Source organism: Pseudomonas sp. HB05 (genome assembly GCF_016756915.1).
Lineage (GTDB): Bacteria > Pseudomonadota > Gammaproteobacteria > Pseudomonadales > Pseudomonadaceae > Aquipseudomonas > Aquipseudomonas alvandae.
On sequence record NZ_JAESPG010000024.1, the window covers coordinates 55,683 to 109,180 of the forward strand.

A 53,498-nucleotide genomic window follows, 5' to 3' on the forward strand; every position below is an offset into this window, starting at 1 on the left:
GCCTCCTACCCAAGCCTTGCCGCCAAACCGGAAACGCTGGCGGGCGTACGCCTGGGCGTTCCGCGCATGTACATCAACGCCGATCCCGAGGCGGGCACCGCTGAGAAACCTGGCATCGGTGGCCCGACGGGGCAGCGCATCATCACGCGCCCCTCGGTGATTGCCCTGTGGGAAGCCGCACGCAAAGCCCTGGAGGCCCGAGGCGCCGAAGTGATCGAGGTGGATTTCCCGCTGGTGTCCAACTGCGAGGGCGACCGTCCCGGCGCGCCGACCGTGTTCACCCGTGGCTTGGTGACCAAGGAGTTCCTGCACCACGAGTTGTGGGACCTGTCAGCCTGGGCGTTCGATGACTTCCTGCGGGCCAACGGCGATCCGAAACTCAATCGCCTGGCGGACGTCGACGGCCCGCTGATTTTCCCCCACGACCCCGGTACCCTGCCCAACCGCGAGGACGACCTGGCCGCCGGCATGGACGAGTACGTGAAGATGGCCCAGCGCGGCATCACGCCGTGGGACCAGATCCCCACCCTGCCCGAGGGCTTGCGCGGCCTCGAAGAAACCCGCCGGATCGATCTGGAGGATTGGATGGCACGGCTGGGCCTGGATGCGGTGATCTTCCCCACCGTAGCGGATGTCGGGCCAGCGGATGCGGACGTCAACCCAGCGTCCGCCGACATCGCCTGGAGCAACGGGGTCTGGGTCGCCAATGGCAACCTCGCCATCCGCCACCTGGGCGTGCCCACCGTCACCGTGCCGATGGGCGTCATGGCGGACATCGGCATGCCCGTCGGCTTGACGTTCGCCGGCCGGGCCTATGACGACTCGAAACTGTTGCAACTGGCTTCGGCCTTCGAGTCGCTGGGATCGAAACGGATGACTCCGCCGCGGACGCCGCCGTTGTCGCCAGCACCGTCAGCACAATCCCGACCTTGAAACATACCCTGTAGGAGCTGGCGAAGCCTCGGGCCGCGTTCGGACGATCTTTTGATCCAAAGATCGCAGCCTCGCTTCGCTCGGCAGCTCCTACGGGGACGAACGCACGCTTATTCGAACCGCCCCACCGCCAGTCGACCGATCTCTGGCCGCGCATACAGAAACCCCTGCATCAGCTCGATGCCCAGCGCCAGCAGCGCGGCGCTTTCTTCCGGCGTCTCGACGCCCTCGGCGATGACGGTAATCCCCAACCGATTGGCGACCAGGAGGATCCCATCGACGATGGCCTGTTTGACACGGTCCTGGTCGATGCCTCGGGTCAACGCCATGTCTATCTTCAGCACTTGGGGTTGGAACAGTGCCAGCAGGTTCAGCCCGGAGTAGCCGGAACCGAAATCGTCGATGGCGGTGGTAAAACCCTGGCGTTCGTACTCCTGGAAAATCGATTTGAGATGGTCGGGATCATCGACCCGTTCGCCTTCCGTGACTTCGAACATGAGCCGGTTCGACGGGAAATTGCTTTGACGCGCCGCCTCCAACGTCGCCCGTATGCAGGTCTCGGCCCGATACACGGCGTTGGGCAGGAAATTGATGCTGAGCAGGCAATCGGGAATGTCCAGGATCCCCAGCCGCGCGGCCTCTTCGATCGCTTTCACACGGCACGCCTGGTCGAATCGGTAACGGTTGCTGTCGTTCACAAGCCCGAGGATATGGGCTGCCGATTCGCCGTTCACGCCCCGGACCAGCGCCTCATAGGCAAACGCGGACCGCGTGCGGACATTGAAGATGGGCTGGAATGCCATGGTGAAATCGAACCCCAGCGCCTCATGGTCGCGGCATTCAGCGCAACCAAGGGACCGGAAGGTTGGAGAGGATGAAGGTGGGGTCATGATCATGTTCCGTCGCGGCAGCGGGCGTCCCTGTGAAGCAGAAACTATAGGCAATACCCTCTGAGTCGGCACGGGCCCCGCTTTCTGGAGTGCTGTCAGGCCCGTTGATCGTGTGACCGCTGTCGCAAATCAAATGCTTATTCGATCATCGGCACCTTTGCCGCCCGCTGGTAAGGCCCGTATTCGACGGGCACCCATTGGAAATGCTTGTCGACCGCGGTGATGTGGCCCACGCCCGGAAACGGCAGATGCGCCGCCGCGACCCAGGTCTTGCTGGTCGCCGCGTCCTTGAACACCTTGGCGCGGCTCTTGATCGCCTGCTGATTGTCGACGTCGAAACGAATCGATACCTCGGGGTGCTCGAACTGCACCGCCAGGTTATGCACCAGGTCCCCCATGAACAGGATGCTCTGGCCATTGGACGTGAAGCGATAAGTGGTACTGCCCGGGGTATGCCCGGCCTCGAGCTGGACATCGACGCCAGGCACCGGTGCCTGACCATTGGCGAACGTCTTGAAGCGACCGGCCGCGACGTAGGGCGCGGTGGAATCCTGGGCGATCTTGAAGAACTCGCGGGCACCGGCGGGCGCCTTGGCCAGCGCTTGTGGATCGAGCCAGTAGTCGGCTTCGGCCTTAGCCGTGTAGACCGTGGCGTTGGCGAATATCGGTTGTTGCTTGTCATCCACCAGGCCACAGACGTGGTCCAGGTGCAAATGGGTCAGCAGGATGGCGTCGACCTGCTCCGGGCGATAGCCAGCGGCACGCATGTTGGCCGAGAGCATCCCGGCGGTGGCGCCGATGCATTGGCCGGCGCCGGTGTCCACCAGGATCAATTGCTTGCCGGTATTGACCAGGAACGCGTTAAACGCGGTCTGTACGCCGGGCGTTTCAATCGAGCGGCGGGCCAGCAACGCGCGGACCTGATCCTGGGTCATCCCCTGGAGCAGCTTGGGCGACAGATCGTTATAGCCGTCGAACAGCGCCGTCACTTCGTAATCGCCCACCGCCAACCGGTAGTAGCCGGGCACCTGGGTGCCTTGGAGCGGCGCCTGGGCCATGGCGACGTCGGACGCCAGTGCCAATGCCAGGCCTGCCCCGCGTAATAGTCTCGGAGCATAGAGTCGTGGCTTACACCGGACCGCGCACCAGAGATCGTTTCATCATTTCACCTTGAGCAAGTCAGCAAACGGCCACCCTTCCGGCAGCCAGACGGTGCCGATCATGCACGCGCCTGCCCCAGGGAAATTGCAGCCATGTGCTGACTTGCGGCCCGGCGACGCTGAGGTGAAACGCAATTAACAACGTTTAACTCGCACGTCCACGTGACCTCACCAAGAATGGAGCGCTCTGTTCAGACTCTTCAAAGCGGGAGGCGCATGCCTCGACCGCGCGGTACGCCGGCGCGCTTCCCGTGGACACGGAATTCATCTCATGGCCCATGCATCGCTCGTCGCCGTCAGCGCCCCCATCAGTCCCGCACGCCGGACCACCAAGGGCGGTCTCTCGCCCTGGCGAGAAAAGCGGGTCAAGGCGATGATCCTGGACGGCCTGAGCGACACCTTGGAAATCGCCCGGCTGGCCGAGGCCTGCGCCCTGTCCCGCAGCCATTTTTCCAGGGCGTTCAAGTGCAGCACCGGGCAGTCCCCACAAGCCTGGATCCGTGCCCAGCGCATCATCCGGGCCAAGCACCTGATGCAGACCAGCGACCTGACCCTGACGCAAATCAGTCAGGAATGCGGCTTTTGCGACCAGGCGCATTTCTGCCACATCTTCACCGACAGCGAAGGCATCAGTCCGTTTGCCTGGCGGTCGCGGGTGCTACGCGCGCAGCCCGCCTAGTCCGACTCTTCAATTCTTTCACACGGAAAGCACGCATGCCGCCCGCCTCAAAAAACACCTGCGCAGCCAGGCAAACGACAACCGCTTCGAAGCCGCTCCTGCTCCTCGCCTTGCTCGCCGGGCATGCCCCGGCGATGGCCGCACAAACCGCGCCGGGATTCCTGGACGGGGCATCGCTAGAGATCCTCAGCCGTAACTTCTACCTCAATAACGACTACCGCTCCCCGAGCCCGTCGGGCAAGAACTACAAGCAGGAATGGGCCCAGGGATTCATCGCCACATTCGAGTCGGGCTTCACGCCGGGCACCGTCGGCGTAGGCGTCGACGTCCATGGTTTCCTGGGTTTGAAGCTGGACGGTGGCAAGGGCCATGCCGGCACCGGGTTGTTGCCGCTGGACGACGACGGTCGCAGCGAGGATGAATATTCCAGTGCGGGCGGCGCGCTGAAACTCAAGGTATCGCGCACCACCCTGGCACTCGGTGAAATGACCGTGGCGACACCGGTATTCGATACAGCGGACAAACGCCTGCAACCGGAATACGCCAGCGGCGCGCTGCTCACCAGTCGGGAATTCGATGAGGTCGATTTGCAGGCCGGCCATTTCAGTGCGTTCAAGAATCAGGACGCGTCCACCGCCAGGGGCGATTTTTCCGGCTACGGGGCGACCACCCGCCACGCCAGCATCGATTTCATCGGCGCCGATCTGTTCAGCGGCAGCACGGTGGGCGGCGCGCTCTATGCCTCGGAACTGAGCGACACCTGGCGCCAGTACTACGGCAACCTGCATTCGACGGTTGGCGACCTGTTCCTGGACGGCAACCTGTATTACACCCGCGACCATGGTCAGGCCAGTGCAGGCAGCATCGACAACACCGCTTTCAGCCTCTCCGGCAAATACCGGCTCGACGCCCAGGCGTTCACCCTGGCCTATCAGAAAGTCCACGGCGACACGCCTTTCGATTTCGTCGGCGGCGACTCCATCTACCTCGCCAACTCGATCAAGTATGCCGATTTCAACGGCCCGGGCGAGCGCTCCTGGCAAGCGCGCTACGACCTCGACCTGGGCGCCCTGGGCATCCCCGGCCTGAATTTCATGGCCCGCTACGTGAGGGGAAGCGGTATCGATGGCAGCCATGCCCCCCAAGGCGGCGCCTACAATCCGTTCGACAGCGACTCCGCAACCTTCAGTCCGCAACAGGGCGACGGCGGTCGCCATTGGGAACGCGACCTCGATCTGCGCTACATCGTGCCGTCAGGCCCGGCCAAGGACCTGTCGCTGCAGCTCTCCCACGTCACCCACCGCGCCAACAGCGCCCAGGCCGGCGATGACATCGACAGGGTGTACATCGTCATTCAATACCCGCTCAAACTGGGTCCGTTCTGAAAGCGCTAAAAAAAACGCATTTCACGCCATCGCCAAGGTCTGTAGAGCATCAAAGGCAAGAGGAAAAAAGCGTGGATTATCTGGGATGGGTTCAATGGCCAGCGATGGCCGTCACGGTGCTGGCCGCCTGGCTGATCGGCTCGCGCCAGCCCCGTCGACGAGTGGCGGGGTTCAGTTGTTTTATCGTCAGCAACATCCTCTGGGTGATCTGGGGCCTGCACACAAACGCCTACGCATTGATCGTCCTGCAGTTCTGCCTGTGCGCGATGAACTTGCGCGGGTTCAGGAAAAACACCCAGTAGCCGCTGATGGACACTTATTTCATCGTCTGCCCGATGACCTGCACCAGATCAATTTGCTTGAACGGCTTGATCAACCGTGGCAGTTGCGTGGCGAAGCCCTCCAGTCGTTCGTACCCGGTAGCCAGGATGATCGGCAGGGTCGGCTGACGGTCGCGCAGCAGCTTCGCCAGTTGCGCCCCGTCCATCTGTGGCATGGCCATGTCCGTAATCACCAGGTCGAAATCCTGGTTGCGCTCGTACAGCTCCAACGCCTGGGCGCCCGATGACGCGCAGAGAACTTGGTGGCCGAGGTCTTCAATGAGCAACCGAGTACTGGTCAGGACCAGGCTGTCATCATCCACGATCAACACCCTCAGCCCATTGACCGGCGGGGCCGCGGTTTCGATGGTCGGAGGCTTGTCCGCTACCGCGTCGCCAGCCACCGGCAGCCACAGCTCAGCGGTGGTACCGACGCCTTTTTCGCTCTTGAGCAGCAGCCGACCGCCCAACTGCTCGGCCAGGCCATGGACCATGGACAGCCCCAGGCCGGTGCCCTTGCCGACGCCCTTGGTGGTGAAAAACGGATCGACGGCCAAGGCCAGTGTCGCCTCATCCATCCCCTCGCCTTCGTCGGTGATCGCCAGGCAGACATAGCGTCCAGGCGCCAGCGGCCTGTCCGGTGCTCCGACCTCCTCTCCCAACCGTTCCTGCGCCTGGATCAGTATTCGACCGCCTTGCGGCATGGCGTCCCGGGCGTTTGTCGCCAGGTTGAGGATCGCCAGTTCCAACTGGTTGACGTCGGCCAGCACCGGCGACAAGGCCTCGGCAAATTGGGTCTGGATATGGATCGACGGCCCCAGTGAGCTTTGCAGCAAGCCACTGATGCCCTGCACCAGCGCGACCAATTCCACCGGCTCGGAGGTCAGTTTCTGCCGGCGGGCAAAGGCCAGCATGCGCTGGGTCAGCGAAACACCCCGCAGCGCGCCCTGGGTGGCGTTATCCAGCAACTGGGCGAGCTTCGGCTCGTTGGGCATGCGCTTGCGGACGATTTCCAGGTTGCCGAGGATCACCGTCAACAGGTTATTGAAGTCATGGGCAATGCCCCCGGTGAGTTGTCCGATGGCCTGTAGTTTCTGCGATTGGAACAGGGCCTCGCGGGCTTGCTCCAGTGCCTCTTGGGCCTTCGTGGCGTCGGTGATATCGCGGGTGATCTTGGCAAATCCGAGCAAGGTGCCGGTGTCGCTGCGGATCGCATCGATGACCACATGGGCCATGAACCGCGTGCCATCCTTACGCACCCGCCAGCCCCTCTTTTCGAAACGCCCCACGGTGGCGGCGACACTCAGGGCGCGCTGCGGCTCACCCGCTTCGCGGTCCTCGGGGGTATAGAACATCGAGAAATGCTGGCCGATGGCCTGGGCCGGCAGATATCCCTTGATGCGCTGCGCGCCTTGGTTCCAGTTGGTCACGCGGCCGTCAGGGTCAAGCATGTAGATGGCATAGTCGGTGACGCTCTGCACCAGCAGACGAAACTGTTGTTCGCTTTGCTTGAGGGTTTCCTCGGCCATCTTGCGATCGGTCAGGTCGCGGGTGATCTTGGCGAAGCCGAGCAATGTGCCGCTCTGGCTGTCGATGATCGGATCGATCACCACGTGGGACCAGAACAATGTGCCGTCCTTGCGCACGCGCCAGCCTTCGCCTTCGAAGCGCCCTTCGCGCACTGCCGTGTCCAGTGCCCGCTGCGGAAGGCCGTCGGCACGGTCCTGCTCGGTGTAGAAGCGCGAAAAATGCTGCCCCAGGATTTCCGACTCTTCGTAGCCCTTGAAGCGCCGGGCGCCGGAGTTCCAACTGGTGATGATCCCCGACGGATCGGTCATGTAGATGGCATAGTCGACCACCGCGTCGATCAACAGGCGAAAGCGCTGTTCTTCGTTGATGCGTGGGGTCTTGGGGTCGTTCTCAAGCATGTCGGCCGAGGCATCCGAGGGAATTTGCGTGGAGTATGGAACAAGTGTCGCGTCAGGAAAAACCTGATTTATGTGTGGCTATAGCATCCTTGTGGGAGCGAGCCTGCTCGCGAAGGCGTCAGCACATTCAACATCACTGCAAACTGACCCTCTGCTTTCGCGAGCAAGCTCGCTCCCACAATGGATCTTCAGCAGGCACAAAATTCATGTGTACCGCAAAACCTGTGGGAGCGAGCTTGCTCGCGAAGGCGTCCGCACATCCAACATCACTGCAGCTGACCCACCGCTTTCGCGAGCAAGCTCGCAGGTTGGGGGGCGTTGTTCTGGCCTGACTGACCACCACAGCGGCAGCAAACGCTGCACCTTGGTCTCTGCGAACCGGTCATCGATCAGCATCACCACCCCGCGATCCTGCTGGGTGCGAATGACGCGGCCAGCCGCCTGCACGACTTTCTGCAGGCCGGGATACAAGTAGGTGTAATCGTAGCCATCGCCAAAAATGGCCGCCATGCGCTGCTTGATCTGTTCGTTGACCGGGTTGAACTGCGCCAGCCCCAGGGTCGCGATGAATGCGCCGATGAGGCGCGAGCCCGGCAGGTCGATCCCTTCGCCGAACGCGCCGCCCAGCACGGCGAAGCCGATGCCCTGGCTATGCTCGCTGAACCGGTCGACAAACGCTTGCCGGGGCGCTTCCCCCATGCCACGCGATTGGCTCCAGGTGGCAATGTGCGGGAATCGCTCGGCAAACAATCCCGCCACCTGCTGCAGGTAATCGAAGCTGCTGAAGAACGCCAGGTAATTACCGGGACGCTCGTCAAACTGGCGGGCCATCAACGTGACGATCGGTTCGAGGGAGGCCTGGCGATGGGCAAACCGGGTGGAAATCCGGCTGATCACCTGGACATCCAGCTGTTCGGCCTGGAACGGCGATTCGACATCGATCCACACCGTGTCCGCTGGCGTACCCAACATGTCGGCGTAGTAGCGTCGGGGGCTCAGGGTCGCGGAAAACAGCACACTGCTGCGCGACGCGGTGAACCGGGGCCGCAGGAAACCAGCCGGCACCACGTTGCGCAGGCACAGCGCGGAGAAGCTGCGTTGGCGCGCGGATTCGCGCTTGTGGATGTCGAACAGGAAGTGCTCATCGAACGACTCGGCGACCCGGCCGAACTGCAAGGCGTCGAAATAGAAGGCTTGCAGGCCGCTATCCAAGCCCTGCGGATGGTCGTTGAGGTAATCACCGATAGCGATCGTGCAGGCTCCCAATGCCTGGAGCAATTTGTCCGGCGGTTTTTCATAGGCCTGGTAAGCGGCAACCTGTGGCGCATGAAGGGCGTTCCACTGGCGATTGACCTTTTGCAGGGCTTTCTTCAGCGGCTCGGGAGCCGTCTTCAACAGCGCCGTCAACGCGGCCTGGTCGAGGGTCGCGCTGTACATCTGCCGTCCGCGCTCCACCAGGTTGTGGGCTTCGTCCACCAAGGTGGCGACGGTCCAGCCATTGGCCTGGGCGAGCCCGAAGAGCAAGGCACTGAAGTCGAAGTAATAGTTGTAGTCAGCCACCACCACGTCGGCCCAACGGGCCATTTCCTGGCTCAGGTAGTACGGGCAGATGTCGTGATCCAGCGCAATGTCGCGCAAGGCGGCCTGATCCAGCAGCGTTACCTGGCTCGCCGCCGCACGGGCCTGTGGCAGGCGATCATAAAAACCACGGGCCAACGGGCACGATTCGCCATGGCAGGCTTTGTCCGGATGCTCGCAGGCCTTGTCCCGGGCGATCATTTCCAATACCCGCAACGGCATGGCCGGGGCGCTGTCCGTAATCAGCCGGGCCGCGTCCAGGGCCAATTTGCGTCCTGGGGTTTTCGCCGTGAGAAAGAACACCTTGTCCAGTCGCTGGGGCGCCAAAGCCTTGAGCATCGGGAACAGCGTGCCAACGGTCTTGCCGATCCCGGTCGGCGCCTGGGCCATCAGGCAACGACCGGTACTGACGGCCTTGAACACCGACTCGGCCAAGTGCCGTTGCCCGGGCCTGAAGCCGGCATGGGGAAAGGCCAGGGCCTGGGCGCCTCGGTTGCGCGCCTGGCGATGGTGCAATTCCTGTTCGGCCCAGGCCAGGAACAGGGCGCACTGCTGCTCGAAGAATACCTGGAGCTGCAATGCTTCGAAGCTGTGGGTCAGGCAGGTTTCCTTTTCACTGACGATGTCGAAATACACCAACGCGACGTCAATCTGTGACAACTGCAATTTCTGGCACATCAGCCAGCCGTAGATCTTCGCCTGGGCCCAATGCAACTGGCGATGGTTGTCGGGTTGCTTGCCCAGGTCGCCCCGGTAGGTCTTGACCTCTTCGAGGCAATTACGCCCAGGATCGTAGCCGTCTGCCCGGCCCTTGACCCGCAAGGTGTGGTAGATGCCTTCGAGGCTCACCTCGGCCTGATAGCCCTCGCTGCGCCGCGAGGCCACGGTGCGGTGGCCGACAATCCCCTCCAGCGCGGTGGGAGACGGCGTGAAGCGCAAATCCAGGTCGCCGACCTTGGCGGTGAACTCACACAACGCCCGCACGGCAATGCTGTAGCTCGGCACCTCGGTCATGCACCCTGCTCCGCCCATTGCACGTAACAGACGGCGACGGGCATCCGGTGCTCATGGCAAAACTCCAGCCAGCGCAGTTGGTTGTCCTGCAAGCGATCGCCGGGGCCTTTGACTTCGATCATGCGATAGGTCTTGTGCTGCGGCCAGAACTGGATCAGGTCGGGCATGCCGGCGCGGTTGGCCTTGATGTCCAGCAACAGGCGGTTGAACCAGTGCTTGAGGTGTTCCGCCGGGAGGCAGTCGAGGGCCTGATCCAGCAGCGCCTCGGACAGCGAGCCCCAGAATACGAACGGTGACTGTACGCCCCACTTTTGCACGTAACGACGGCGGATGGTGTCCCGGTAGCGACCGTCATCCAACTCGGCGAAGCACACCGCGAACAGCTCGGCGCGGCGCTCATGGAAATCTTCGTTGAGCAGGTCCACCGGCCCCCGCTGGAACGGATGGAAAAAAGCCCCCGGCAGCGGCGCGAAAATCGCCGGCCAGCACAGCAGGCCGAACAGCGAGTTGACCAGGCTGTTCTCGACGTAATGCACCGGAGCGGCTTCTTCATGCAGGTGGGCCTGGACGCAATATTCCACCGACAACATGGGATCGACGCGAGGCAAATGCAAATCCAACCGTTCCACTTCCCGGGCGACGGCTCGCGGTACCGGCGGTCCACCCAGCTTGCGCCGCAGCCGGGGCACGATCCGCAGCAAGGCCTGGCACTCCGCCGCGCTTTGCGGCGATTGCACCGCCGTCTCGGCCAATTCGAGGGCCAGCGTGTATTCGCCAATGCGCTCCAGCACACGAATCATCCGCAGCCGCGCGCCGGGATAAGTGCAGTCGCGATAAATACACAACGCCAAGGCAAAATCGCCGATGCGCTCGCCATGCTGGCCCATCTGGAACAGCAATTTGCCTCGGCGTCGCTCCAGCCAAGGATTGTCCAAGACCAACGCGCTGACGTGATCGGCGATCGTTTCGAGCGGTTCGCCGGCTTCGAAGCGTTGCTGGCATTCATGCAGGAACAGGCAGGCATCGATGTCCTCGCGGCTGCGCAACCCCCGGGATTCAGCGCTGAACTCGACGGTTTCATAGGTAAAGATGCCCAGGTCCGCCAGCACGAACTCCGACCAATCCTGGTAGAGGTTGCCAAAAAACATCAGTCGCAGACGATCGCACAGGTCCATGACCGTGATACTGAACAGCCGCTCTTCAAGCTGTGGGCACCAGTCGCGAAATGGCTGGGGTTCGCTGAAGCAATCGGCCAGGGCCAGCAACCACTCGGTCTTTCTTGCCTTGGGCTGCTCGATCAAGTGCCCCAGGCACAGGAGGATTTCCGGCTTGAGCAGCACATCGAACAGCTCGACCAGGCTCAGATTGGCGTGCTCCTCGACCCAACCCAGCGCCAACAACGGCGCTACGGCGGCGCTGATCTCGCCGATTTCCGCGTAGTGAAGCTTACTGTGGCGAAAATGCAGGCCCTTACGCATCACCAGCCGCACCAACAGGCCTTGGGACGAACGCGGCAGGGCCGCGAAAGCGTCGATGAATTGCTGTTCTTCAACGCTGAGCACATCACCGTAACGCTGGCTCAGCCAGGCGAGTACGCGTTGGAAGTTGTTCAGGTAATAGAAGGGATCGTCGAGGGGGTTGGCTGTCACGGGAGCGGGGCCACAAAAGCTGGATACTGGTTATGCGTACAGATATCAGCTACCGAGGGCACAGGCAACTGCAAAAGATGAGCGGTCTCCTACTATTAAAGGTGAAATCCCTCAAGCGGCGATGAACTTTCCTACGGCAAGCGGGACAAATGGCGGTTAACTCAGTGATGGCCCGGTCGAATCAGACGGGCCGCATCCTTCTGATCAAGAGGTTACGGATTATGAACATCAGGTTTCTGGGCCTGCCCCTGGCTGCCATGGCGTTCCTGGCTTTGGCCGGCTGTGCGACACCCACCGTGGTGACGCTGCAGAACGGTACCCAGTATTTGACCGAGGACACGCCCAATACCCGCACCGCCGATGGCTTCTACGAGTTCGAAGACATTTCGGGCAAGAAAGTCCGGGTCCGCGCCGACGAAGTGGCCACCATACGCAAGGGAGACTGATGGAATCCGCACCCTCTCGACGAGAGGGCTGGCCTGGGGTTCACCGGGTAAAACCGGTACTGATCTCCGGCTCGATACTCATGCTCGGGCATCCTGCCCATCCTCCCCAGCCGCCGTTTCGACGCAGTGCCTGGTTCTGCGTGCGACGGCAGCGCTCATGGTCCTGCTGGGCTGATTGGTCGATGCTTATATTTCCGGTCATGGGCGGCTTCATTGCATCGCTCGGGATCACTGCGCCCCATGATCCTACTGGGGGCACCTTGAAATATGACTTTCCGGAAGGCGTCTCAACGGATTTATCAACCTGTCCGGCCGGCAATTGATCCGAGGCAATGCCGTAGCGGCTGAGAATGGACTGATCCGGTAGTTCCGCCATCGCGCTGGCGCAAGCCAGCAAGCCTATCAGTGCTGCGATCGTGTTTTTTTTAGTCACCTGCACATCTCCTTTCACAACGGTTCGATCGTGCCCGCGCACACTTCTCGCAGGCAGCTCCTTATCCAGCGGTGTACAGGGTCGGCGTCCATGCGCGGATGCCAGAGCATGGCTACCGTAAACCCGGGGAGCACGAACGGCAATGCGAACGTGTGCATGCCAAGGCGCAAACGGGTGCTGTAGCGTTCCGGCACGCTGGCGATCATGTCACTGGACCGCGCCAGCCCCAGCGCGGTGGAAAAGCCCGGCACGGTGGTGATGAGGTTTCGGGACAAACCCAAGGCGCCAAGGGCCTGGTCGATGGAGCCGTGCTCCAAGCCACGCAGGGAAATGCCAATGTGCTCGCCCGCCGCATAATCAGCGTCACTTACATCGATCCTGCTCAGCGGATGTCCTGCTCGCACGACGCCAACGATACGGTCACCGAACAACCCTTGCGTCAGCAGCTCCGGACTGGTGTCTTCGTCTACAACGGCGGTCTCCAGATCCACGTTGCCCTCGCGCAGCGCCGTGCTGTCCCTGTCGGTCTTTTCGACAAACCGCAGCCTTATTCCCGGGGCCTGCCGGGCAATCCGCTCGATCAGCTCGATCGCGAAGTTTTCCACGAAGCCTTGCCGGGTGCGCAACGTGAAGGTTCGATTCACCCTCCGCAGGTCCGTGGCCTGCACCGGACGTAGCGCGGCCTGAGCGCCCTGCACCAATTGGCTGACTTGCTCGCGCAACTCGATCGCTCGCGGGGTCGGAACCAAACCGCGCCCCGCCCGCACCAGCAATGGATCACCAATGGCCTGGCGCAACCGCGCCAAGGCCCGGCTCATGGCCGAAGGGCTGAGCTGCAGCCGCCGGGCGGCACCGGCCACACTGCCTTCAGACAAGAGCGCGTCCAGCGTGACAAGCAGGTTGAGATCGGTAGCGGACATCATCGGGCCCTTGGATAGAATGGATAGCGTTTCATGCAGCTATAACATGCAACTCGTGCGTCTTCCGCCATGTTATGCCACCGCGTACCGTTCTCGCAGCGCTTTATAGGCGAACCGGATTGCGAGGAAACATGATGAAACCAGCCAATATGAAACCAAGCCTGTCACCCACGAGCGGCCCGCAACCGCTTGCTCCCGCGCGCCAGGCCTTGGCCAGCCTGGCGCTGTCAACGTTATTGGCGTCGCTGGGGGCCAGCGTCACCGCCGTGGGATTGCCTGTGTTGGCCCAAGCGTTTGATGCCTCATTCCAGCACGTTCAGTGGGTGGTGCTGGCCTATCTCCTGGCGATCACCACGCTGATCGTCAGCCTCGGACGCCTGGGCGACTTGATTGGCCGACGCAAGCTGTTACTGGCGGGCATCGCACTGTTTACGCTCGCGTCAGCCTTGTGCGGCCTCGCGCCGTCGCTGGGGCTGTTGATCGCCGCCCGGGCACTGCAAGGGCTGGGGGCCGCCATCATGATGACGCTGACGCTGGCCCTGGTCGGCGAAACGGTCGATAAAACCAGGGCGGGCAGCGCCATGGGGCTGCTCGCCACGCTGTCCGCGGTAGGTACCGCACTGGGCCCTTCCCTGGGCGGCGTATTGATGACCGGGTTTGGCTGGCAGGCGTTGTTCCTGGTCAACGTACCGCTCGGACTGCTGACCTTGCTGCTGGCCTGGCGGTCCCTGCCCGCCGGGCAAGCCGCCAACGCCGAGAAGGTACGTTTCGACATCACGGGCACGCTTTTGCTCGCGACGGCCCTTGGCGCCTACGCCTTGGCCATGACCTTGGGTGGCGGGCATTTTGGTGGGCTGAATATCAGCTTGCTGGCGGCGGCCATTCTGAGCGGTGGATTGTTCGTCCGGACGCAGCATCGGCGCCCATCGCCGCTGATCCCGCTGACGATGTTCAGCGATCGCTTGCTGGTATCGGGCCTGGCGACGAGCGCGCTGGTGGCAACGGTCATGATGGCGACCTTGCTGGTGGGGCCATTCTACTTGTCGATCGCGCTGGGGCTCCCGTCGGCCATTGTCGGCCTGGTATTGGCCGTCGGGCCATGCGTCGCCGCCCTCGCCGGCATGCCTGCCGGGCGCCTCGCCGATCGGTTCGGGGTGCGTCCCATGCGGCTCCTGGGGCTGGCGACCATGGCGAGCGGTTGCCTGCTGCTGTCGCTGGTTCCGCCGACGCTTGGCATCGCCGGTTACGTCACGGCGATCATGGTAACGACCTTGGGCTACGCGATGTTCCAGACAGCCAACAATGCGGCGGTCATGGCCGAGATCCCCGCTAACCAACGCGGCGTGATTGCCGGACTGCTCAATTTATCGCGCAACCTCGGCTTCTTCAGTGGCGCAGCGGTGCTCGGCGCGGTCTTCGCGGCCATGTTGCCGACCAACGGTACTCCCTCCGCCTCTCCCGAGGCCGTTGCCGACGGGCTGCACGTCACCTTCACCGTCGCCCTTTCCCTGGTGGTGCTGGCAGGCTTCATCGCCTTCAAATACCGCGAGCCAGAGCCATTGGCGGCTTTTCAGGACACTGTGGGACGACCATGATGGCACTCTGAGCATTTGTACTTAGGTCATGATGCAGATCAAATAAAATGAACCAATCGCCAAACGGACTGAAAAAATCCACGTGGCGTTCATTTTCAGGTGCTATTTTTAGTTCTCACTGGTAGAGCCATGAGGGCTCTTCCTTCCTGACATGAGCAAACGGAAGCGCTTGATGAAGAAGGCGGGCTACAGATGAATAAAGGATCTTTCAGCAAGGTTACGTTCCCCAACGCCTGCCAGTTGATGCGCTGGCATTTCCATCCCATGGGTTTCGAGGCCAGCATGGACGCGCCAGGCAGTATGGTCGCCCGGCTGTTTGACCGTGCCAGCGGCGAAACCATGATCGCAATCGCCGGCATCCCCTGCGCGACAGTGATGAATGCCCCCGACGTGGAGCGAATCATCGAAGCGGTGGAAGCCGAGCTTGAAGCCTTTGTGCCGCCGGTTGGCTTGCGACGATTTGCCTCCTGACAAAAAAAGCCCACATTTTCATGTGGGCTTTTTTGTGGATCACCGAACGGTCGCCAGCGCGTCAGCCGCGAGCACGGCGACGATCGTTGAAAAACGGCTTGCCTACCCCGATCCGGTCCGACGCCTTGGGTGCATTGGCGGCCTGGCTATCCTGGCCGTCGACGTACCAATAGCATGCTGAACCGCCCGGGTGATGCCTACATACGCCAGGCGCAGGATTTCATCCTTTTGCGCAGCATCATAGGGTTCGGCGTCACCGTCCTGTCCCAACCCGGCCATCCGGTAGACCTGATTCTTGTAGGGTGAACTGGTCAGGTGCTGGCAATCCCCCAGCAGGAATACCGCATCAGCCTGAAGCCCCTTGGCGCTGTGATAAGTCATTTGCCTGAGGCGGCGTTGCGGACAGGGCAAGCTAGAATCCACATTAACTATCGAATTAATATGCTTATCTATCAGTAACTTATCGCTACTTTTTCGATACAGCATCAAGATAGAATCGCCGTTGCGGTAGTGTTCATCGAGCCGCCGCCCCAAGCCTTCATCGTCCCTGTCCAACACCGTCACCGGGCTTGGCGAACGAGGCGTGCCGCTGGCCTTGCCTTTCTTGCCGGGGACGGCTGCCGCTCCGCGTACGATGTGCTCAGCCGCGTCAATGATGTGCTGGTGACTGCGGTAGTTGTCGGTGAGCATCACCCGAGTGTGGGCCGGTGACGGGAACTGCTTGTTGAAATCCATGAAAAAACTCGGCGAGCTGCCGCGCCAGCCATAGATCGACTGCCAGTCATCACCCACGCACAACAAGGAAGAACGCTGGGCGCCGCGCCCGGTATGCAGGGCAGTGCCACGCCTGCGCACTTCACGCAGGCTCGCCCTCAGCCAAGACACGATCTGGGGCGAAACGTCCTGGAATTCGTCGATCATCAAATGCGACAACGGCCTCAACAGGGCGTCATCAAGCAGCTTGAAGTTTTCCGGAGAGTGTTCGCTGAACAACGCAAACATCCGGTTATAGGTCATGACCGGAGGCGATTGATCCAGCAGATGATCTTCGAACGCACGCCAGAAACGACTCAACGCCTCGAAGAAATAACGATCCGGGTCATTGCTTGAGAAACACATCCTGCCCACGGCTTCAGGTACATCCAGGCCAAGATTTTCGATAAACCCCGCCGCTGCGACAAAACAGTCCAGCAAAGGGGCCGACGTCAGCTCGCCCTTGACCTTGTAGTCGAACCCGGGACCCGCACTGACATCCCCAGCCACGGCGGACAACAGGCGTTTTGAGTCTTCATACTTATCAATCCAAATCAGTGGCTTACGACAGAAAGCTTGAAACAAGGTGCGCTTTACGGCCCATTCCGCACGCACACTCAGCTTGGCACCGGGACGGCTGAGCTGCGGGTTCTCCCGTGGATCGAATCCCAGCATCACCCAGGTATCAAGGGATTTGATGTAGCCATGGCAATGAAATCTCGCCCCGTTGATTTCAAATACCTGGCGTTTCGGTTCAATGCCTTTGATCGGCCAAGCCCCCGCCCGGAACCACAGGTCTTCGATTGCGTCGCAGAGTGCTTCATCGCGCTGGGCGGCCAATTCCGTCACGGCCACACGCTTCTGCACATCCGGGTGGTCGCGCTCCAGCTCCTTGAGCTGCAGGGCATGACGGGAAAGCGGCTGGATCAACTCGCGGAAACGCTCGTCACGCTGATAGAGGTTGTAATAACAGGCATTGAGCTGCTGGCGCTGGGCATCGTTGATGCGCAAGTCGAACGGGTTGCCCTGGGCGTCATCCTCATCCGCTCCGGCGCGGTGGCTCAAGGTCTCGAAGGCCTGGAGCCGCTCGAATCCCGGCAGGCTGCGGACCATGGGCAAGATACGCGAGTGGAAGGTGCGCACCAGATCCCGGGCTTCCTTCTGGCTGACCGCGCGCCCCCACAGGGCAAACGTTTCGATGAGTTTCTGGACAAAGTCCTTTCGCGATTCCCGGGTGAACGTCACCACGGTCATTGAATCCAGTTCGAACCCCAGGTATTGCGACAGCAACACAATACGCAGCACCAGGGTCGTTGACTTGCCCGCACCTGCGCCCGCCACCACCGAAGTGGCCGGCGTGTCGCTGAAAATCATCTTCCATTGGCCGCTGCTGGGCTGCGCATGGGCCGGTAGCAGTCGCGCCACATCCGCCTTGATGCGTTTCTTCAGCTCGGTGGTCAGCGGCAATCGCCAATCGTCGAACAACAGGTCATCGACTTGTGGGGCCGGGTGCTCGGTATTACGTGAGTCGCGGATCAACAGGACCTGACGCCCCGCTTCGAGCCCCTCGGCCCTGCCTTCCTTGTAGCCATAGTCAAAACCGGCGGTATGACCGCTGCGAAATCCGTCGGCCTGCCCGTGCAGCCACGATGCGCGGTGTTGGGCGCGCAGGCGCGTCAGGCCATGACCGAAAAAACGCGCAGCCAGGCGTTTGAACCAGGACATCTGGGCCAAGGGCAGGAGATCAGGGGGAAGATCGGGATTGTGTAGCGACACGCTGGGGACTCCGGTGTTCAGAACCATGGCGACTATGGTGTCTGGATTTGCTACCGGTTTCCAGCCAAAAGCTTTTATCTCAGGGATTTAGGCGATGAAGTGAAAGTAGTATGGCAGGTTGGTATCGCGGCGCTTCGTGGAGACGCGTTCGCGAGCAAGCCCGCTCCCACAAGGATATGAATTGCTGCGTGGGAGCGGGCTTTGCTCGCGATACGACGCTCAGTTACTGCCCGGAAATGGCACCGTCCACCAATGCCTGGGCTTCAACCACCAATTGTTTCAGGTGATCGTCGCTAATGAAGCTTTCGGCGTAGATTTTGTAAATGTCCTCGGTACCGGACGGACGCGCCGCAAACCAGCCATTCTCGGTCATGACTTTCAATCCGCCGATAGCCTGCTCATTGCCTGGCGCATGGCTGAGGATGCTCTGGATTGTCTCGCCCGCCAATTCGGTGGACTGGACCTGATCCGGCGATAGCTTGCTCAGCAGCGCCTTCTGTTGAGGACTCGCCTTGGCATCGACACGCACCGAGAACGGTTCACCCAATTCATCCGTCAGGGCGCGGTAGGCCTGGCTTGGATCACGACCGGTGCGAGCCGTCATCTCAGCAGCCAACAATGCCGGGATCAGGCCGTCCTTGTCGGTACTCCACACCCCGCCGTCCTTGCGCAGGAACGAAGCCCCGGCACTTTCTTCGCCGCCGAAGCCAAGGGAGCCATCGAACAGCCCATCAGCGAACCATTTGAAGCCCACCGGCACCTCATACAGGCGTCGGCCAAGGCGCTTGGCAACCCGATCGATCAGGCCGCTACTGACCACCGTCTTGCCGACTGCGGCGTCAGCCCGCCACTGGGGACGATTCTGGAACAAGTAATCGATGGACACTGCTAGGTAATTGTTCGGCGCCAACAGGCCGCCGCTTGGCGTCACGATGCCGTGACGGTCGTGATCCGGGTCGCAGGCAAAGGCCACGTCGAAACGTTCTTTCAGGCCGATCAACCCTTGCATGGCGTGGCTGGACGACGGGTCCATGCGGATCTGCCCGTCCCAGTCGACGGTCATGAAGCGGAACGTCGAATCCACTTGTGTATTGACCACTTCCAGATCCAGGCGATAGTGCTCGGCGATCGCAGGCCAATAGCGCACCCCTGCTCCGCCCAATGGATCTACGCCCAGGCGCAAGCCGGCTTCGCGGATGGCATCGAAATCAATGACATTGACCAGGTCGGCGACGTAGGTATTGAGGAAATCGTGGCGGTGGGTGGTCTCGGCCTTGAGCGCCTGCTCGTAGCTGATGCGCTTGACACCCGCCAATTGGTTGGCCAGCAACTCGTTGGCCTTGGCTTCGATCCACTTGGTGATATGGGTATCTGCCGGGCCACCATTGGTGGGGTTGTACTTGTAGCCGCCGCTCTGCGGTGGATTATGGGACGGCGTGATGACGATGCCGTCGGCCAGGCCAGTGGTGCGGCCGCGGTTGTAGCACAGGATGGCATGGGAAACCGCTGGCGTGGGGGTGTACTCGTCACCTTCGGCGATCATCACGGTCACGCCATTGGCGGCCAGCACTTCCAATGCGCTGGCGCCGGCAGGCGTGGAGAGTGCATGGGTGTCGATACCCACGAACAATGGCCCGTTGATGCCATGGGCTTCACGGTACAGGCAGATTGCCTGGCTGATGGCGAGCACGTGCCACTCGTTGAAGCCCAACTCGAAGGAACTGCCTCGATGCCCTGAAGTACCGAAAGCCACGCGCTGGGTCGCAACCGAGGCATCGGGCCGGCCGGTGTAATAGGCCGTCACCAGTCGCGGGATATCGATCAACAACTCTGCCGGTGCCGGCTTGCCCGCAAATGGACTGACTGTCATGCAAAACCTCGGAATGGAGTGGCTCGAATGGGTGCAGTTTACTGACAGTTCGACCATGACGCGACGGGTTCGATCCATAACCCTGCGATCATGATTGCTCATGCCTCAATGCTTCGGCCAACGCATAGAACGCGGCGTCCGGATCATCCGCTCCCTGGAATGCGTGAGTCAGGCGCAAATGCTGGCTGTAGAGGCCCTGAATGCTGAACAACTCCCCCGGGGCGATGACAATGCGCCTGCCAAGCAATCGCTGGAATACCCCACGCATATCTGCCTGTCGCGATGATCGAGCCCACACCGTTGCGCCACCTTCGGGCTCGACCCATTGCAGGCAGTCGCCCAGCCGATCACGCATCAATTGTATTGTCGAAGCAGCGTTTTCCCGCAGCAGGCGCCGCAGCACCAGCAGGTGCTGGTCGATCCGACCGTTGCCATACAAGCGTGCGATCGCTTTCTGGCGGATCGGCGACAGACGAAACGCACGCAAAAGGAATTGCCGTTGCAACACCAGTGTCAGTTGCCGCGACAGCACATAACCATAGGGCGCCTCGGGACCAATGGTCTTTTCAAACGTGGAGTAGACAATCAGCCTGTCCGGATCGACCAAATCCCGGAACGGAGGGCTCCCTGGCTCGAATACCAGATCGGTGTAACTGTCGTTCTCCAGCACCCAGGTACCGCACTGCTCCAGCAGACGCGCCACCTCTCGACGGTTGGCTTCACTTTTCACCGTGCCCATGGGCATGCTCAGGACCGAAGACAGCACCACCAGCCGTACCGTTTCGCTCGCCAGCAACTGTTCCAGTTGTTCGACATCAACGTCCCCGTCCGCCATCAAGGTCAGCTCGACAACCTGGATGTCAGCCGCCTGGAGCAAGCGCAGGACGGTCCAGTCACAGGGCGACTCAACCAGGACAGTCGCACCTTTCAACGTCAGCACGGCAATCAGGATTTCCAACACCCCACGCAGGTCAGCGCCTATATAGACGTCATCGGCGCTCCAGCATCGGGCGGGCGAAGAGGTGTAGCGAGCCGCCAGCGCCATGCGCAGCTCCTGCTCGCCCCAGGGTTGCGAGGGCATCTGGGATGCACGCGGGTACTGGCGCAACAACTCGCGCTCAAGCAACAGGAGCGGACTGTCCAGCGACTGCAATGACGCCGGCTCATCAGCACCCAGCATCAGCATGCCTGGCCGACGGGCATTGACGTAAAAGGTTTCGAGCAAGTCGCCACCGTCGCCCAGGGCGGTCGCAGAAGGCGCTGGCAGTGCGTAATAGCCGGATTTGGCGATCGAATACACTCGCCCTTCCTTTTCCAGCAAGGAATAGGCGTACTGGATGGTGGATATGGACACGCTCAATCGCTCGGCCAATTGGCGCAACGACGGCAAGCGCACCCGAGGATCAGCGCCCAGTTCATTGATCAGGTTTGTCAGGTACCTGTAGACCGCCTGGTAGGCAAAATCGGGTTCACGACTTCCCTTCATGAGGCAAGCCCAATGAAACGTGCCACTGCCGGTCCTGCCTCGGTGCTGAAAACGAAATCCCTCAAGCCTCCTTCCTCAGCGCGCCCAGCGTTCGTACAGTTCATGGGCGCCTTGCTCGTCCTCGCTCGAGTCGGGCGCCTCAGGCACAGACCGGCGGGCGGACACAGTCACGATTGGCTGCTCCGACACAGCAATGGGGGACTGGTATACCTTGTTGAGCAAGGCGACGGACAGGCCGCTGATCTCGTACAACCATTGCTTCGCCTCCTCAGTGGCGGGCCCACCCTCTATGGCGTTGCGCAGCTCCGGCAGGGCGAACAGCATGTCGGGATGGCAACAACGCAGGTAATTTTCCAGGCCCGCGCCGTTTTCAATAAAGGGCGCATACAACATGCACACCAATTGCGTTTCGCTAAGCCCCAGGGTTTCCTGTGCTTCGGCGGCGGCCTGGGCGCGGCGCTCAGGCATGACCGAAGGCGAACCGAACAGTTCCTGGACCTGCTGGCAGACATGCATGGGCAATTGCTTGCGATGCATGAGCATGATCGTGCGCTGGACGTAGTCACCATACCCATGTTCATAGCTGCGTCCTTGCAGGTAACAGGCTTGCAGGCCATACAAATGAGCCGACAGGTACGGGCTGAGGTATTCATGATCCAGCGTCGGTGCGATGAGCCCATCGGGTCGCACTCCCAGGAACTCGCCGAACAACGCCCAACTGCTCTCTTCCAGCCGATCGACGATCAGATCATCGATGCTGACGCGCCCCAACCGTCGACACGCCTCGAAACGTCCTTCGGGACGCCATGGCTCGATGTTTTCCTGGCCGTAGAACTGTCGGAAAAGCTCGCCCCCCATGGCATCGAGTTGTGCAAAGAGGCCATCGAAACCACCGCCCGGTTCAATGACCAGGCCGAACCTCCTGGACGCACGCTGAAGCCCGGCCATGAACTGCTTCTGCTGCCGTGGCGTGTCGCTGCTGACCCACGAATCCACTCCCGTTCCCCAGCGCGCCATGTTCCTGTAGAACTCCGCCATCGCCAGGTAGCCCTCATCCCCCAGGCCCAAGAGGCTATCAGGCGAGCGAAGATGGCCGAACATCAACAAGTCCGTACGGTTGGCATCTCGCGCTGCCGTCGATAACGGCTTCCGATGATTGAAGGAGGTCACTTCACGGTTGTCGGCCATCAACAGCTCCACGCGAGGGTCGTCGTAGACGAACAGCGCGCTGTAGCAGTGATGAATGTTTTCCAGGGTGGCTTGTGAGATATCGCCCATACGGGGAGTCACGACGCGCAGGCCGAACGTCGCCGGATACCGGCCCGCGATGGTCAACTGCGCCGCCCGCAAGGCCGTCAGGACGTAAAAGCTTTCCCGACTGCCATTCTGGACCATCAGCACTCGATAATCGCCAACTCGCTCAGCGCCGCCAGCTGCCACGATCAGACGCTGAACCAAAAGCTGTATTGCGGTGCGTTCCGCGCGGGAATAGAAATCCAGCAAGCGTTGCAACATCTGTTGGTATACGTAGGTCATTGCCTGCTCATGAATTGCACTCATAGCCATCTACCTGGAAATTCGATTATCGGCGCCACACCCGCACCGACTTGATTGCAGGGCGGGCTGGCCTGGATGAAAGACTTCGTTATTGCAAACAGTATTAGCAGTCCGCTCACACCTTGCCTCTGGTAATTATTTGTCACACATGTAAAAGTCGTCCTACCTGCTTGACACACCTCTCCTTGCTCCCCCTTATTTCATTGAGCATCGCCGCATTCCATAATGCGTCCTAGGAAATTTCTTACAGCGTCCCACAGACAATGGATACATAAAATAAAGAACAAACCTAGCCGCAACTCCGCATGCGCCGGGTCATGCCCTCCAAATGTTGATAGATAGGTTTAAAGCATGCAAATGCGGCCAGACCATGCACTAACAGGAATGAACTTTAGATATTTATATCGCATCATGATTTCTTCCTTGATAGAAACAAGCGCTCAATTATCAAGACTTAAATAATGATTAGAAGATACAGATTGACGGCAAAAACCAGTTCAGTTGGGTTTGCGGGTCGTTGATCCTGGGCGATTGGGCAGCAGCCTCGACATCGCGCGTCCAGGCGTAGCTACGCTCGGCGTCAAGCGGACGCGATGACAGAGAGAATACAGGGCCGATTCGGCCGGAGACCGCGCAAGAGCCGTAGACAATGACTCTTGCGCAAGGGGACAGATCAGGCGGGATCGACGATCTGAAGGGCAACGCGCTCACGGCAAGGGCATTCACCCATGTAGCGATGAGCCTCGACGAACTCGGAGAACGGGAACACCCGAGTCTTGAGCGGCAACAGCACGCGGTCGGCGGTCAGTTGATTGATGTCGCGCAACGCGCGTTGCAACGCCACCTGGTCCTGGACAATGCCCAGTTCCGGCTTGCCAGTGAAGTTGCCGATGCAGTGCACGAAGAACTGGATGTTCTTCTGGAACGCCGCACAGGCCGGGAATGGCGTCTGGTTGCCGCCTTGCAGGCCATACAGCACCAGACTGCCACGGGGCGCCAACACATCGCCGAGCAGCGACATCTGCGGCCCGCCAAGGCCGTCGAACACAACATCGACGCCACGGCTGTCAGTGAGTTTGTTGATCTGCATCAGCAAGTCCTGCTCTTCGGTGACAATGACCTTTTCAGCGCCCAGCGACAGCAGGTATTCACGCTCGTCGGCCGTCTTGGTGGCTGCGATCACCCGCACACCCAAGGCTTTGCCCAACTGTACGAAGGATGGGCCGGCGCAATGGCTGGCGTCGGTCACCAGGGCAAATTGCCCAGGCTTGACCCTGGCCAGGTCCATGTAGGCGAAATAGGCGATCAGCAGCGGCGTGTAATGCACGGCGGCTTCGATCGGGCTGAGCACGTCGGGATAACGGGTCAGGGCGGTGCGCGGCAATACGATGACTTCGCCATACACCGGGTAATCGTTCGGGCTCTCGGCGGGGAAGCTGGCGACTTTGTCGCCCACGGCCAGATCGTCGACACCCTCGCCGACGGCAGTTACCACGCCGGCCATTTCATGTCCCAGCCCTGATGGCAGGCGGGCCTGGGAAGACGCCAGGTTCTGGCGCCAAAGGGTGTCATACCAGCTGATGCCGATCGCTTCGACACGGACCTGCACTTCTCCTGGCGCAGGAAGAGCCGCCGCATGCTCTTCGCATTTGAGCACCTCGGCACCACCAAACTTGTGAAAACGGATCGTGCGGGACATCGCAAACCTCGTCAAAGTAACCTCTAATGCCATGAACTCTATCCGGGCTTTGTACCCAAGACCATCAGTGGCTATTAATAGTCGACATGCCTGTCATTGATTCCGCAGCAAGAAAACCGAACCAGTCCTGTAAGCCTTATCCTGAAGAAAATGCATTTACCCGATGCAGAGTACCAGCCTTTCCCCGTAAGATTCATGCCGGCCATTGTTCCCATATGGCCGTCCACGTCAAGCTTGCCGAATCTGCCAGGACCCCAGATGAATCGTAATGACCTGCGTCGTGTCGACCTGAACCTGTTGATCGTGTTCGAAACATTGATGCATGAACGCAGCGTGACCCGCGCCGCCGAGAAACTGTTCCTCGGCCAGCCGGCCATCAGTGCCGCGCTGTCGCGCCTGCGCAGCCTGTTCGATGATCCTCTGTTCGTGCGCACCGGGCGCAGCATGGAACCCACGGCTCGGGCGGTCGAGATCTTCGCCCTGCTCTCTCCGGCCCTGGATTCGATTTCAACGGCGGTCAGCCGGGCGGCGGAATTCGACCCGGCCACCAGCACCTCGGTGTTTCGCATCGGTCTGTCGGACGATGCCGAGTTCGCCCTGCTGCCGATGCTGCTCAAGCGGCTGCGGGCCGAAGCGCCAGGCATCGTGCTGGTGGTGCGCCGGGTCAATTACATCCTGATGCCGGGCTTGCTGGCGTCCGGCGAGATCTCCATTGGCGTCAGCTACACCGAAGACCTGCCGGCCAACGCCAAGCGCAAGGTCCTGCGGCGCAGCATGCCCAAAGTGCTGCGGGCCGATACCGCGCCGGGACGGCTGACCCTGGATGAATTCTGCGCCCGCCCCCACGCCCTGGTGTCCTTCGCAGGTGACTTGAGCGGGTTCATCGATGAAGAGCTGGAAAAACTCGACCGCAAGCGCCATGTGGTATTGGCCGTGCCGCAGTTCAACGGATTGAGCACACTGTTATCAGGCACCGACATCATCGCCATCGTGCCCGACTACACCGCCGACGCACTGACCGCCGCCGGCGGCGTACGTGCCGAAGACCCGCCGATCCCGGTGCGCAGCTTCGAACTGCACATGGCCTGGCGCGGGTCACAGGACAACGATCCGGGCGAGCGCTGGTTGCGTTCGCGGATTCAGATGTTTTTTGGCGATCCTGACAGTCTCTAGGCTTCGTCGGGCAGGCTGGTGCCTAGCAGATAAATTATCGCTCTACAGCGACGCATTTGATCTCCACGAGAAGGCCGGGGCGAGCCAGTTCACCGACACCTATGCATGTCCATGCACAAGTGCCCCTAGGAAACACTTCATCTTTCACGCGTCTGAAAATGGGCATGTGGCTGTGCATATCGACGTGAAAAGTTGTCATTTCGACAATATCTTCAAATTCGCAGCCACCGGCTTCCAAGACGAGCCGAAGATTCTCCCATGCCGCCAAAAACTGCTGCTCAGGGTCTTCGATAACTGATAATTCCGGCGTCCGGCCTACCTGACCAGCGCAATAAAGCGTTTTTCCTACCTTTACAGCGGGTGCATAACCAGCCTGCTCGAAGAGCAATCTCATGCCATCTGGAACAATAATCTGACGATCAGTCATGGTTGTGGAGCCCAAAATATAAACGGATACGAAAGCTGACCCAGGCGCCAGAGCGGCGTCCACTCGGGTCACGCGTCATTGATCAATCAAATCCGGCAGGTATCAGGCGCACACTTACGCGGAATCTGAACAGTCGACCAGCCGCCTGCTTCCTCCGATGGGGTAGGATAATCAGAGACCTATCGAAATCGCCGTAGCTGCATTGCCCCTGGAAATCCTAGCCCGCGACGAAAGAACTATCGAGAGCCGTCCGTTCCCCTTTCTCTGAATCTGACTGGTCGAAAAGATGGCTCTCGGCTGAAGAAGACTTGCGACGGCGCAAAATCCGAATATTGGGCGATCGTAGTGGCGCTCGAACAATCTCAATCGGTATCCAGGTGAAGGTTGTTGCGGACAGAGCCACTGCGATCGCGAAGGCATTCAGCCCGCCTCCGAAGATAATGTCAGAGGAGAGTTCGCTTTCTTCGCCACACTCGGTCCGGTCATCAAAAGACTTCAAGTAGAGCGGCCTACCCGCTTCATTCAGGCAGCTCTGTTGGGTGATCACACTGCTAGCCAAAACGCCTCGAACGGGGAAGTTGAAGTCCGCAATATCCAGGCCACTGGCTCGCGTACCTGGCACTGATCGACCTGGTCTGCTCGGAGCGCTCACCGTACGCTTGCGCCATGCCAACATTTGAAGCATTGCGTCCATCTCCGGTCGGCGTGACAAGGTCGTGGTCGAGTCCGATAGCACGTGTGCGCTCGTTGTATCCGGCTGCTGCACATGTGACCTGGACTGAGCCTGCAAGTGGGAGCGGAAATCCGCTCCATTGGTAGGAGCTCGCATTTTGTTTTCTGATGTCGGCAACACGGTTGGACCTGGCGGTACGGCAGAAATACCGGTCATAAAGCACCTCATACCAGACTGATGTCATCACTAACTCCGATGCTCCTGGCATTGCTATGCACTACCAGAACGCAACTGCGCCACCTCGACCTGCCTGACCATTGGGGTCAAGAGTGACTAGTCGCGCGAATGAGATGGGGAGCGAACGCGCATCCAATAGAAAACTGATTCGGTCGTATGCGTCGGAAGCAGTTTGCAAATCGAATGTCTATTGTTTTGGTTTTTGCCTCATCAGATCCCGCTGAACCAGTTGTATCCCTGGTCTTCCCAATACCCGCCCGGGTTGTCGTTGCTTACGAAAATCTCGACAACATGCTTGGGGTTTTTGAAGCCCAGCTTGGTGGGTACTCGAACCCTGAGGGGATAGCCGTACTCGGGCGGCAATGCAACGTCAGCGTAATCCAGTGCCAGCAGTGTTTGTGGGTGCAAGGCTGTTGGCATGTCCAGACTGGAGTAATAACGATCAGCACATTTGAAACCGACAAATTTCGCCGTAGTGTCGGCCCCGATGTGTTCCAGGAAGGTTTTGAGCGGTACGCCTCCCCATTGCCCGATGGCGCTCCAGCCTTCAACACAGATCAAACGGGTTATATCGCTACGTTGCGGCAGCTTGCGTAAGCTTTCGAGTGTCCAGGGTGCCTTGTCCGTGACCCGGCCGGAGACAGCCAGCGAGTAACTCGCCAAGTCCACTTCAGGGATATCGTCCTGACCATAGAATGCGTTGAACGGAAATGGCGTGGTGATCTGCGCGCTGGTGAAGGTCGGCGCCAGTTTATGTCCGCTGAACAGCCAGGCCTGGACCCGATCGTTCCAACGCGACATGGCCCAAAGAACCTTGTCGACCTGATCGCCGTCCTGCAGGTTGCAACCGGTCAACATCGACATCGCGCCCACGGTCAAGCCGGCACGAAGGAAATGCCGGCGCTGAATGTTCTCCAGTTCTAGCTGTTGCGCAGGTTCAAGCCTGATGCGCTGAACAGTTTTTTTAAGTTCAGTCATGGTCATTTTCCCCGGCCTCAAGAGACCGCACTCCACCCGTAATCATTGGCAGCAGGGTTTTCGGTACCAAAATCACCAAGGCCAGATGAAGCACGACGAATGCAGCAATCATCGCCATCGCCCCGAAATGTACATAACGTGCAATGTCATAGCCGCCCAGCAGCGCCACCAACTCTTGAAGTTGAATGGGTTTCCAGATCGCTACGCCCGAGATGACGACGAGTGCGCCTGCCGCCAGCACCATCCAGTACATCAGACGCTGCACTGCGTTATAGATGCCCTTTTCATGCACCAGCCGTAAGTGCAAAGCGTCCGTAAAATCATGCTTCAACGCGGCAAGCCCGATGGGCAGCAACTCACGTTTGAAGTGACGACTGAAGAATCCATACAGCACATAGATCGCGCCGTTGATCAGCAGCAGCCACATGAATGCGAAATGCCAGGCCAGCGCCCCGCCCAGCCATCCGCCCACGGTCAACGCCACCGGGAACCTGAAGCTGAGCAGTGGCGAGGCGTTGTAAATGGCCCAACCGCTCATGAACATGCAGACCATGCAAACGGCGTTGAGCCAGTGGGTGAGGCGAACCGGCCAGGGATGAAGCTTTTTCTGTCTCACGTGTTTCCCCTTGAAAGCCATCCATGTAGCGGAGCGTTGCCAGACGGCAGCGCCCCAGCCTTTTCAGGTGATTACATCGGTGGTTGGAAGCCATCCTTGCCAACCGCAATGCCGCGCGCGGTGGTTCCATCTGCGGCCGGGAACACGACAATTTTCGTACCTTTGACCAGTTCATCGGCTTTGCCTGGCTCGACGTAGGCGATTGGCACGTCATCCGGTACGACGATTTGTTTCTCGCCACCCTTGTAGTTGACGGTCAATGTGCGGCCGTCAGCTTTGGACAGTTTCCCCACGGTACCGTTGGTCATGGTGCCTGTGCTGCCATCCGCGTTCTGCCAGCCATAATGACCTTCACCGCTACCCTTGAGGCTGGCGTCGAATACCGTGACCTCGAGCGCCTTCAATGTTCCGTTGGCCTGCGGGATGGCCGCCGAGCCAATGAAGCTGTCGGATTTGATCGAGTCGATATTGGCCTTCGATACCCGGTTGATACCGGTCTTGTCTGTCAGTCCGATAGTCTGCTGAGCGCCGGAGCGGACAGTGAATGTCAGAGTATTGTTGCTGACGCTTTCCACCGTGCCACGCAGCGGTTTGATCACCGGCATGTCGGCCGCGGTGGCAATGACGGCAGCACTGAACATCAACAAACCGAACGTGGTAGACAGGGCGTGTTTGAGTTGCATGGCGACGATTCCTCACTGGTAGATGTGCCGCCATCCTCGACCGCAGACCGGGACGTCACGATGACCGCCGAATGACATTTTTGTCATTCGCCAGCCCATCCCAATGAATGACAGAAATGTAACCAACTGCGCCGGCTCATCTCGTTACACTGCACAACCGAGATACCGATGTCGCGGGTTGAATCCCGTCATGAAGAGACCCGAGCGCGCCTCACGATGCATATCCTGCTGATCGAAGATGACACCAAAACAGGTGAGTACCTCAAAAAGGGGCTCGGCGAGTCCGGTTACAACGTCGACTGGACCCAGCATGGTGCCGACGGCCTGCACATGGCCTTGCATACAATGTACGACCTGATCGTGCTGGACGTGATGTTGCCCGGGATTGACGGGTTTCAGATCATTGAGCTCTTGCGCGCCAGACAAGACGTACCCGTGCTGTTCCTCACCGCGCGCGACCAATTGCATGACCGCATTCGCGGCCTGGAACTGGGCGCCGATGATTACCTGGTCAAACCTTTTTCGTTTACCGAATTGCTGTTACGCATCCGCACCATTTTGCGTCGCGGTGTGGTGCGCGAAGCCGACCATTTTCACCTCGCCGACCTGGAGCTGGATCTGGTGCGCCGTCGCGTTACTCGCCAACAGCAGGTAATCGTGTTGACCAACAAGGAGTTCGCCCTTCTGCATCTGTTTCTGCGCCGGACAGGCGATGTGCTGTCAAGGACACAGATCGCTTCGGAAGTCTGGGACATGAATTTCGACAGTGATACCAACGTGGTGGACGTCGCGGTCAAGCGCCTGCGCAGCAAGGTCGACCAGTCCTACCCGAATAAACTGATCCATACCATTCGCGGTATCGGCTATGTCTGCGAGGTGAGGCCATGCGGTCCCGACGCCAACCCTCTCTAACCCTGCGATCGACCATGGCGTTTTCCATGGTAGCGATGCTGGCCGTAGCCGGCGCAGGCGTTTATCTGTATCAGACCATGAAAGCCTCGGTATTGGTGTACAGCGATCATGCGGTCATGGGCCGTCTGGAGCATTTTCGCAAACTGCTGCACTACGAGCTCGCCATCGAAAAGCTGCGCGACAGCCCACAGATTTTCAAGAACATGCTCGACAGCGAAGACGACATCTTCATCATTGAACAGCCCGGACAGCAACCGGTAATCCAGGTAAATCCACTGAACGTCACGTTGCCTGAACTGCCCGTGATCGGCCAAGATACAAAGCTGAGCGTCAGTGACCTGCGTAGCGGCGTGACCGACTCGGGAACAATGCTGCGCGCCGCCTCCGTCGTCACCACCTCGGGGGGACGTGAAGTGCGCCTGACCGCCGCACACCTCATGGGCAAGGAAATGGCCATGCTCGCGGCGTATCGCGAACGTATCTACCTGGCCGTTGCCCTTGCCTTTCTGGCCACCGCGTTGCTGGGTTACCTGGTACTGCGTCGAGGGCTGCGTCCGTTGTGCAAGATGGCCGCGCATGCGGCAGCGATAACACCCGAGCGTCTGCACAGCCGTATGGACAGCGCCGATACGCCGGTTGAACTGCAACAGCTGAGTGACGCCTACAACGCGATGCTCGATCGTCTTGCCCGGGGTTATCAACGATTGACGCAATTTTCCGCTGACCTTGCCCATGAAATCCGCACGCCGGTGGGGTCGCTGATGGGGCATTGCCAGGTCGCCCTTCGCCAGCGCCGCAGCGAGGATGACTATCAGGCACTGATCGCTTCTAACCTTGAAGAGCTCGAACGGATCTCGCGCATCGTCGAAAGCATTCTGTTCCTTGCGCGCGCCGATGAAGCACAAGCAGTGGTAGAGCGCCAACAACTATCGCTGCATGACGAATCACAGCGCATTGCCGACTACTTTGAAGGCTTGGCTGAAGAGCGGCGAATGACCGTACAAATAACAGGCGATGGAAACGTGCTCGCTGACCCCTTGCTGCTGCGCAGAGCCTTGAGCAACCTGGTGGCGAACGCCGTTCGCTATGCCTGCGAGGGCACCGAGATTCAGATGCGGGTGATGGAAACCCCCGGCGAAGCTCGCATTGAAGTGGAGAACCAAGGGCCGGTGCTGAGTGACGAAACCATGGGCAAACTCTTCGACCGCTTTTACCGCGGCGATGCGTCTCGCCACCAGAACTCTGACTCCTACGGCCTTGGCCTCGCCATCGTCGTGGCAATCATGCAACTGCATGAAGGTCACGTGCGTGTTGAACAGCCAAAGCCCGGGATTATCCGTTTTTCGCTGTCATTCCCTGGAGCCTGAACGACATCCGCGAGCAGCGTTTGTCGTTTGAGCTCTCACTGAACATCATGCAAGCACGTCATCCCTTTGAAAGCGTGCTCCGGCTCTGATGTTGCTCCACTGCATACTTTTCATCGCCCGCTATGGGCACCCAATCTTTTAACGGTGTCAGGAAATGCAGTTCAAAACGACGTGACAGAAACGCCCATTTTCCGTCCCGACGTTCAAACCTATCGTGGTACAACCCGCTGACTTGAACCGGGCCTTTTTCAATGTCATGGAACAGGCAATCCGCAGCTACCGTGCCCACCGCGCTGTCACCCTCGATTTGGATCAGCGGGTTGGCCATCCAGTGGTGCATATGGGGCATCTGGCGCCAGCTGTTTTGCGCCATCGCCAGGATTTCGTCACGGTTTCCGGCCTGGCCGAAACCCGGTAGATCCAGTGTCGACTCTTCGTGCCAGATTGCGCTAAGAAGCGATGCGTCGATGCGGTCGAAGGCATTGGCGTAAGCGCTGATCAGCGACTCGATGGCGGCGCGACTTTCCAGGGCTTCCAGTCGAGTGGTCAGTTCTTCAATATTCATGATGAGGTATCCTGCTGAGGCTTCGCGAGGGCTGCGCTACGGTTGAGCGAGTGTTCAGATCTGCGACAGGCCGCCGTCGACCATCAGCTCCACACCGTTGACATATTTCGCATCGGCGGATGCAAGGAACAGCGCCGAGGAGGCGATTTCCTCAGGTTGGGCCATATACCCCAGCGGAGTGATCTGCTCGACATGTTGGCGCAGCGCGACAATGTCGCTTTCGCTCATCTTCAAGCCGTTATCCATCAGAGGGGTGCGGGTGAAGCCAGGGCTCAGGACGTTCGCTCGAACCTTGCGGCCTTTGAGTTCGTTGGCCCAAGTCCTTGCGAAGGACCTCACTGCAGCCTTGGATGCGTTGTAGAGACTCAGTCCTTCCATCCCATTGCTGGAGCAGATAGAAGCCGTCAGCACGATCGAAGCGCCATTTTTCAACAAAGGCATCAACGTCTGCACAGTAAAAAAGACGCCCTTCACGTTTATGTCGAACATGTTGAAGTAGGCCGCCTCGGTGGTCTCGCCCAACGGGTTTTTTTCGCAGATACCCGCGTTGGCAAACACTGAGTCCAACTGATCGTTACGGGCCTCAATCGTGGCCTTGAGCTTGTCCAGATCAGCCTGGCGCGCGACATCGGAAGTGACCGCGATCGCTCTATCGCCGAGCTTGGCCACCGCCGCTTCCAGCGTGGCTGCAGAACGCCCAGTGATGTAAACACGTTTCGCCCCCTCGGCAATCAAGCCCTGTGCAATCGCAAACCCGATCCCGGTGGATGCACCGGTGACGACTGCAATCTGATTAGCGAATTTACCTGACATATCTGACTCCCCAGTCTCGGCTGTGTGGCTCGACTGAAACCACAGTGCGGCCATTTTGAGAGGAATCAGGGTCTGAGCGGCACTGCCATAAATGAACATTGGTCGTTCAATTATGTGAGGCGTAAGCGAAGGTTCGATCGTTTAGATTGGAGCCAGCTGATTCAGAACATGACCCGCAATCGAGAATATTCTGGCACCGAAGGGTTCCAGAAAGGAGACCTTATGCCTCAGAAAAAAGTAGCCCTCCCTGAACCGCGGCGCTGGCTGATGTTCGCCATCTTGTTGGTCGGTGCATTCTTGCCGCCGCTGGATTTTTTCATCGTCAACGTAGCGCTGCCCTCAATCCAGCAATCGCTGGGCACGGCCGCCTCCTCCGAACAGTTGATCATCTCCTCATATGCGGCGCTTTATGCCGTGACACTGATCACCGGCGGACGACTTGGAGACATCTTTGGCCGCATGAGAATGTTCTTCGTTGGCCTGATTGGCTTTGCCATTGCCTCACTGATCTGCGGTGTCGCCGAGTCACCCTGGGTGTTGATCGCCGGACGTTCGCTGCAAGGCGTGACGGCAGCCATCATGGCCCCTCAGGCACTCGCGTCAGTTCAGGCGATATTCCCAGAGTCCGAAAAGCCCTTGGCGCTGAGCCTGTATGGCGCGGCCTTTGGTCTGGCCTCGGTTGTCGGCCAGGCACTTGGCGGAATATTGATATCGCTCAACCTGATGAACTTGGGCTGGCGGGCGATATTTCTGGTGAATTTACCGATTGCATTGCTGGTCATTCTGATCGCCATCCCCGTAGTCAAGGAAACCCGCGCGCAACAGACCAGCAAGCTGGATCTGGGCGGAACGGTCCTATCCATGGTGACGCTTGCGGCTCTGATCGTTCCACTGATTGAGGGGCGTGAAGCGGGCTGGCCATTGTGGGCCTGGCTGTCGCTTGCGGCGGTGCCACTGCTGGCCTGGCTGTTCTGGCGCTACGAAGCCCGTTTGTATCAAGCGCAAGGCGCTCCGTTGCTCAACCCTGCTGCACTGCGTGCACCCGGGCTGGGCCGGGCATTGCTCGTCGCACTGACCTTCTACGCGATCGGCGTGTTCTTCCTGCTGTTTTCCATTTATTTACAGGGAGCACTGCATGCGAGCCCGCTCAGTGCAGGTCTGGTCTTTCTTCCATTCGGCGCTGGCTTCTTGCTGGGACCGCTCGCCACCCATCAGTTCCGGCGTTGGCTGGGGTCTTATGTGAATCCCTTCGGAATGGCACTCGAAGTGCTGGGGTTCGTGCTGTTGGCCTGGCTCGTGGCGCACACACCGACGGCCGTCACGCCCTCTGCGCTGTCCCTTGCCGTGATCCTCTTTCTGATCGGCTTCGGACAAGGACTGGCCCTTCCGACATTGATGCGCATGATCACAGGACGCGTGGTACCGGCGTATTCCGGGATGATTGCGGGCATCACCAGTTCCACCCTGCAAATCAGCACGTCACTGAGCGTGGCGATCATCGGCGGCATTTTTTACACGCTTCTGGGCACGAACACGGACGCGGCGGCCATCACCCACGCCTTCACCGTCTCGATCCTCTGCATCGCCGCATGCCTGGCGGTAGGCGCAGGACTGAGCCTGAGCCTGGCGCGCCAACCTGCTGCAGAGCTGCAAACGGCGGCCATGCACCCGGCAGAGTGAGTCAATCGTCTGCCTGAGTGCCGATCATGACGGAGGCCAGGTCGGCAAGCGCACGCAGACTGTCCATCTGGCGCATGTCCTGGTGGTAGCCCATCCATATGTCCCGGCCCGGTGGCGGTTCATCAGAGTCAATAAGCCGCAGCGCCGTCAACCGGTCGCCCAGGGCGCGAGGCAATACCGCGACGCCTTGCCCTTGCGCGCACATTTGCGCCTGGATCGTGCGGCTGCTACTGGTGAACACGGTACGCGCCAGAGGGTAACGCTGCTGCAGCCACTGCACATCGGGATAATGAGACTGGGCAACACTCATGGTAATCAAACCACCCCCTTCGCCCTGTGGCTCCGGATCAGCAGATCCGACGGCCGTGTATAACCCATAGCTCAGGGCGATCAGCTTGCGGTGCACGATATCGGGTTCGGTGAAAGGGACAATTCGAAACGCGATATCGGCGTCGCGACGAGCCAGGTCGAACAATCGATGTCCGGCAATCACCTCAGGCACGATCAACGGATAACGTCGCCCCAGTTCGGCCAGCACCGGAGCCAGCACATAACAGGCGAACCAGTCAGCGCAGGAAATACGCAACACGCCTTCCGGCTGCGCGCTGTCCCCCGCCAGGCGCCTTTCGATGCCCAACGCACTTTGCTCCATTTCCTGCGCCAGGCTGAGCAGCTTCTCTCCGCTGTCAGTCAGTACCAGACCTTGGGTGGTACGCAGGAAAATGGGCTGGCCACTGGACTGCTCAAACACCTGCAAGCGCCGCCCCACGGTCGGATGGCTAACACCCAATAGCTTGGCGGCAGCGCCCAATGACCCGCTGCGGGCAATCGCAAGAAAGACCCGCACATCACTCCAGTCCATGCTTTACCCCGTACAAAAATGAACATTGAGAGTGCAGCAATGGCACTGCCGTAGCAATCCCAGGCCCGACATACTTCGCTGCATACACCTTCGTCGAAACACCAACCGGGGGATTGAACATGAAGATTGGCTTTATCGGTGTGGGAAGCATGGCCAGAGCGATCATTCCGTTGCTCATCCGGGCCGGCCATCACGTATCGGCATGGAACCGTAGTCACGCTGCGATGATGGATCTTGAGGGAGTAAGCGTTCTCGAATCACCGTCCTCGGCATTTCAGCAAGAGGTCGTCATCAACATGCTTGCCGATGATGCCGCCGTCAGGGAGGTGCTGCTGTCCAGCGCAGCCCTGGAAAACGCAGACAGGGCTTGCGTGCATATCGTGATGTCGACTTTGTCGCCTTCGATCATGGTGGAGTTGCAGGGCATACATGATGCAATCGGCATTGAATTGATCGCGGCGCCGGTTTTCGGTGTGCCTGCCGTGGCGGCAAATGGCGAGTTGAATATCCTTGCGGCCGGATCGCAGGTAGCTGTCTCGAGGGTCCAACCGCTGTTTGACCTACTCGGGAAAAAGACCTGGTATTTGGGCGATCAACCTGAACTGGCGTGTATCGCGAAAATCGCCGGCAACATGATGATCACTCAAGCCATCCAGTCGCTGGGCGAAGCAACAGAACTTGTTCAACGCCATGGACTGAGCCCCTCGATGTTCCTCAACCTCATGACCCAGACTCTGTTCACCGGCCCTGGTTACCAGCGCTATGGGCAGAACATCGTGCACAGACGTTTTGAACCGGGTTTCAAACTGTCTCTTGGCCTCAAGGATATAAATCTGGCTATTGATGCGGCACGTCTCAAGCGCCTGGAACTGCCTGCAGCCGATGCCGTGCGATCGAAAATGACATCCGCAGTAGCCCGAGGAGATGGGCACAAGGACTGGTCGGTTTTCGCTACGCAGATAGTTACCCAATCAACCGATCATGCCCAGCAACCCTGGCGAAGCGCACCGATAAAACGTACGCGGCGTGGCAACTTCTGGGTGACCGGAGCCCGCGTTACCCAGAACGGTAAAAGCTTTCAGAAAGGTCCGATGTACGTAGCCTGGGAGTCCCCCGAGCACATCACTCAACCCTATCCTGTAGTGCTGGTGCATGGAGGCACGCTGCAAGGCACTGAATGGCTGGATACACCCGATGGTCGCCCGGGCTGGGCCCAGCGGTTCGTCGAAGCAGGCTTCGTAGTCTTTCGCGTCGACAGACCCGGCCACGGGCGATCGCCGTATCACCCCGACATCATGGGACCGATGGGTCCAGCGTTTTCCTATGAGCGCGCCCGCGAAGTTTACTTCCCAGAGGGAGGCGGAGAAACACAATGGCCGTTTGAGCTGGATGACGAAGCAGCGTTTGACGCCTTCATTGCAGCCTACGGTCCTATGCCGGCCGACCTCGGAACTTCGCAGAACCTGGACGCGGATCGACTGGCCGAACTGCTCGACAGAATCGGTAAGGCCATCATCGTTACGCATTCCGCTTCCGGGCCCAGTGGCTGGTTGGTCGCCGATCGTCGACCCGACCTGATCGCAGGGATTGTGGCGGTGGAACCTATGGGGCCGGTATTTGGCCACACGCCGGGTATAGGTAGCCTCGAATGGGGACTGACCGCCGCTCCTTTGACTTTTGATCCGCCTCGCAAGACGGCGGAGCAAGTCCGCACAGCAGAACCATCAACCCTGAAAATTCCCGGGTTGCAGGGCGTTCCGGTAGCGCTGGTGACAGGTGAGACATCAGCGTTTGCTGCTTACGCATCCACCATCGTCCCTTTCCTGCGAAATGCCGGTGCCAACATTCACCACTTGGATCTACCGGCGCTCGGTATTCACGGCAACGGCCACGGATTGATTTATGAACGCAATTCAGATTCGGCTTTCAAGGTAGTCACGCAGTGGCTGGAGAAATCGTTGAGCATGCCCGATCCCGCGTAAAGCGCCGGCTCAGGCTCTCCGTCCAATCATGAAGGGACCAAGGATGGGTACAGACAAGCCCCATAGAACAACTGCCACGAGGTTATCCATGGAAAATTCCGACATCACGCGTCAACTCTCTGCATTCAGACAAACCATCGACAATATCGACGCCGCGCTCATCCACATGCTTGCTGAACGATTCCGCTGTACTGATGAGGTCGGTTTGCTTAAAGCCCGACATCAATTGCCTGCGGTAGACAAGAACAGAGAGCTGCTTCAATACGAACGCCTGACAGCCCTCGCCCAAGAGGCCAAACTCGATACGGCCTTCGTCCAGAAGCTGATGCAGTTTGTCATCGGTGAAGTGGTCGACCGCCACAGACAATTTGCGGCCAGGCATGCCCCAGGATTATGCAAGGGCGCTGTCCTCAAACCTGAAAATACCGCCGTCTAACCCGCCGCCTACCTCCACTAGACGCCCTGGAATTGCCGATAGATCGCAGACAACTCGATAGAGACGCGACTGAATAAGCCCCTTCTCCGACCGATTCCTGAAGGCAATTAGACAATCAAGACGAGCAGAACCGCATGAAATGGCCAACGATCGATCAAATTCGCAGTTTCACTGTTTACCCTCTGGCTACACATGGGATTACCTGAAACGCGAGGAGATCGATGTAGCGATAATTTTTTTCCAGACGTGGTTCCCCTCCATAAGGGTGGGGTTAGGGAGCCCTTTTGTGAACCAGCAATTTTATGAAGACAACGTAGTGCTCGAAAACGACCTAGAGCGGGGAATGTTCGCTATCGTGGTCCGCCAGAATCATGAAATCGTCGCGATAGCAACGTGGGAAAAAATTGACGGCGCTGATGTCATCTTCGGGCGAGTGGGCGCGGTAGCCAAACATCATAGACAAACCAAACTGGCCGTAGCTGCCCAAGACCTCGGAGAAAAAATGGGAAGGTTCATGGGCGCCGGCTTGATCTATGGTATGGCGACAACCCGCGCTCCGTATATGCAACAAGCATTGGAGCATGCGGGTTACAAAGCCGTAGGAATAATGCCTGGCTTCGACCAAGAGGAAGCAGAGCCAGGAATCGTGCGCAGGGTGTACGAAGTTATCTACGCAAAGCAACTCGCACCCCACTCCAATTTTCTGATTCCGTCAGTGCACAACCTTACACCTACCGTCGCTCGGCTATATGCAGAAATATTTCACGAAACAATCAAAATTGACTGAGAAGCAAACATAAAAACCAGCATGTTTCTGATCAAATAAAGATCCCCGCTCACGCTTATTGCGTTGCTCGGGAGCGCCGCTTTAGCTTGCGTGCCAAAAGAACGCGAAGGCGCACCGAATACCAGGTACTGCCATACTGGAGTCAGTCGCAGGTCACAATTCAAGATCACTCGCACACTCAATGCGATTGGGGGCAAAACTGGGGGCATATTTGATATTTTTCCGCCTGAAAATATCGTCCTAGAGCCAAGTCAAAATGTTTTTTGGCGATCCTGATAGCCTGTAGCGCCGCGCGCTCAACCATCTCGCAAACCGCAAGACTCTTATGCCCTGGCGCCCGAAAACGGCCAGGGCCCAAGGAAGACCCCACCGCAAAGGAGCATTCATGTCGTATTTCAAAACCACCGCCGCCGTTATCGTTCTCGCTTCACTCGCAGGATGCGTGACCAACCGTTCCGAGGTGGATGTAACCGGCCCGGTACCGCAAGTGGCCGCTTCAGGCCAAGGCCAGCAGATTTACATCAATGCATTGGATGAACGGGTATTCAAAATCAAGCCACGCAGCGCTGATATTCCTTCGCTGAAAAACGATGAAGTAAACGACACCAGCGTCACCGAGCGAGCCATCGGTCGCAAACGCAACGGTTTTGGTAAAGGGCTTGGTGATGTGGTGCTTCCTTCCGGGCGGACCGTGTCACAACTGGTAGGGAATGCTGTGGCCACAGCTTATCAGCAGGCTGGCTATCAAATCGTGACCACGCCAACGCCGAGCGCTACACCGGTCAATGTGCACATCATCGAATACTGGTCGTGGTTCTCTCCTGGCGCGTTCACCGTGGCCGTGAACAACAAAGCCCATCTGAAAATCGAAGCGCCGGGCACCGTGCCGCTGGAAGTGACAACCAACACTCGTGACAGCATGCAATTGGCCACAGACAGCGACTGGAAGAAGATTAACGAGCTGGGTCTCCAAGCTATCGTCACTGAGACGGGCAAGCAACTCGGCAAGACCAAGCCCTGAAAAAGAGCTCATCATCAACGGCAGCCACCATCCGGGGGCTGCTGAACGCTCTCAACATGCTGGACCTCAAGCCAAAATCAACTGACTACTCCCGCGGTGACTCAGCCTTGACCTTACCGCGAAACACCCAGAACCCCCACGTGCAGCCACGAACCATCTCACCATCGTGTTCGATCCAACAGACATCGCAGGTCTGGATCGGCCCGAGGGCGCGGTGATAGCAGACGTGAGGCAGGTCGATGCCCTGCTCGGCCAGGAAATCGATCAGCGGCTGGTCTGCTTTACCCCTCAAGGTCCGACCGTTGTACTCGACGCAGCACTGGTTATTGACGCTCATGGAAACACGCCCCCATTGGCCGACCGACCGCCGTGACAGCGGCCCAACGAAACGTGAAGGCTGAATGTCTGGACGGAAATGTTCAGTTACAGAGTCGATATCCCGGTGCTGAAAATGTTCATTGATTTTGCTTGCGGATCATCGGAGCCGCTACAGCTTGTGGCAACCCAATGCCAAGTACCGCTGCGGCGCCGCTTCCCGCAGGCGAGCCGCCAGGAACACGCCCACCAGCAAGGCAGCCGGGATGATGGCGCAAAGGCTGTAGGACAGCGCCTTGCTGGCACCCGTCAGCACATCGAAGTGCACCACGGCGATCACCAGCACCGCCAACAACACCAGGCATGAAAAACCGGGAAAGAGGCCTCCTCGCCAGAGTCCCAACTTGAGCTCCGGATGACGCCGGGAGAAAACCACGACCGCGGCGGAGGTGAGCGCCATCAGTAGGATCACGCACAGCGTCGCCAGGTTGGACAGCCAGGCGAACAGTTGCAGGATAGGATCTGCGTCCATCGCGGCGAAAACCAGCACGACCACGGCGGAGATCAAGCTCTGCAACGCCGAGCCCATGTGGGGGCTCTGGTGGATACGGTGGGTCGTGCCCAACCGGCTCGGCAGCAACCCATCGCGGCCAATGGCGAAGAAATAACGGGCTGCGGCGTTATGAAAGGCGAGCAATCCGGCATAGATACTGACCATGAACAGCACACGAATGATCTGGGTCAACCCGGGGCCGACGAAGTGGTCGGACATGCCATAGATAAATGTCGTCGGGTCCTGCAAGGCCTGGAGCGTGGCGACAATCTTGTCCGCGCCTACGCCCACCACCATCGACCAGACCGACAGCGCGTAGAAGCCGCCGATCAGCAACACCGAGCAGTAGGTGGCAATCGGAATGGTTCGCTGGGGATTCCTCGCCTCCTCGCCGTAGATGGTGGTGGCTTCGAAACCGATGAACGCCGCGAAGCAGAACAACAAGCCAATGGAGGGTGTGCCACTGAACACATGGCTGCGATCGAATACATCCAGGTTGATGCCGCTGTCGCCCCCGGACTTCAGGATGGCGAAATCCAGGACCAGGATTGCCAGGTATTCAGCAATGACGATGACTGACAGCACCCGGGCAGACAGATCGATCTTGCGGTAGCCGAGGATCGCGACGCTGGCCATGGCCATCAGCGAGTATGCCCACCAGGGCAACAGCAGGCCAAACGCATTTTGCATCGTGCCGCTGACGACACCGCCGAACATACCGTACAAGCCGACCTGGAGGATGTTGTAGGCAAACATCGCCAGCACCCCCGCCGCGCCACCGGCCATTCCGCCCAGCCCCACGGAGGTAAAGGCATAGAAACCGCCCGCGTGGGTGAGATGCCGGGCCAGGGTGGTGTAGCCCACCGAAAACGCCAGTAACACCAACAAGGCCAGGATCAGCAGTGCCGGCGTACCCGCGCCGTTGCCGAGCATGATGCCGATGGGAAAGCCGCCGGCAATGACGCTCAACGGGCTCGCCGCCGAGACCACGAAAAAGATGATGAAGCCGACACCCAGGGCGCCACGCTTGAGCTCGGTGGAGCTGTTGACCGGGAGAGGTACGCTCATGTCTTGTTGACCTTATGGGATGAGGTATTCGCTGCAGGATCGGCGCGGGCCACGGCGGGATCGCATTATCGTGGGTGTCGCACGCCGGATTCGATCCTATGCCTCTCCCTCGATGCCTCACTAACCCAAATCGGCACGCGCGTAATCGGCAATGGCGGCGCGGGCGGTATGGGATGGCAACTCTGCGAACAGGGCCTGGTACTCGGCCGCAAAATGACTCAGGTGAAAGAAGCCCCACTGGGCGGCGACATCGCCGATCGATAGATGGGACGCCCGGGTCGACATCAGCGTCCGGCGTACGCCATTGAGCCTGACGGAGCGCAGGTAATTGATCGGCGTCGTCTCGGCGACCGCGCGAAAGCTGTTCTGCACGGTGCGCCGGCTTACCTGGAGACGCTGGCACAACTCATCGACGCTGGGCACGTTGTTCAGCTGCGCGGTCGCCAAGCGATGGCACTTTTCGACGATGTAACTGCGTGTGGAACTTGGCGTGCGCTGCTGTTTGTCGCAAGCGGGGTCGGTCATCAGTTGCAGCAACTCGCCGAGCATGGTCTGTTCCAGCTGCAATTCCCGGTCCTGGGCAACCTCATCTTCTTCGCTCAACAGCGCCTGGGAAAATGCCGCCAGCATTCGACGGCGAGCACCTGCGTAGCGCTGGGTCGACACCCTGATCACCGGTTGCCGCAGCAACTGGCCGATGTCCTTGGCCGATTCGGTTTTCGCCAACGCTTGTTCGAACAGCTCGCGCTCGAACGTAATGGCCAGCAGCTCCATGCCCATCGGCATATGGAACATGAACTCCTCGCCACCGTGGAGAAAGAACAGGCTGCTGTCGTCCACTTCCCTTCCCTGCATCCGGACCGAACCCGGGACGGTGATGGGCACGGCAAAACACATCTTGCCCCGTGGGGCCACGCCGTGCTGCACGACGCGCTGGTTGATCTGCTCGCGAAAAACATGGCAACGCGCCGTCGTCAACTGGATGAGCGAGCTCTCGGCCGAGCCGGCGGTCAACTGGTTGTAGTCCTGGCTCCATTCCTGGACGGTGGCGGCATGAACATGAATGTCATGGAACCGGCTGATGTTGAGATACTTCATGATGACGAACGCCTCGGCCAATGTTCTTGTTGTTTGAGCGCCTTCCTGGCCGATATTCTCACAATAAGAGAATTCCGCAAATTTTGTTTGATCGCTACAGCCTTCTCTGTGAATGCACGAAGACTGCTACCAACAGGTTCCTGTCGCAACCAATCCCTGTGGCGAGGAAGCTTGCTCCCGCTGGGCTGCGGAGCAGTCCCAAACGACGCCGTCAACACACGGCATCGCTCACTTTTGCGGCGGCTGCGCCACCGAGCGGGAGCAGCTCCCTCGCCACAGGGATCAGGCGTCAATGGCGACGCGGCTTGAAAAGTACACCGCTCACTTTAGTGCTCCAACGACACTGGCAATGTGCCGATTCGGGCTAACGGCTGCGAACAGGCGGCGGGGATGATCGAAACACTGAAAATCGACATCCTGAGAGACCGTCATGAGTGAAGCCAAACTTGAATCCCTACATTTCGCGGACGCCCCGCGGATCATTTCCACCATCCCCGGCCCCAAGACCACCGAGGCCCTGGCATTGTCGGCGCGTACCGAGTCGATGGCGCGCGGCGGCGCACGCATGCCCGTCGCCATGGACCGTGCCTTTGGCGCAACTTTCAAGGACCCGGATGGCAATACCTACATCGATTTGTCCGCTGGCGTGGGCGTCAGCAGCGTAGGCCGCTGCCACCCGAAGGTCGTGCAGGCCATCCGTGAACAGTCCGAAGTGTTGATGCACGCCCTGGAAGTCAACAGCACCCGGCGCACCGAACTGGCCGCCAAGATCGCCGAGATCGCGCCCGACGGACTGCGCGGCGACTGCATCACCTTCTTCACGCAAAGCGGCAGCGATGCCCTGGAAGCCGCGATCAAGTTCGCCAAGCGCATCACCGGACGCCATCAGATCATCGCTTTCCATGGCGGCTACCACGGCGTCTGGAACGCATCGGGCGCGCTGACCACGGGCACGGCCTACCGCAAGGGCTACGGTGCCCAGATGGGTGGCGTCATTCATGCGCCCTACCCTTATGCCTATCGTTTCCCGTTCGACACCACGCACAAAAGCGCCGAGCAGATTGCCGGCGAATACGTGGACTACCTGCTCAACACGCCCTACACCGCCGCCGATGATGTAGCCGCCGTGATCGTGGAACCGGTACAGGGCGAAGGCGGCTACGTGCCTCCCTCACCGGAGTTCCTGCAGTTGTTGCGCCAGGCCTGCGACCGCAGCGGTGCGTTGCTGATCGTCGACGAAGTGCAGTCCGGCGCCGGGCGCACCGGCAAGATGTGGGCGGTCGAGCACTCAGGCGTGAAGCCCGACATGCTCACCTTCGGCAAAGGCATCGGCAGCGACCTGCCCATGGCCGGCCTGATCATGCGCTCGGACCTGGCGGCCGCGATTCCCGATGGATCGGTGCCCAACACCTTTGCCGCCAACTCGCTGTCCGCCGCTGTGGCCCTGACCAACATCAGCATTCTCCAGGATCCAGAACTCGATCTGCTCAACCGTGCTCACACCCTCGGGCTCGAAGCCCAGGAGCGCATCCGTGGCTTCGACAGCCCCCTCATCGGCGAAGTGCGCGGTCGCGGCCTGATGATCGGAATCGAGCTGGTGGAGGACCCAATCACCAAGGCGCCACTGGCGCCGGCGAAGATCGGCCAGATCATGGGCTACTTGCTGAACCACGGCGTGCTGATGATTCCCTGCGGTCGCTACAGCAACGTGATGCGGGTCATGCCCTCGCTGACGATCCCTCGTTCGCTGTTCTTCAAGGCCTTGGACATTTTTGGCGATGCCCTGGCCTCCTTGAAGGCTTGAGTGTCCATCTCACCTCATTACGGATCGCAAAAATGACCCAGCATTTCAATCACTTCATCGAAGGCACGACCTTCGAAGCTTCGGACGGTCGTCGCATCGCGCTCGTCGATCCGGTGACAGAACAGACCTACGGCAGCACCGCCCGCGGCACCGCCGAGGACGTGGACCGCGCGGTGAGCGCGGCACGCCGGCAACTTGAGCATGGCGCCTGGAGCCAACTCGACGGAGCCCAGCGCGGTCGGCTGCTGTCGAAACTGGCTGACCTGGTCGAGCGCGACACCGAATTGCTGGCCGACCTGGACGCCAACGCCATCGGCCGTTCACCGGTCGAACCACGCCGGCTGGACATCCCCAACGCGATCGCCAACCTGCGTGCCGCCGCCGGCTGGGCGAATCAGCTCGAAGGGCGCACCATTCCCACCGGTGGCTATTTCGGCACCAAGACCCTGTCATACACGGTGCGGGAACCGGTGGGTGTGGTCGGTGCCATCGTCCCCTGGAACTCACCACTGATGATCACCGTCTGGAAGCTCGCCGCGTTGTTGGCGGCGGGCTGCACAGTGGTCATCAAGCCCTCCGAAGAGACACCGCAATCGGCCCTGCACCTGGCGGCGCTGGCTCAGCAAGCGGGCTTCCCCGACGGTGTCATCAACGTCGTCACCGGCTACGGCGACGAGGTCGGCCGCGCCCTGTGCGAGCACCCGCACGTGGCCAAGATCAGCTTCACCGGCAGCCCCGAGGCCGGGCGCGAGATCCAGCGCACCGCCGGTGTGTTGTTCAAGCGCGTGGCATTGGAGCTGGGCGGCAAGAGTCCGCAGATTGTCTTCGACGATGCCTCCTTCGACGACGCGCTCTTCGGTTGCTCCCTCGGCCTGTTCGCCAATCAGGGACAAATCTGCGCGGCCGGCTCGCGCATCCTGGTCCAGCGCGGCATCGCCGAACGCTTCGCCGCCGCGCTCGCCGACGCCGCGCGCGCAGTCAAGGTCGGCGACCCACGCCAGCCTGGCGTCCAGATGGGCCCGGTGGCCAAGAAGGCGCAATTCGACCGCGTCAACCGCTACATCCAACTGGGCATCGAACAAGGCGCCTCGCTATTGGCGGGCGGCGTATCGAATGCTGGCCAGGGCTGGTTCGTCCAGCCGACGATTTTCGCCAATGCCCGCAATGACATGGCGATCGCCCGGGACGAGATCTTCGGCCCCGTAGGCACGGTGATCACGTTCGACAGCGAAGAAGAGGCGATCGCGCTGGCCAACGACTCCACTTACGGCCTGGCGGCCACGGTCTGGACGGCCGACCTGGTGCGAGCCCATCGCGTGGCCGCCGCGGTGAAGGCCGGTGCCGTCGGCGTCAATTGCTGGAGCCCGCTGGACGCCAACCTGCCTTGGGGCGGCGTCAAGTCCAGCGGCATCGGGCGTGAAGGCGGGTTCAGCGGCGCACAGGCCTACACCGAAGAGAAGGTCATCACCGTGTTGCTGCCCGGCTGAGAACAAAACCCGCACTGACCGAACGGCCCTGCAATGCGAGCTGGCAGGGGCCGTTCGAGGTGCATTTCGATGCGTTGATGATCCTTGGAGAGACCGCGATGAATCCGGCAAATCAAACAATAATTGATCGGTATCCGACGTCCCTGCGTATTTTGCACTGGGTGCGCGCCTTGCTCGTCGCAGGCCTCCTCTGGGCCGGCTGGCACATGACCGGGCTGAATGACGAAGTGGCGAGCAAATATGAGCTGTACTACCCGTGGCACAAATCCTTTGGGGTATTGGTGTTCCTGGTGGTCCTGATCCAGATCGCCCTGCGCATAAGCACGCCCAGGCTGCCGCAACCGCCGGAGACATTGGCGCGGTATGAGAGAGTTTCATCAAGGCTGGCGCACCGCACCCTGTATGCCCTGCTGGTGATCGTGCCGTTGATGGGCTATTCGATGTCGAGCACCTACACGATGAGCGATGGGGTGTTCTTTTTTGGCGTGAACCTTCCGGAGCTTCTTGGCAAGAATGACGATTGGTTCGTGGTCTTCCAGTGGCTGCACAAGGTACTCGCCTATACCCTGCTCGGCCTGGTCCTGGTGCACATCGCCGGTGCCCTCAAGCACCGGTTCTTCGACCGCGACCCTCGCAGCGACGTCTTGCGCCGCATGCTGTGACGACCAGGGGCCTTGGCAACGTCATGGAATGCCTCCTTATCGAGTGTTCATGCGTTCACGTCGACGACCGTGCGCCCGCGAACCTGCCCTTGCAACACCCGGGCAGCCACCGCCGGAACCTCGGCCAAGCCAATCACCTGGGTGGTGCGGGCTAGCTTGTTGACGTCAAGATCCCGGGCCAGTCGCGACCAGGCCTGCAAGCGCGCAGCTTGCGGAGCGTTTACCGAGTCGATACCCGCCAGGGTCACGTTGCGCAGGATAAACGGCAGCACCGAGCCGGGCAGGTCCGCGCCCTGGGCCAGGCCGAAGGCAGCGACAACCCCGCGGTACTGGGTCTGGGCCAAGGCATTGGCCAAGGTATGGCTGCCGACCGAGTCGATGACACCCGCCCAACGCTCCTTCGCAATCGGCGCGCCGGGCTCTGACAAGGTGCGGCGATCGATGATTTCGGCCGCACCTAAGTCGCGCAGGTAGTCGGCCTCTTCCTGCCGTCCGGTCGAGGCGATCACCCGATAACCCAGGCCGGACAACAACGCGATCGCCACCGAGCCGGCGCCGCCATTGGCACCGGTCACCAGGATATCGCCGCGCTCGGGTGTCAGGCCGCCGTGTTCCAGCGCCAGGACGCTGAGCATCGCCGTGTAGCCGGCGGTGCCGATGGCCATGGCTTGTTGGGTTGAAAACGCCTCCGGGATTTTCACCAGCCAGTCGCCACTCACCCGCGCCTTCTGGGCAAAGCCACCGTGGTGGGTCTGGCTCAGCCCCCAGCCATTGACCAGCACCCGATCACCAGTTTGGAAACCGGCGTGGCTCGACGTTTCGACGATGCCGGCGAAGTCGATGCCCGGAATCAACGGGAACTGGCGGATGACCGGCGAACGCCCGCTGAGGGCCATGGCGTCCTTGTAATTCACCGTCGAGTACTCGATCGCCACGGTAACGTCGCCGGCCATCAGGTCCTCATCCTTGAAATCGACCAGGCGGGTGGAAATCACATCGTCGGCTTTAGTGGTGAGCAGCGCCTTGAAAGTCATTGTCATGTTTCCTGTTCGATTGAAGGATTGGGACTACGGGCAAGCGGCTGGACGGGGCAGACTCACGCAAGCTGCATGGCTTTGCGGATACCCGTATCCAGAACGCCAGCCGGGGCGAAGCGACGCATCCATTGCAACTGCGCCGCCGCCTTGCCAGCGGTATAGCGCAGCTTGGGACGCTCGGCCCGCGCCGCCTTGAGCACCACGTGAGCCACCACATCTGCGCTTTCGGCGGTCGCCATCGCCTGGTTGACGACTTTGGTGACCTTTACGCGAATATCTTCGTACAGGTCCAGCTTGGCGTCAGCCTCCAGGCTGTTGCTTTCGAACGAGGTCCGGGTATAGCCGGGTTCGATCACAGTGACCCGGATGCCATGGGTGCGCAGTTCGTGGTCCAGGGCTTGAGAATAGCCATCTACCGCATGTTTGCTCGCGACGTAGAGCGCCACATAAGGCACGGCCACGACGCCGAGGATCGAACCGATGTTGATGATGCGACCGCTGCCCTGGCGCCGCATGTGGGGCACAACAGCGCGAGTCATCCGGACAACGCCCATGAAATTGGTATCGAAAACCGCCTTGGCCTGCTCGATGGAGCTCTCTTCCGCCGCCGCAGGCGCGAGCCCGAAACCGGCATTGTTGACCAGCAGATCGATACGGCCCTCCAACTGCAACAACTCCTGCACAGCGTGCTCGACAGAGGCATCCTCGGTCACGTCCAGCGCCAGCATGGCAAACGGCCGTTGATCCGACTGGACGCCTCTGCGGCTGGTGCCATAGACCTTGTAGCCCGCCGCAACGAGCTTGACGGCGATGGCCTCTCCGATACCGGACGAAGCGCCTGTTACCAAAGCTACGGGTTTGTTGATTGTCATGAAGTTTTCCTCGGGCAGCAGGGTCGGGGCCGGCATCGAAGCGTGTCGGGCAAATCTATGATGATGAGCATAATCATAAACGTCAACAGTTTTGATTTTGATCGACATCTAATTGATCACGCCATGCTTTGTTCGCCAGAACCGTAGTCTGTCCGACAGGCTTCACCGGAACCGTTACTGAACTTGCTGCGATCATCAGCAAAAAAACGTTTCACCGATGAAACAATCCCGGAATTACCACCATCACCGCTTTGTAACAAAGTGCGACTAGGATCGGGAATGCCTCCTATTTCGCGAGTTTCCCACCATGACAACGCCTACCCTGGCTTCCAACCTGTCGGGCTCGGTCGCCTCCCCTTCGAGACCGCAGCTGGATCGCAAACCGAGCATGATGACCCTGGCGATTTTTTTCGCGGTGCTGGGCATCGGCCTTTTGTTCACTGCCTACAGCTTGATGCACGACATGAACGAGCTCGGCACCGTGGTGACCACGTGGACACCGTTCCTGCTGCTGGGTGTCGCGCTGCTGATCGCGCTGGGCTTTGAGTTCGTCAACGGTTTCCACGACACCGCCAACGCCGTGGCCACGGTTATCTATACCAACTCCATGGCCCCCAATTTCGCGGTGGCCTGGTCGGGTTTCTTCAATTTCCTTGGGGTGTTGCTGTCCAGTGGCGCGGTGGCTTTCGGCATCATCGCCTTGCTGCCGGTGGAGCTGATCCTGCAGGTCGGTTCCTCCGCCGGTTTCGCCATGATCTTCGCGTTGCTGATCGCCGCGATCCTCTGGAACCTCGGCACTTGGTGGCTGGGCCTGCCGGCCTCGTCTTCCCACACGCTGATTGGTTCGATCATCGGCGTCGGCGTCGCCAATGCGCTGATGCACGGTCGCGATGGCACCAGTGGGGTGGACTGGGCCCAGGCGACCAAGATCGGCTACGCGCTGCTTTTGTCACCGCTGGTAGGCTTCGGTTGCGCCGCGTTGCTGTTGCTGGCGCTGCGGGCTTTCGTCAAGAATCGCGCGCTGTACAAGGCACCTGAAGGCAACACACCGCCACCTTGGTGGATTCGCGGCCTGCTGATCCTGACGTGTACCGGCGTTTCGTTCGCCCACGGTTCCAACGATGGCCAGAAAGGCATGGGCCTGATCATGCTGATCCTGGTGGGTACTCTGCCAATGGCGTATGCGCTCAACCGCACGATGCCTGCCGACCAGGCACTTCAATTCGCCGCGGTGGCTGAAGTCACGCAACAAGCCCTGGTCAAGCATTCGCCCTCGCCGGCGCCGGCCGATCCGCGCCCTATCCTGTCCGCCTACGTCAGCAGCAAGCAGGCTACGCCCCAACTGGTGCCGGCCCTTGCCGCGATGACCGGCAGCATCGGTGCCGAGGTCAAAGGCTACGGCTCGCTGGCGAAGGTGCCCGTCGAAGCCGTGGGCAACGTGCGCAACGACATGTACCTGACCAGCGAAACCATTCGCCTGATGGACAAGAACAAGGTCGGCGACTTTGACGCCGACACCCGGGACAAGCTGCAACTGTTCAAGCAGCAGATCGACAATTCGACGCGGTTCATTCCGCTATGGGTGAAGATCGCCGTGGCCATCGCCCTTGGCCTGGGCACCATGGTCGGCTGGAAACGCATCGTGGTGACGGTGGGAGAGAAAATCGGCAAGTCGCACCTCACCTACGCCCAAGGCGCCTCGGCTGAAACGGTCGCGATGCTGACCATTGGCGCTGCCGACGTGTTCGGCCTGCCGGTGTCCACCACCCATGTGCTTTCCTCGGGTGTGGCCGGTACGATGGTCGCCAACGGCGGTGGCCTGCAGATGCGCACGATCCGCAACCTGCTGATGGCCTGGGTGCTCACGCTGCCAGCCGCCATCCTGTTGTCCGGCAGCCTTTACTGGTTGTTCACCCAACTGTTCTGATCCGAATCCCGAAGGGAATGTTCGGGGCCCGGGTGTGTTTTCACCGAGCCCCGAACTTGTTTTCAGGCGACCAGATCGTTGGCGTTGAAGGTATTGACACCGACCAACTGGATTTCGAAGTCCGCGCCCAGATCATCGTTGACGTTGCCATAGAGCACATGATCAACGAAGCGCAACTGCCCCGCGCCAGTGAAATCACCTACATCGACAAAGCTGAACTTGTTGAACAGTGGCGTCAGCGCATTGGCATCCAGTTTCGACAGATCGATCTTGTCGCCTTGCAGGCGGCTGAAATCGAGGATGACGTCGCCCGCCCCGTCCTTGCCCAACTCACTCAACGAACTGAAAACGAAACGATCAGCTCCGACGCCGCCCGTCAGGGTGTCGGTCCCCACCCCGCCAATCAGGGTGTCGTTGCCAGCACCGCCATCGAGGCGATCGTTGCCTGCGCCACCGTTGAGCACGTTGGCGGCGGCATTGCCGATCAGCACGTTGTCCAGCGCGTTGCCGCTGCCGTTGATCGCGGCAACACCGGTCAGCGTGAGGTTTTCCAGGTTGCTGCCCAGGGTCCAGCTCACCGAGGAGCGGACGCTGTCGATTTCCAAGGCCGAGGTGCTGGTTTCGTTGATGACGTCCTTGAGGTTATCGACCACGTAGGTGTCGTTGCCGGTGCCACCGATGAGGGTGTCGATGCCGGCGCCGCCGTCGAGGATGTCCGCACCGTCCATGCCATTGAGCACGTTGGCCGCGGCGTTGCCGATCAGGCTGTTATTTGATGCGTTGCCGGTGAGGTTGAGCGCGGCGACGCCGAGCAACACTGCATTCTCGACGTTGGCGGACAAGGTATGGCTGACCGCTGTCCGGACCAGGTCGATGCCTTCATCCGCAAGCTCTACGACGCTGTCACCCGCGTTGTCGAGGGTATACGTGTCGTTACCCGCGCCACCGACCAAGGTATCGCGCCCGGCGAGGCCGTCCAGCAGGTTGTTTCCGTCGTTGCCGGTCAGCACGTTGTTCAACGCGTTGCCGCTGCCGTTGAGGTTGGCGCTGCCGGTCAGCGTGAGGTTTTCCAGGTTGGCGCCCAGCACCCAGTTGACCGAGGCCCGTACGCTGTCGACTTCAGCAGCCAGGGTGCTGGTTTCGCTGACGACGTCCTTGAGGTTGTCGACCACGTAGGTGTCGTTGCCCGTGCCGCCGACCAGCGTGTCGATGCCGAGGCCACCGTCGAGGACGTTGGCGCCAGCGTTGCCGGTGATGCGGTTGTTCAGCGCGTTACCGGTAGCGTTGATGCTGCCGGCGCCGCCCAATGTCAGGTTTTCCAGATTGGCGCCCAGGGCGTAGCTGATGGACGAAACAACGCTGTCAATCTCAGTCAGCGCCGCACCGCGCTCGATCACCGTGTCGCCGAGGTTGTCGACGTAATAGGTGTCGTTGCCGGCGCCGCCGTCCAGGCTATCCGCGCCGCCCAAGCCGTTGAGCACGTTGGCGGCGGCGTTGCCGATCAGCACGTTGTCCAGCGCGTTGCCGCTGCCGTTGATCGCGGCAACGCCGGTCAGCGTGAGGTTTTCCAGGTTGCTGCCCAGGGTCCAGCTCACCGAGGAACGCACGCTGTCGATTTCGCTGGCCGAGGTGCTGGTTTCGCTGATCACATCCTTGAGGTTGTCGACCACGTAGGTGTCGTTGCCGGTGCCACCGATGAGGGTGTCGATGCCGGCGCCGCCGTCGAGGGTATCCGCACCGTCCATGCCATTGAGCACGTTCGCCGCGGCGTTGCCGATCAGGCTGTTATTTGATGCGTTGCCGGTGAGGTTGAGCGCGGCGATACCGAGCAACACTGCATTCTCGACGTTGGCGGACAAGGTATGGCTGACCGCTGTCCGGACCAGGTCGATGCCTTCATCCGCCAGCTCTACGACGCTGTCTCCTGCGTTGTCGAGGGTATACGTGTCGTTGCCGGCGCCACCAACCAAGGTATCGCGCCCGGCGAGGCCATCGAGCAAGTTATTGCCAGCGTTGCCGGTCAGCACGTTGTTCAACGCGTTGCCGGTGCCGTTGAGGTTAGCGCTGCCGGTGAGCGTGAGATTTTCCAGGTTGGCGCCCAGCGCCCAGTTGACCGAGGCACGTACGCTGTCGATCTCGCCAGCCAAGGTGCTGGTTTCGCTGATCACATCCTTGAGGTTGTCGACCACGTAGGTGTCGTTGCCCGTGCCGCCGACCAGCGTGTCGATGCCGAGGCCACCGTCGAGGACGTTGGCGCCAGCGTTGCCGGTGATGCGGTTGTTCAGCGCGTTACCGGTAGCGTTGATGCTGCCGGCGCCGCCCAATGTCAGGTTTTCCAGATTGGCGCCCAGGGCGTAGCTGATGGACGAAACAACGCTGTCAATCTCAGTCAGCGCCGCACCGCGCTCGATCACCGTGTCGCCGAGGTTGTCGACGTAATAGGTGTCGTTGCCGGCGCCGCCGTCCAGGCTATCCGCGCCGCCCAAGCCGTTGAGCACGTTGGCGGCGGCGTTGCCGATCAGCACGTTGTCCAGCGCGTTGCCGCTGCCGTTGATCGCGGCAACGCCGGTCAGCGTGAGGTTTTCCAGGTTGCTGCCCAGGGTCCAGCTCACCGAGGAACGCACGCTGTCGATTTCGCTGGCCGAGGTGCTGGTTTCGCTGATCACATCCTTGAGGTTGTCGACCACGTAGGTGTCGTTGCCGGTGCCACCGATGAGGGTGTCGATGCCGGCGCCGCCGTCGAGGGTATCCGCACCGTCCATGCCATTGAGCACGTTCGCCGCGGCGTTGCCGATCAGGCTGTTATTTGATGCGTTGCCGGTGAGGTTGAGCGCGGCGATACCGAGCAACACTGCATTCTCGACGTTGGCGGACAAGGTATGGCTGACCGCTGTCCGGACCAGGTCGATGCCTTCATCCGC

43 protein-coding genes and 1 pseudogene (1 of these 44 only partly in view) are annotated in these 53,498 nt (G+C 60.1%); 19 read left to right on the forward strand and 25 right to left on the reverse strand.

What is annotated here, in order from left to right; translation table 11 throughout:
- Positions 1–933, forward strand: the 3' portion of a protein-coding gene (locus JMN22_RS20525; RefSeq protein WP_198797311.1) for an amidase. The gene continues 798 nt to the left of window position 1, outside the view; the window shows 933 of its 1,731 coding nt (coding positions 799–1,731); its start codon lies beyond the left edge, outside the window; its stop codon occupies positions 931–933.
- 110 nt (positions 934–1,043) lie between these two features.
- On the opposite strand, the gene JMN22_RS20530 is transcribed toward JMN22_RS20525, so the two are convergent.
- On the reverse strand, positions 1,044–1,823 hold the full coding sequence (locus JMN22_RS20530; protein WP_198797310.1) for an EAL domain-containing protein: 780 nt from the start codon (positions 1,821–1,823) through the stop codon (positions 1,044–1,046).
- Between the two features lie 137 nt (positions 1,824–1,960).
- On the reverse strand, positions 1,961–2,881 hold the full coding sequence (locus JMN22_RS20535) for an MBL fold metallo-hydrolase (RefSeq protein WP_236010361.1): 921 nt from the start codon (positions 2,879–2,881) through the stop codon (positions 1,961–1,963).
- Positions 2,882–3,254: 373 nt separating this feature from the next.
- On the opposite strand from JMN22_RS20535, the gene JMN22_RS20540 reads away from it, so the two are divergent.
- From JMN22_RS20540 to JMN22_RS20550, 3 genes are all read left to right on the forward strand, one after another.
- Positions 3,255–3,662, forward strand: coding sequence for a helix-turn-helix domain-containing protein (locus JMN22_RS20540; protein ID WP_198797309.1), 408 nt, complete (start codon positions 3,255–3,257; stop codon positions 3,660–3,662).
- Between the two features lie 35 nt (positions 3,663–3,697).
- The gene (locus JMN22_RS20545) at positions 3,698–5,047 is read left to right on the forward strand and encodes an OprD family porin (protein ID WP_198797308.1); all 1,350 of its coding nucleotides are present in this window, start codon (positions 3,698–3,700) and stop codon (positions 5,045–5,047) included.
- 71 nt (positions 5,048–5,118) lie between these two features.
- A complete protein-coding gene (locus JMN22_RS20550) occupies positions 5,119–5,349 on the forward strand; it encodes a hypothetical protein (RefSeq protein ID WP_030138726.1) in 231 nt (76 codons plus the stop codon).
- A gap of 14 nt (positions 5,350–5,363) precedes the next feature.
- On the opposite strand, the gene JMN22_RS20555 is transcribed toward JMN22_RS20550, so the two are convergent.
- The 3 genes from JMN22_RS20555 to JMN22_RS20565 all read right to left on the reverse strand — a co-directional run bounded on the left by JMN22_RS20555 (position 5,364) and on the right by JMN22_RS20565 (position 11,536).
- Positions 5,364–7,295: a hybrid sensor histidine kinase/response regulator gene (locus tag JMN22_RS20555; protein ID WP_198797307.1), complete on the reverse strand. Its 1,932-nt coding sequence runs from the start codon at positions 7,293–7,295 to the stop codon at positions 5,364–5,366.
- 204 nt (positions 7,296–7,499) lie between these two features.
- Positions 7,500–9,887 (reverse strand): ATP-dependent DNA helicase, encoded by a 2,388-nt coding sequence (locus JMN22_RS20560; protein WP_198797306.1) that lies wholly within the window; start codon positions 9,885–9,887, stop codon positions 7,500–7,502.
- On the reverse strand, positions 9,884–11,536 hold the full coding sequence (locus JMN22_RS20565) for a VRR-NUC domain-containing protein (RefSeq protein WP_198797305.1): 1,653 nt from the start codon (positions 11,534–11,536) through the stop codon (positions 9,884–9,886). The genes JMN22_RS20560 and JMN22_RS20565 overlap by 4 nt, the downstream gene beginning before the upstream one ends.
- 221 nt (positions 11,537–11,757) lie before the next feature.
- Between JMN22_RS20565 and JMN22_RS20570 the strand changes: the two genes are divergently transcribed.
- Positions 11,758–11,982 (forward strand): YgdI/YgdR family lipoprotein, encoded by a 225-nt coding sequence (locus JMN22_RS20570; protein WP_030138722.1) that lies wholly within the window; start codon positions 11,758–11,760, stop codon positions 11,980–11,982.
- Between the two features lie 40 nt (positions 11,983–12,022).
- Here the strand turns inward: JMN22_RS20570 and JMN22_RS20575 are convergent, their stop codons facing one another.
- Both JMN22_RS20575 and JMN22_RS20580 read right to left on the reverse strand, forming a co-directional pair.
- Entirely contained in the window at positions 12,023–12,415 is a 393-nt protein-coding gene (locus tag JMN22_RS20575; protein ID WP_198797304.1) for a hypothetical protein, read from the reverse strand.
- Positions 12,416–12,429: 14 nt separating this feature from the next.
- The gene (locus JMN22_RS20580) at positions 12,430–13,335 is read right to left on the reverse strand and encodes a LysR family transcriptional regulator (RefSeq protein WP_198797303.1); all 906 of its coding nucleotides are present in this window, start codon (positions 13,333–13,335) and stop codon (positions 12,430–12,432) included.
- Positions 13,336–13,469: 134 nt separating this feature from the next.
- Between JMN22_RS20580 and JMN22_RS20585 the strand changes: the two genes are divergently transcribed.
- Together JMN22_RS20585 and JMN22_RS20590 are read left to right on the forward strand one after the other, a co-directional pair.
- Complete coding sequence (locus JMN22_RS20585; RefSeq protein ID WP_198797302.1) at positions 13,470–14,930, forward strand: MFS transporter; 1,461 nt, start codon at positions 13,470–13,472, stop codon at positions 14,928–14,930.
- 192 nt (positions 14,931–15,122) lie between these two features.
- Entirely contained in the window at positions 15,123–15,401 is a 279-nt protein-coding gene (locus tag JMN22_RS20590) for a DUF1652 domain-containing protein (RefSeq protein ID WP_003201764.1), read from the forward strand.
- Positions 15,402–15,462: 61 nt separating this feature from the next.
- Here JMN22_RS20590 and JMN22_RS20595 read toward each other — a convergent pair.
- The 5 genes and pseudogenes from JMN22_RS20595 to JMN22_RS20615 form a co-directional block, all read right to left on the reverse strand.
- Positions 15,463–17,930 (reverse strand): annotated as a pseudogene (locus JMN22_RS20595) (UvrD-helicase domain-containing protein).
- A 223-nt stretch (positions 17,931–18,153) separates the two neighbouring features.
- Positions 18,154–19,800, reverse strand: coding sequence for a phosphoglucomutase (alpha-D-glucose-1,6-bisphosphate-dependent) (gene pgm / locus JMN22_RS20600; protein ID WP_030138717.1), 1,647 nt, complete (start codon positions 19,798–19,800; stop codon positions 18,154–18,156).
- An 88-nt stretch (positions 19,801–19,888) separates the two neighbouring features.
- On the reverse strand, positions 19,889–21,286 hold the full coding sequence (locus tag JMN22_RS20605; RefSeq protein WP_030138716.1) for an aminotransferase-like domain-containing protein: 1,398 nt from the start codon (positions 21,284–21,286) through the stop codon (positions 19,889–19,891).
- Positions 21,287–21,361: 75 nt separating this feature from the next.
- The gene (locus JMN22_RS20610) at positions 21,362–22,846 is read right to left on the reverse strand and encodes a hypothetical protein (RefSeq protein WP_198797301.1); all 1,485 of its coding nucleotides are present in this window, start codon (positions 22,844–22,846) and stop codon (positions 21,362–21,364) included.
- Positions 22,847–23,516: 670 nt separating this feature from the next.
- Positions 23,517–24,542, reverse strand: coding sequence for a zinc-dependent alcohol dehydrogenase family protein (locus JMN22_RS20615; protein WP_030138714.1), 1,026 nt, complete (start codon positions 24,540–24,542; stop codon positions 23,517–23,519).
- Positions 24,543–24,800: 258 nt separating this feature from the next.
- Between JMN22_RS20615 and JMN22_RS20620 the strand changes: the two genes are divergently transcribed.
- On the forward strand, positions 24,801–25,715 hold the full coding sequence (locus JMN22_RS20620; RefSeq protein WP_030138713.1) for a LysR family transcriptional regulator: 915 nt from the start codon (positions 24,801–24,803) through the stop codon (positions 25,713–25,715).
- Between the two features lie 34 nt (positions 25,716–25,749).
- Here the strand turns inward: JMN22_RS20620 and JMN22_RS20625 are convergent, their stop codons facing one another.
- The 4 genes from JMN22_RS20625 to JMN22_RS20640 all read right to left on the reverse strand — a co-directional run bounded on the left by JMN22_RS20625 (position 25,750) and on the right by JMN22_RS20640 (position 29,329).
- Positions 25,750–26,142 (reverse strand): RidA family protein, encoded by a 393-nt coding sequence (locus JMN22_RS20625; RefSeq protein WP_030138712.1) that lies wholly within the window; start codon positions 26,140–26,142, stop codon positions 25,750–25,752.
- 1,120 nt (positions 26,143–27,262) lie between these two features.
- On the reverse strand, positions 27,263–28,030 hold the full coding sequence (locus JMN22_RS20630) for a molybdopterin-dependent oxidoreductase (RefSeq protein ID WP_030138710.1): 768 nt from the start codon (positions 28,028–28,030) through the stop codon (positions 27,263–27,265).
- Positions 28,023–28,646 (reverse strand): cytochrome b/b6 domain-containing protein, encoded by a 624-nt coding sequence (locus JMN22_RS20635; protein WP_030138709.1) that lies wholly within the window; start codon positions 28,644–28,646, stop codon positions 28,023–28,025. The genes JMN22_RS20630 and JMN22_RS20635 overlap by 8 nt, the downstream gene beginning before the upstream one ends.
- A gap of 71 nt (positions 28,647–28,717) precedes the next feature.
- Complete coding sequence (locus JMN22_RS20640; RefSeq protein WP_030138708.1) at positions 28,718–29,329, reverse strand: hypothetical protein; 612 nt, start codon at positions 29,327–29,329, stop codon at positions 28,718–28,720.
- 216 nt (positions 29,330–29,545) lie between these two features.
- Here JMN22_RS20640 and JMN22_RS20645 point away from each other — a divergent pair, with 216 nt between their 5' ends.
- Positions 29,546–30,241 carry a heavy metal response regulator transcription factor gene (locus tag JMN22_RS20645; RefSeq protein WP_030138707.1) on the forward strand — a complete coding sequence of 232 codons (696 nt, stop codon included), beginning with the start codon at positions 29,546–29,548 and terminating at the stop codon, positions 30,239–30,241.
- Positions 30,214–31,608, forward strand: a complete 1,395-nt coding sequence (locus JMN22_RS20650; RefSeq protein WP_030138706.1) for a heavy metal sensor histidine kinase — start codon at positions 30,214–30,216, stop codon at positions 31,606–31,608. Before JMN22_RS20645 ends, JMN22_RS20650 begins: the two co-directional genes overlap by 28 nt.
- Before the next feature lie 58 nt (positions 31,609–31,666).
- Here the strand turns inward: JMN22_RS20650 and JMN22_RS20655 are convergent, their stop codons facing one another.
- Both JMN22_RS20655 and JMN22_RS20660 read right to left on the reverse strand, forming a co-directional pair.
- Entirely contained in the window at positions 31,667–32,173 is a 507-nt protein-coding gene (locus JMN22_RS20655) for a nuclear transport factor 2 family protein (protein ID WP_030138705.1), read from the reverse strand.
- A gap of 54 nt (positions 32,174–32,227) precedes the next feature.
- The gene (locus JMN22_RS20660) at positions 32,228–33,085 is read right to left on the reverse strand and encodes an SDR family oxidoreductase (protein WP_236010357.1); all 858 of its coding nucleotides are present in this window, start codon (positions 33,083–33,085) and stop codon (positions 32,228–32,230) included.
- 123 nt (positions 33,086–33,208) lie between these two features.
- On the opposite strand from JMN22_RS20660, the gene JMN22_RS20665 reads away from it, so the two are divergent.
- The gene (locus JMN22_RS20665) at positions 33,209–34,666 is read left to right on the forward strand and encodes an MFS transporter (RefSeq protein WP_030138703.1); all 1,458 of its coding nucleotides are present in this window, start codon (positions 33,209–33,211) and stop codon (positions 34,664–34,666) included.
- 1 nt (position 34,667) lies between these two features.
- On the opposite strand, the gene JMN22_RS20670 is transcribed toward JMN22_RS20665, so the two are convergent.
- Positions 34,668–35,528, reverse strand: coding sequence for a LysR family transcriptional regulator (locus JMN22_RS20670; RefSeq protein WP_198797300.1), 861 nt, complete (start codon positions 35,526–35,528; stop codon positions 34,668–34,670).
- Between the two features lie 119 nt (positions 35,529–35,647).
- Between JMN22_RS20670 and JMN22_RS26590 the strand changes: the two genes are divergently transcribed.
- The 4 genes from JMN22_RS26590 (at position 35,648) to JMN22_RS20690 (ending at position 39,754) form a co-directional block, all read left to right on the forward strand.
- Complete coding sequence (locus tag JMN22_RS26590) at positions 35,648–37,510, forward strand: NAD(P)-binding domain-containing protein (protein WP_236010356.1); 1,863 nt, start codon at positions 35,648–35,650, stop codon at positions 37,508–37,510.
- An 88-nt stretch (positions 37,511–37,598) separates the two neighbouring features.
- Positions 37,599–37,946, forward strand: a complete 348-nt coding sequence (locus tag JMN22_RS20680) for a chorismate mutase (RefSeq protein ID WP_051065908.1) — start codon at positions 37,599–37,601, stop codon at positions 37,944–37,946.
- Positions 37,947–38,232: 286 nt separating this feature from the next.
- The gene (locus JMN22_RS20685) at positions 38,233–38,733 is read left to right on the forward strand and encodes a hypothetical protein (RefSeq protein WP_198797299.1); all 501 of its coding nucleotides are present in this window, start codon (positions 38,233–38,235) and stop codon (positions 38,731–38,733) included.
- A gap of 385 nt (positions 38,734–39,118) precedes the next feature.
- On the forward strand, positions 39,119–39,754 hold the full coding sequence (locus JMN22_RS20690; protein ID WP_198797298.1) for a flagellar biosynthesis protein: 636 nt from the start codon (positions 39,119–39,121) through the stop codon (positions 39,752–39,754).
- 85 nt (positions 39,755–39,839) lie between these two features.
- Here JMN22_RS20690 and JMN22_RS20695 read toward each other — a convergent pair whose 3' ends face one another.
- The 3 genes from JMN22_RS20695 to JMN22_RS20705 form a co-directional block, all read right to left on the reverse strand.
- A complete protein-coding gene (locus tag JMN22_RS20695; RefSeq protein WP_198797297.1) occupies positions 39,840–40,091 on the reverse strand; it encodes a 2Fe-2S iron-sulfur cluster-binding protein in 252 nt (83 codons plus the stop codon).
- A 150-nt stretch (positions 40,092–40,241) separates the two neighbouring features.
- A complete protein-coding gene (locus tag JMN22_RS20700; protein WP_198797296.1) occupies positions 40,242–41,690 on the reverse strand; it encodes an APC family permease in 1,449 nt (482 codons plus the stop codon).
- A gap of 120 nt (positions 41,691–41,810) precedes the next feature.
- Complete coding sequence (locus JMN22_RS20705; RefSeq protein ID WP_198797295.1) at positions 41,811–42,788, reverse strand: helix-turn-helix domain-containing protein; 978 nt, start codon at positions 42,786–42,788, stop codon at positions 41,811–41,813.
- 430 nt (positions 42,789–43,218) lie between these two features.
- Between JMN22_RS20705 and JMN22_RS20710 the strand changes: the two genes are divergently transcribed.
- The 3 genes from JMN22_RS20710 to JMN22_RS20720 all read left to right on the forward strand — a co-directional run bounded on the left by JMN22_RS20710 (position 43,219) and on the right by JMN22_RS20720 (position 46,741).
- Positions 43,219–44,592 carry an aspartate aminotransferase family protein gene (locus JMN22_RS20710; RefSeq protein ID WP_030138695.1) on the forward strand — a complete coding sequence of 458 codons (1,374 nt, stop codon included), beginning with the start codon at positions 43,219–43,221 and terminating at the stop codon, positions 44,590–44,592.
- 32 nt (positions 44,593–44,624) lie between these two features.
- The gene (locus JMN22_RS20715) at positions 44,625–46,079 is read left to right on the forward strand and encodes an aldehyde dehydrogenase family protein (protein ID WP_198797294.1); all 1,455 of its coding nucleotides are present in this window, start codon (positions 44,625–44,627) and stop codon (positions 46,077–46,079) included.
- 98 nt (positions 46,080–46,177) lie between these two features.
- A complete protein-coding gene (locus tag JMN22_RS20720; protein WP_181287101.1) occupies positions 46,178–46,741 on the forward strand; it encodes a cytochrome b in 564 nt (187 codons plus the stop codon).
- A 47-nt stretch (positions 46,742–46,788) separates the two neighbouring features.
- On the opposite strand, the gene acuI is transcribed toward JMN22_RS20720, so the two are convergent.
- Together acuI and JMN22_RS20730 are read right to left on the reverse strand one after the other, a co-directional pair.
- Positions 46,789–47,775 carry an acrylyl-CoA reductase (NADPH) gene (gene acuI, locus JMN22_RS20725; protein ID WP_198797293.1) on the reverse strand — a complete coding sequence of 329 codons (987 nt, stop codon included), beginning with the start codon at positions 47,773–47,775 and terminating at the stop codon, positions 46,789–46,791.
- 62 nt (positions 47,776–47,837) lie between these two features.
- A complete protein-coding gene (locus tag JMN22_RS20730; RefSeq protein ID WP_030138691.1) occupies positions 47,838–48,650 on the reverse strand; it encodes an oxidoreductase in 813 nt (270 codons plus the stop codon).
- Positions 48,651–48,957: 307 nt separating this feature from the next.
- On the opposite strand from JMN22_RS20730, the gene JMN22_RS20735 reads away from it, so the two are divergent.
- Positions 48,958–50,577 (forward strand): inorganic phosphate transporter, encoded by a 1,620-nt coding sequence (locus JMN22_RS20735; protein WP_030138690.1) that lies wholly within the window; start codon positions 48,958–48,960, stop codon positions 50,575–50,577.
- 62 nt (positions 50,578–50,639) lie between these two features.
- Here the strand turns inward: JMN22_RS20735 and JMN22_RS20740 are convergent.
- The coding region (locus JMN22_RS20740) for a beta strand repeat-containing protein (RefSeq protein ID WP_198797292.1) at positions 50,640–53,498 on the reverse strand (2,859 nt) is incomplete at its 5' end.

Bases quoted from the DNA above. Each gene is read 5' to 3' on its own strand.
- JMN22_RS20650 (WP_030138706.1), top strand. From the start codon at position 30,214: ATGCGGTCCCGACGCCAACCCTCTCTAACCCTGCGATCGACCATGGCG.
- acuI (WP_198797293.1), bottom strand. From the start codon at position 47,775: ATGACTTTCAAGGCGCTGCTCACCACTAAAGCCGACGATGTGATTTCC.
- JMN22_RS20680 (WP_051065908.1), top strand. From the start codon at position 37,599: ATGGAAAATTCCGACATCACGCGTCAACTCTCTGCATTCAGACAAACC.
- JMN22_RS20570 (WP_030138722.1), top strand. From the start codon at position 11,758: ATGAACATCAGGTTTCTGGGCCTGCCCCTGGCTGCCATGGCGTTCCTG.
- JMN22_RS20710 (WP_030138695.1), top strand. From the start codon at position 43,219: ATGAGTGAAGCCAAACTTGAATCCCTACATTTCGCGGACGCCCCGCGG.
- JMN22_RS20555 (WP_198797307.1), bottom strand. From the start codon at position 7,295: ATGCTTGAGAACGACCCCAAGACCCCACGCATCAACGAAGAACAGCGC.
- JMN22_RS20705 (WP_198797295.1), bottom strand. From the start codon at position 42,788: ATGAAGTATCTCAACATCAGCCGGTTCCATGACATTCATGTTCATGCC.
- JMN22_RS20660 (WP_236010357.1), bottom strand. From the start codon at position 33,085: ATGTTCATTTATGGCAGTGCCGCTCAGACCCTGATTCCTCTCAAAATG.
- JMN22_RS20605 (WP_030138716.1), bottom strand. From the start codon at position 21,286: ATGAAGGGAAGTCGTGAACCCGATTTTGCCTACCAGGCGGTCTACAGG.
- JMN22_RS20615 (WP_030138714.1), bottom strand. From the start codon at position 24,542: ATGTCCCGCACGATCCGTTTTCACAAGTTTGGTGGTGCCGAGGTGCTC.
- JMN22_RS20560 (WP_198797306.1), bottom strand. From the start codon at position 9,887: ATGACCGAGGTGCCGAGCTACAGCATTGCCGTGCGGGCGTTGTGTGAG.
- JMN22_RS20665 (WP_030138703.1), top strand. From the start codon at position 33,209: ATGCCTCAGAAAAAAGTAGCCCTCCCTGAACCGCGGCGCTGGCTGATG.
- JMN22_RS20700 (WP_198797296.1), bottom strand. From the start codon at position 41,690: ATGAGCGTACCTCTCCCGGTCAACAGCTCCACCGAGCTCAAGCGTGGC.
- JMN22_RS26590 (WP_236010356.1), top strand. From the start codon at position 35,648: ATGAAGATTGGCTTTATCGGTGTGGGAAGCATGGCCAGAGCGATCATT.
- JMN22_RS20580 (WP_198797303.1), bottom strand. From the start codon at position 13,335: ATGTCCGCTACCGATCTCAACCTGCTTGTCACGCTGGACGCGCTCTTG.
- pgm (WP_030138717.1), bottom strand. From the start codon at position 19,800: ATGACAGTCAGTCCATTTGCGGGCAAGCCGGCACCGGCAGAGTTGTTG.
- JMN22_RS20730 (WP_030138691.1), bottom strand. From the start codon at position 48,650: ATGACAATCAACAAACCCGTAGCTTTGGTAACAGGCGCTTCGTCCGGT.
- JMN22_RS20670 (WP_198797300.1), bottom strand. From the start codon at position 35,528: ATGGACTGGAGTGATGTGCGGGTCTTTCTTGCGATTGCCCGCAGCGGG.
- JMN22_RS20625 (WP_030138712.1), bottom strand. From the start codon at position 26,142: ATGACTGATCGTCAGATTATTGTTCCAGATGGCATGAGATTGCTCTTC.
- JMN22_RS20695 (WP_198797297.1), bottom strand. From the start codon at position 40,091: ATGAGCGTCAATAACCAGTGCTGCGTCGAGTACAACGGTCGGACCTTG.
- JMN22_RS20530 (WP_198797310.1), bottom strand. From the start codon at position 1,823: ATGACCCCACCTTCATCCTCTCCAACCTTCCGGTCCCTTGGTTGCGCT.
- JMN22_RS20690 (WP_198797298.1), top strand. From the start codon at position 39,119: ATGTCGTATTTCAAAACCACCGCCGCCGTTATCGTTCTCGCTTCACTC.
- JMN22_RS20720 (WP_181287101.1), top strand. From the start codon at position 46,178: ATGAATCCGGCAAATCAAACAATAATTGATCGGTATCCGACGTCCCTG.
- JMN22_RS20620 (WP_030138713.1), top strand. From the start codon at position 24,801: ATGAATCGTAATGACCTGCGTCGTGTCGACCTGAACCTGTTGATCGTG.
- JMN22_RS20645 (WP_030138707.1), top strand. From the start codon at position 29,546: ATGCATATCCTGCTGATCGAAGATGACACCAAAACAGGTGAGTACCTC.
- JMN22_RS20630 (WP_030138710.1), bottom strand. From the start codon at position 28,030: ATGACTGAACTTAAAAAAACTGTTCAGCGCATCAGGCTTGAACCTGCG.
- JMN22_RS20610 (WP_198797301.1), bottom strand. From the start codon at position 22,846: ATGAGTGCAATTCATGAGCAGGCAATGACCTACGTATACCAACAGATG.
- JMN22_RS20585 (WP_198797302.1), top strand. From the start codon at position 13,470: ATGAAACCAGCCAATATGAAACCAAGCCTGTCACCCACGAGCGGCCCG.
- JMN22_RS20545 (WP_198797308.1), top strand. From the start codon at position 3,698: ATGCCGCCCGCCTCAAAAAACACCTGCGCAGCCAGGCAAACGACAACC.
- JMN22_RS20590 (WP_003201764.1), top strand. From the start codon at position 15,123: ATGAATAAAGGATCTTTCAGCAAGGTTACGTTCCCCAACGCCTGCCAG.
- JMN22_RS20540 (WP_198797309.1), top strand. From the start codon at position 3,255: ATGGCCCATGCATCGCTCGTCGCCGTCAGCGCCCCCATCAGTCCCGCA.
- JMN22_RS20715 (WP_198797294.1), top strand. From the start codon at position 44,625: ATGACCCAGCATTTCAATCACTTCATCGAAGGCACGACCTTCGAAGCT.
- JMN22_RS20655 (WP_030138705.1), bottom strand. From the start codon at position 32,173: ATGAATATTGAAGAACTGACCACTCGACTGGAAGCCCTGGAAAGTCGC.
- JMN22_RS20535 (WP_236010361.1), bottom strand. From the start codon at position 2,881: ATGGCCCAGGCGCCGCTCCAAGGCACCCAGGTGCCCGGCTACTACCGG.
- JMN22_RS20735 (WP_030138690.1), top strand. From the start codon at position 48,958: ATGACAACGCCTACCCTGGCTTCCAACCTGTCGGGCTCGGTCGCCTCC.
- JMN22_RS20640 (WP_030138708.1), bottom strand. From the start codon at position 29,329: ATGCAACTCAAACACGCCCTGTCTACCACGTTCGGTTTGTTGATGTTC.